We start from the raw sequence: 55,397 nt of genomic DNA, 5'->3' as shown, positions 1-55,397 counted from the left end.
CGCGGCGGCGGGCGGTGGGGCGACGGTGCGGGCGACGGTCCGCGCGCACGAGAAGGCACGCGAGCTCGTGGACCGCCTGCGCCGCTCGGGCGCCCCGGAGTCCGAGGTGAAGGCCGCCGAACGCCGCCGGGCGGAGATCCGCGACCGGCTGTGGGACGAGCTGTGGTCGGCGGCCCGGGACGTCGGCGACCCGGTGGCCGTGGACCCCTCCGGCCGCGCCGGACACTGCCCGGTGGGCCGCCGCAGCACCGCCCCCCGCGCCACGGCGTCCTGGACCGCGCCCACCCGGTCCTACTGGCTGACCGCCCGCTACGCCGACAAGGGCGGCCACTGGAAACACCGCCACACCGGCCAGGACTTCGCGGTGAACGCCGGCACCCCGGTCTTCGCGGTCGGCCCCGGCACGGTCCGCGCCGCGACCTGCGGAGACGGCTTCGGCAACCAGATCCTCGTCCGTCACGCGGACGGCTACTTCACCCAGTACGCGCACCTGTCCCGCATCGACGTGCGCAAGGGACAACGGGTCCGGGCCGGTCAGCGTCTGGGCCTGTCCGGCGCGACCGGCAACGCCACCGGCCCCCATCTGCACTTCGAGGTGCGCATCACCCCGTACATCGGCTCCTCGGTGCCCCCGCTGCCCTGGCTGGCGCGGAAGTCGGTGTGGGTGACGGGGCTGCGCTGAGCCGGGGCTGCCCCGCCGACCAGGGGCAGCCCCGTGTGGTGCCGCCGGGGGGAGGCATGGCCGGGTTGGTTGTTCCGGCAGCCGTGGGGTTCAGTCTGTCCGGCCCGGCGCGTCCCGTCCCCCGGGCGGCGTGTTCAGGCTGCCAAAGGCGACGGGGGGCGCGGGCCGATCCACGGGAAGATCCGTACACGTAGTCCGGGAACGGGGCCCCGGGGCGCCCCTCCCGGCCCTACCTACGTATCCCTGCTGCCCGCCCGCGCCGGGATCTCCGTACGTGAGGTGACGCCCAGCTTCGCCAGGATGTGTTCCACGTGGGCGTCCACCGTGCGCTTGGAGATGACGAGCCGTTCCGCGATCTCCCGGTTCGACAGTCCCTCGGCGACCAGCGCGGCCACCTCGCGTTCCCGGCGGGTCAGGGCGGGCTCGGCCGTGCGGGGCGCCGGGCGGCCGGCGGGCGGCGCCGCGTCCGGCGCGGGCGGGGGAGCCGGTATGTCCGTGTCGGCCCGCACCGCCTCCAGCACCTCCCGGCCCGACATCCGCGCCCCGGTCTCCCACCACCGCTCGAACAACTCCCGCCCCAGCGCGGCCCGTACGTCCTCGCGCACCGCCTCCTGCTGCTCCAGCAGCCTCGGCAGCAGGGCGACCGGATCGCCGCCGAGACGCCGGGCGTGCGCCGCGTAGCCCATCAGCCAGCAGGCGCGCACATGACGTCCCCGCCGCGCGGCGTGCCAGGCCAGGCCGAGGCAGGCCAGGGCCGCCACCAGCACCTCGCCTATGTCCGCCGCCGCCTCCAGGGCGCTGCGGAAACACTCCGCGCCCTCCTCGTACTCGCCGTCCAGCGAGAGGATCAGACCGCGGGTGGCCACCGTCGACGCGTACAGCTGGCGTTCGCCGCGGCCGTCCAGGTACGCCAGGCCCGTCGCGCACAGTTCCAGCGCGCCCTGGGTGTCGCCGAACACCGCCCGCAGCAGGGCCGCCTCGTAGTGGATCACCCCGATGCCGAGGCCGTCCCCCGAGTCGAGGATGCGCAGCCGCGCGGCCTCCACCTCCCGCAGGCCCTCCGCCACCTCGCCGCCGAACGCCCGCATCGCGCCCAGGTACGCCTCCGCGAACTGCTCCACCCGCCGCTCCCCGGCCGCCCGGCCCGCCGCGAGGGCCTGCGGGAAACGCTCCAGGGAGGTCGCCAGGTCGCCGCTCCAGACGCCGAAGATGCCGGTCATCAGCAGGCCCCAGGCGCGCTCGGGGCAGTCCTGCGGGGTGCGTTCCAGGCCCTTGTCGATCCAGTGCCGGCCCTCGGAGAGGGTGCCGGCCGCCCGCCAGTACGGGCCCAGCCGCGCCGCCAGCCACAGCGCCCGCGCGCCGGTCCCCTCGGCGGCGACGCCGTACTCCAGCGCGGCCCGCACGTCGTCGATGTCGTCCCGCAGCGCCCGGTGCAGCCCGATCTGCGCGGGGCTGAGGAACTCGTCCCAGAAGCGTCCGGCCAGCCGCTCGTAGTACGCGAAGTGCCGCCGCCGTACGTCGTCGGCGTCGCCGGTCGCGGCCAGCCGCCCGGCGCCGTACTCCCGGATCGTGTCCAGCAGCCGGTAGCGGGCGCCGTCCTCGCCGATCCGCCGCACGACCGACTTGTCGACCAGCCCGATCAGCGCCTCCACGACCTGATGGTCCGTCAACGTGTCGTCGCCGCAGACCTGTTCCGCCGCCGACAGCTCGAAGGAGCCCGCGAACACCGACAGACGCGCCCACAGCAGGCGCTCCTGGGCGGTGCACAGGTCGTAGGACCAGTCGATGGCCGTACGGAGCGTCTGATGCCGGGTGAGGGCCGTACGGCGGCCGCCGGTGAGGACCTCGAAGCGCTGGTCCAGGCGGGCGACCAGCTCGGCGAGCGGGACCGCCCGCAGCCGCACCGCCGCCAGCTCCAGGGCCAGCGGGATACCGTCGAGGCGGTCGACCAGGGCGAGGACGCGGTCGCGGTCGGCGCCGGTGACCGCGCTGCCGCCCGTCACCGCCGCCGCCCGCCGGGCGAACAGATCCACCGCGTCGTCCCTGGTCAGCGGCGCGATGGGGATGCAGTGCTCGCCGGGGACGTCGAGCGGCTGGCGACTCGTGGCGAGCACGCTCAGGCCCGGGGCCTCGCGCAGCAGGATGTCGCAGAGCATCGCGCACGCGTCGACGAGGTGCTCGCAGGTGTCGAGGACGAGCAGCATGCGGCGCTCGCGCAGATGCTCCGCCACGGCGTCGAGCGGGGTCATGCCGGACTGCTCCGGCAGCTCCAGCACCCCGGCGAGGGTCGCCGGGATCAGCTCCGGGTCGTGCAGCGCGGACAGCTCCACCAGCCGTACGCCGTCCTCGAATCGGGGCGCCGCCGTGCCGGCCGCTCTCAGTGCCGTGCGGCTCTTGCCGACCCCTCCCGGACCCACCAGAGTGACCAGCCGGGCACGCGTCAACACGTCCCGGATCTGCCCGAGTTCCTCGGCCCGTCCGACGAAGCTGGTGATCTCCACGGGGAGTTGCCCGCCCCGCCGCTGTCCGAAGCCGAATCCCATGCCACCCCCGTGTGCGTGCAGCCATCAACCATCACAGCGTAAGCAGGCGACCGCCGAGGGTGAATGCCGCGACGACGAACGCGTATCACCCGCCCTGGTTACCCGGCTCGAAAACCCGCCCGAAGGGTGAGGGGTGGCCAGGGGCAACTAGGTCCTGCTCGGGCGGTACGTGGCCAGGGCCCAGATCACGAAGACGTCGATGGCCATCAGGGCGAGGGACCACAGGGGTTCGTACGGCAGGAACATGAACTGGAGGATCAGGCTGAGGGCGGCGATGAGGATGCCGGTGGCGCGGGCCCACAGGGCGCCCTTGAGGACGCCCCCGCCGACGACGGCGTACACCGCGCCGAAGATCACCAGGAGCCAGCCCCAGCCGGTCAGATCGATCTCGTACGTGTAGTCCCCCACCCGGGTGTACACGTCGTCCTTCGCGATCGCCGAGATGCCCTGGAGGATCGCCAGGACACCGTTCACGAGCATCAGCACGCCCGCGAAGACGACGCCTCCGGCGGCCCAGCCGCTGTCGGCGGGCGGACCCGGTGCGGGGCCGGTGCCCTGGTGGGAAGGGTCCCAGATGGGCGACCCCCCGGCGGTCGGGGGATGCGGTTGATCGGTCATGGCCGTACCTCGTTCAGCGGAGTCGGCGTGCACGGGGCCGTGCTGCCTCGACCATCCGTCCGGGTGACGGCGGACACCAGGTGGGCTGGGCCGTCCGGGTGAGCGGACATGCGGGTGGGCGAGGAGCGGCCTTCACTGAGGGGAGGACATCTCAGACATCGCCCGGGAGGCCCGATGCCCGCCCACCGCCCGCTCCGGCCCACGGGTGCGACCGCCCTCGCCGCCGTCTGCGCGGTCGCGCTCCTCGCGCTGACCGGCTGCTCCGACGACGGGAGCCCCAGCGGTGCCGCCAGCGAGGCCGCCTCCGCCGCCCGGTCCGTGGGCGCGGAGGCGACCGCCGCCGCGTCCTCCCTCGCCTCGGAGGCGACGGCCGCGGCGTCCTCGCTGGCCTCGGAGGCGACCGCCGCCGCGTCCTCGCTGGCCTCCGACGCGGCGTCGGCGTTCGCGTCGGCCAGCGCGGAGGCGGGGCGCAGGCTCGGCGAGATCAAGGGCGGGGTGGACGCCAAGGACGACGTGAAGCTGGGCGCCCCGTCCACCGGGGGCGGCCGGGTCACCGTCCCGGTGACCGTCACCAACACCACCGGCGCGGCCAAGTCCTTCGCCGTGCAGGTCGACTTCAAGGACCCGGGCGGGACCGTGGAGGACACGGTCGTGGTGACCGTGTCGGGCGTCCCGGCCGGCAAGACCGGGACGGCCACCGCCCGCAGCAACCGCGACCTGCCGGAGGGCGTGAAGGCGGAGGTGGCGCGGGCGCTGCGGTACTGACCGGGGCGGGGAGGCGGACGCTCAGGCCATCCAGAAGAAGACGGCCGTCATCCGCTTCTCCTCCAGCGTTGTGCCGGAGTAACCGGTCGCGCTGTGCACCAGGTTGGCGTTGTAGAGGAGCAGGCGGTTGTACCGGTGCGGCACGCGTACGTCCTCCTCGAAGTGGTCCGCCGGGACGAACCGCGTGCCGAGGGCCTCGACGAGGTTGTTGTGCGGGGCCTGCACGATGTTGCCGCCGAGCCGGCCGCCCGGCAGGGACTGGCGGTAGAAGGCCGTGCCGCAGTCCTTGGGGACGTCGGGATTGAGATAGAGGACGGCGGCGTAACGGCACAGGGCGCGTGAGTCGGTGTGCGGGCGGGGCTCGCTCTCGCCCTCGCCGACGACCTGGATGCAGTTGTGGTTGAGGGTGCCGCCGCCGGGCGCCTCCTGCACCCACAGCCTGCTCGCGCCGGTGGCCTTGCGCACCAGCCGCTCGACCCGGGCGAGTTCGTCCGCCTCCAGGCCCGGCATGGTGCGCAGCCCGGGCCAGGTCTCCGAGGTGTACGGGTAGCCGCGCACCCAGTCGTCCTTGGCGAGACACCGCTCCCGTACGGCGTCGACGTCCGGGAGTACGTCGTCGATCACCCAGTAGTCGCGGCCCTTGGTGGGCTTGCGGTAGGGCAGCACGGGCAGGGTGCCGGGGGTCGCCCGGCCCTGTGGGGGAAGGGGGGCCATGCGCCCGAATGTAGGCCGCCCCCGTCCCTCCACTCGCCCACGATCAGGTCGACACTCGCCCCGCACCTCACCAACACATGGTCAAAATTGCCAAGAACATGTCAGGTACCCAGAACGTCGGGTACCGAGAACATGCCGGGTGCTCAGTCCGTGACCAGGGCCAGGACGAAGCCGTCGTACCCCTTGCCGCCCACCGTCTGCACCGCCGTCGCCGTCAGGCGCGGATGCTCGGCGATCAGTTCCGTGAAGCGGCGGACCCCCTGGACGCGAGGGTCCTCGCTCTCCGCGTCGGTGACCGCGCCGTCGCGCACCACGTTGTCGCCGACGATGACCGAGCCGGGGCGGGACAGCTTCAGCGCCCATGCCAAGTAGTGCGGGTTCGAGGGCTTGTCCGCGTCGATGAAGATCAGGTCGAAGGGTTCCGGCTCCGCGCGCGCCACCTCCGGGAGCGTGTCCAGGGCCGGGCCCACCCTCAACTCCACCACGCCGTCCAGACCCGCCCGGGCGATGTTCCGCGCCGCGACCTCCGCGTGGCGCGGGTCCGCCTCCAGTGTCACGAGCCGGCCGCCCTCCGGCAGGGCCCGCGCCAGCCACAGCGTGCTGTAGCCGCCGAGCGTGCCGATCTCCAGGATCCGCCGGGCGCCCTGGATGCGGGCGAGCAGGTGCAGCAACTTGCCCTGGTTCGGGGCGACCTGGTGCGGCGGCAGGCCCTCCGCCTCGCCGCCCTCCCCGGCCGCGCGCAGTACCTCGTCCCCCACCTCACCCGCCCGCAGATTTTGCGAATTCCATAGAGTCGCCGAGGCTTCCCGTCCGTACTCCTCTACGTCCCAACCCGTCCCCCGGGCATCGCACGCCCCGGGACGGACACCCGATCGGGCAGGAGGCACGGTGCGCTTTTCGCGGAACGCGATGGGAACCCTTTTCGTCGGCGGCGCCCTGACCTTGACCCTCGCCGCCCTCGCCTACCCGTCGATGCTGGGGGTGTCGAAGGTCTCCTCGGACCAGTCGAGGATCATCGCCAACACCCAGTGGGGCCCCCTGACCGAGGGCGACCGCGACTTCGTCGTCAAGGTGCGCGCGGCCGGGCTGTGGGAGTACCCGGTCGGACAGCTGGCGCTGAAGAAGGGCACCACCAAGGGCGTCGTCACCGCCGGCCAGCACCTCATCGACGGTCACGCGGCGCTCGACACCACCTGCCGCAAGATCGCGCCGATGCTCAACATCACCCTGCCCAACGTGGCCAGCCCCCAGCAGCAGGGCTTCGTGAACACCCTCAGCGCGGACTCAGGCAAGCAGTTCGACTCGGACTTCGCCAACATCCTGCGCCAGACGCACGGTTCGATCTTCAACACGGTCGCCAAGATCCGGTCCACGACGAAGAACTCCCTCGTGCGGGCCCTCGCCGACCAGGCCAACGACACGGTCCTCGACCACATCACGGTGATGGAGCAGACCGGGCTCGTCGACTTCGACCAGACGCTCTTCCAGCAGACCACCCCGCCGAAGCTGCCCAGCTCCGACCTGACCCCGCCGCCCCCGGCCGGCGGCCAGCCGCCGGTCATCCTCACCCCGCCGCCCAACGCCACCTCCACGCCCGTCAACATCGACGGCGCGGCCGGGGGCGGGCCGCAGCCCACCCCGACGGTCGGGTGAGCCGCCGGCGAGCCGCTGGGGAGCTGCCGGGGAGGGTTCCGTTCCGCTCATGGGCGAGTTGTGACGGAATCTTGAATTCCCGGGGCATTGGCGCAAGTTGACAGCCCGCAGCGGGGGCACAACGATGGGCCCGCACGGTCGCGCATGTGGCCCACGGGGCCCGTGCTTCTCCGTCCGACCGTACGCCTCTGATCTGACCAATCAGCTTCTGCACGCCTAGATGGGATACGCATGTCCATAGCGAGACGTGTCTCCGCGCGACACCTGCTGGGGACGGGCGCCGCCTCGCTCGCCCTGTGCGCCGCCTCCGTAGCCGCCGCCTCCGGGGCGTGGGCCTCCGACCATCCCGGCGGTGACGGCTGGAAGTCCGGCGGCGCCTACCAGCCGGGCACCGGCGCGGGCACCGAGACGGGAACCGACCGCTGCCAGTTCTCGCTCGACGGCACGCACTTCTACGACTCCGTCCGCGTCGACGACCAGAACCTCAAGCCGACCGCCGACGGCAAGGTCCACATCACGGTCCGCACCGCCGCCGACGCCGCCACCTGCACCGCCTCCCTCGCCTCGTACCGCGCCCACGGCCCGGACTTCCGCACCTCCGGCGAGCAGGTCTTCGTCGACTTCGACACCGTGACCGTCAAGCCCGGTCACACCGACACCCTCGACATCGCCGTCCCCGACTCCGGGTGCTACGCGCAGATCGACCTCTACCGGGGCGCGGTCAAGTTCGACGGCAAGCTCGACGCGAAGGACGGCTTCGTCCACGGCGACGTGCCCAAGGGGCCGGACCGCCCGGTCATCAAGGACAAGCTGATCGCGGCCTGGAACGGCGGTACGAAGGACTGCACGGCCACCCCCGAGCAGCCGCCCGGCACGCCCCAGCAGCCGCCGGCCACGCCCGCGCAGCCCCCGGCCTCCGAGTCCCACCCGCCCGCGTCGCAGACGCCCCCCACGACCCCCTCGGGCACCCCCTCCGAGCCGGCGGCCCCGGCCCCGAGCAGCTCCGAGTCCAGCACCCCGCCCGCCGCGCCCACGCCCAACGGCGGCGGCGGTGACCTCGCCGAGACCGGCGCCGACAGCAACACCCCGGTGATCGCGGCCGGGGCGGCGGCACTGCTGCTCGGCGGCGCCGCGATCGTCGTGGCGACGCGCCGCCGCAAGTCGGCCGGCCGCGCCTGACGGCTTCTCCGGTACGTCCGCCCCGGCACGCTCGTGGTGCCGGGGCGGACGTATGCGTGGGCGCCGGGTGCCCGGCGGATGCGTGGGGGCCGGTCACTTGGGCAGGGTCAGGTCCGTCGTCCACACGTCCTCGAACGTCGCGTTGCTGTCCTCGGCGTTGAAGGTGTAGACGCCCTCGACGGCGAGCTTCTCCCCGGGTGCCGCCGACTGCAGGACGTCACAGACCTCGCTGACCTTGGTCGTCGGCGCCCCCTTGATGCTGGTGATGACGTCGCCGGATTCGAGCTTGGCGGCGGCCGAGGGGGAGTTGGCGGTCGTACTGGCCACGAAGAGGCCCTGGACGCCGTCCTTCCACAGCGTGTCCTGGGTCTGTGCGACGGTGCGCTGGGCCTCGGGATCGGAGAAGGCGTGGGCCAGGGCCTCGTCGTCGACGGAGTAGAGCGACCAGCCCACGTCGGTCTTGGACTCGCCGGCGGCCAGGCCCTTCAGCAGGGACTTCACGTGGTTTCCGGAGATGGAGTAGTACTGGCCCTGCGCGTCCGGGTTGCCGAGGGTGTTCACCCCCACCACCTTGCCGTCGTTGTCGAGCAGCGGGCCGCCCGAGTTGCCGTGGTTGATGGCGGCGGAGTGCTGGATGGTGGTCGGGTAGTTCGGCAGGGAGGGGCTGGGGTCGGCGGGCACGTCCGTCGCCTGGACGCTCCCCGAGGTGTAGATCGCCTTCTGCGTGGCGGGGTTCTCGAAGGAGCCCGGATAGCCGATGGCCGTGACGTTGTCGGCGGTCTTCACGTCGTCGCTGTCGGCGAACTCCAGCTCCTTCAAGTCGTCCTGGGGCGTGGAGAGTTGGAGCACGGCCACGTCCTCGCACGGGTCGCTGCCGAGGACGCGCGCGGCCACCGGTTCCTTGTTCTCGATGCCCACCTTCACAGCGGCCGAGCCGTCCACCACATGGGCGTTGGTGACGATGAGGCCCTTGTCCGCGTCGTAGACGAAACCGGTGCCCAGGGCCAGGCCGCTGGACGTCGTCACGATGATGTGGACCGTGGCCGGCGCCGCCTTCTCGTAGAGCTCCTGCGGTGACGGGTCGTCCTGCGGTGCCGCTCGCGCCGTCACACCGCTCATGCCGATCAACATCGCCAGGGCGCCCGTGGCCGCCCAACTCGCCTTGCCGCGCATACCGCGTCGCCTCCGCGCCGCGGGCCCGTCCGCTCCCCGGGCCCGGGCCCGCCATGCTCGATGAGTCAGCTCACATTCAGGATATATTCGCCCTTTTCACCTGTCATTTCGAGGTGCGGCAGCATGGTCGGGGTGGGACCGCACGGTCGGGGTTGCGGCCCCACGTCGAAGTGCACCGGGGCCGCTCTCAGTGGCCCGAGCCCGCCACCGTCTCCAGATACAGCTTCACGTACCGCTCCACGTCCACGTCCAACGCCACGTCCACCAGGGCCTTCTCGCGTTCCTCGCCGTGGAGTTCGGACTCGCCGTGCCGGCCGCGACGGTCGACCAGGGTCTGACCGCGCGTCGGGCCGGGGGCCAACGCGACCTCCACCGGCAGGAGTCGGGTGGTCAGGCCCGCCGGGTCCGCGACCGCGCACACCGCGCCCGCGTCGCCGATGCCGCCGCCCGGATCGTCCCCGTCGGCCTCGGGCGTGGCCGGGCGGTGGGCGAGGAGGTCGCCGGCCAGCCGGGCACCGGGTTCCGTGCTCGCGCGCAGCCGCCGCACCTCGGCGCCGGGGACGACGACCCGCTGGAAGACATCGAGGCCGTACATCGTGATCGGGACGCCGGCCGTGAGGAGGATCGCGGCGGCCTCCGGGTCGTGCCAGACGTTGAACTCGGCGACCGGCGTGGCGTTTCCGCAGGCCACCGCGCCGCCCATGAACACGATCCGCTCGATGCCCCGGACCACCTCCGGGTGGGTGCGCAGCAGCAGGGCGATGTTGGTGAGCGGGGCGGTGGGGATCAGGGTCACCGGGCGCGGGGAGGCGAGGATCTCGTGGCGCAGCAGGGTCACCGCGTCCGTGCCGGCGGGGGTACGGGTCGGTGCGGGCAGGCCCAGGTCGCCCATGCCGTCGGTGCCGTGGACGTGCCGTGCCGAGCGGGCGGGCTCGATCAGCGGGCGGTCGGCGCCCCGGGCGACCGGGATGTCGGGGGCGCCGGCCCGCTCCAGCACGGTCAGCGTGTTGCGGACGACGCCGTCGACATCGGTGTTCCCGGCGACACAGGTGACGGCGCGCAGGTCCAGCGCGGGGTGCCGTACGGCGAAGAGCAGGGCGAGGGCGTCGTCGACACCCGTGTCGCAGTCGATGATCACGGGGATGGGCTGCTCACCGGCCATCAGGTCTCCTTCCACGGCTGGTGCGCCCGAGCCTATGCGGGGCCGGTCATTCCCACAGGGCGGCGCCCCGGGCCCGTACCCGTGCCCCGATCCGGTCCACCAGCTCCGCCCCGGCGAGCTGACCGGCCTGCCGGCCGTCCCGCAGCCGTACGGAGGCCAGCCCGGCGCCGGCCTCCTTCGCCCCGATCACCGCCTGATACGGCACGAGCCGCGCGGCGCGGATCCTGGCGCCCAGGGTGCCCTGCTCCGGACCGGCGTACGACACCCGCAGCCCGGCCTCCTCCGCCCGCGCCGCCAGCTCCCGGGCCGCCTCCTCCTGCGCCCCGGACACGGGCAGCACCGCCAGCTGCACGGGCGCCAGCCAGACCGGGAACGCCCCGCCGTGCTCCTCGACGAGGTGCGCGACCGCCCGCTCCACGCTCCCGATGATGCTGCGGTGCACCATCACCGGCCGGTGCTTGGCGCCGTCCGCGCCGATGTAGTGCAGATCGAAGCGCTCCGGCTGGTGGAAGTCGATCTGGACGGTGGACAGGGTGCTCTCGCGGCCGGCCGGGTCCACGATCTGCACGTCGATCTTCGGGCCGTAGAAGGCGGCCTCGCCCTCCGCCTCCTCGTACGGCACGCCCGACGCGTCCAGCACCTGCCGCAGCAGCGCGTTGGCCCGCCGCCACAGGGCCGGATCGGCGACGTACTTGCCGCCCTCGCCGGGCAGCGACAGACGGTACCGGGAGGCGCGGATGCCGAGGTCGTCGTAGGCGCGGGCGATCAGTTCCAGTGCCGCGCGGGCCTCCTCGACGGCCTGGTCGAGGGTGCAGAAGATGTGCGCGTCGTTGAGCTGGATGGCCCGCACCCGGGTCAGCCCGCCCAGCACGCCGGACAGCTCCGAGCGGTACATGCCGCCCAACTCCGCGATTCGCAAGGGTAGTTCGCGGTGACTGCGGGAGCGGGAGCGGTAGATCAGGGCGTGGTGGGGACACAGGCTGGGGCGCAGCACGACCTCCTCCTCGCCCAGCTTCATCGGCGGGAACATGTCGTCGCCGTAGTGGTCCCAGTGACCGGAGGTCTCGTACAGCTCCCGCTTGCCGATGACGGGTGAGTACACGTGCCGGTAGCCGACCGCGCGTTCGGCGCCCCGGATGTACTCCTCCAACTCGTGCCGTACGACGGCCCCGTCGGGCAGCCAGTACGGCAGGCCCGCGCCGATCAGCGGATCGGTGTCGAACAGCTCCAGCTCGCGGCCGAGCCGGCGGTGGTCGTGAGAGTGAGCGGCGGGGCGGTGGTCGTTCATGGTGCTCTCCTCCGGAAGGGTGGGGGTGAGGCGAGCGACCGCCGGGACCGTGAGACGCCGAAGCCCCGGGGCACTCGCCCCGGGGCTTCGGTCGATGACGTCCAGATGTCAGCGCGCCGCCGGGGAACTCTCCGGCGTCGTCGTACGGGACATGAGGGCGCGCTGCATGCGGTGACCGTAACAGGGGCGACGGCAGGGGCGCGAGAGGTTTTCGCGGGGTCGTCGCCCGGGGTTCGCCACCCTCCCGCAGCAACCCCGTCCCCCGTACGGCCCGCCGCGCTGGTGGGCCGGGGGTGCCGGTGCTGCCGTGGGAGGAGCACCCCCAGGAGGCACCCGACAGGAGAAACCCCTGATGACCGCAGCCGTCCGCCGCCGCCCGATCCTCGGCTCCGCCCTCGTCCTGGCCGGACTCCTGTGCGCCACCGGTTGCGCGACCCTGGGCCTGGAACACCCCGCGACCGCCCCACGGCCCACGCCCACCGTCGACAAGCCCAGCCCCACGCCCACGGCGGGCCGGCCGGAGAGCGGCACCGCGCTCAGCGACGCGCAGGCCCACGCGGCCCTCATCACGGTGTCCGACCTGGGCGCGCCCTGGGCGGCGACGCGCGGGGCGGCCACCTGGCGGGACGGGCTGCTGAAGGCGACCACGACGGCCGGTGAGTGCCAGCGGCTGCTCGACACCCTCTACACGGAGGAGCTGCTCGGCGGTCCCGCCCTCGCCACGATCGGGCTCGACGACGCCGACACGGACGCCCAGTTGCGCTTCCAGGTCGGCGCGCGCAAGCCGGCCGACGTGGACCGGGCGCTGGCCTGGCTGAAGACCATGCCGCAGAAGTGCGCCCGCTTCACCGCCACGACCGGGCGGGGCGCCCTGCTCGACGTGCAGGTCGGTGAGGCGCCGCTGCCGGAGGTCGGGGATGTGCGGCAGGGGCTGCGGGTCACCGTGGCGAGCGAACCGACCGACCCGGAGGCGGGCGGCGAGCCCCAGCTGCTCACCCTGGACGTGGCCGCCGTCCGCATCGGCCAGGACTCCTTCGCCCTCACCAACGGCGGCCTGGGAGACGTCCCGAACGAGGCGACCCAGGCGGCGGTCCAACTGGGCGCACTGAGACTGGCGGACGTGAGAAAACAGGGGAAGGCGCAGGTCTGAGGCTGGGCCTGGGCGCGGGGGCCGGCGGGGCCCGAGGTCCGGGTCGGGGCGCGAGGGCCGGCGGGGCCGAGGTCTGGGCCGAGGCGCGAGGGCCGGCGGGGCCGAGGTCTGGGCCGAGGCGCGGGGGCGGCGAGACCGACGTCTGAGCCGAGGCGCGGGGGCGGCGAGACCGACGTCTGAGCCGAGGCGCGGGGGCGGCGAGACCGAGGTCTGAGCCGAGGCGCGAGGCGGGCTGGCCCGACGTCTGAGCCGAGGCGCGAGGCGGGCCGGCCCGACGTCTGGGGCGGGGCGCGGGGGCCGGAGGCCCGAGGGGCGGGGGCGGGGCAGCGGCTCGGGTGCGGTGTTCACGGGCCCCGCGTGGGTCAGAGGGGTGGTTGGGCGGGGGCCGGGCCCAGGGTTGTGGTGCCGGGGGCCGTGCGGTGGGCCAGGCCGGTGCGGTACGCGTCCAGCGCCGCCTCCGTACGGCCCGTACGGCGCAGCAGGTCGCCGAGCAACCGGCACAGGTCGGCGAGGTCCCCCGCCGCCCCGGCCCGCTCCAGCAGGCTGAGGGCGCGGACGTAGTGCTCCTCGGCGGACTCGGTGTCGCGGGCGTCGTCGGCGATGATGCCGAGCAGCCGGTGCGCGGCGGCGGCATGCACGGCGCCCCGCTCGGACGAGAGGTCACCGAGGACTCCACGCAGCAGTTCGGCGGCCTCCTCGGACCTGCCCCGGCGGTGCAGTACGTCGGCCAGCTCGACGGCGACCTGACGGCTGTAGAGGGCGGCGCGCTGGGCGTCCAACATGGCCAGCGCCTGCCGCAACTCGTCCTCGGCCCGCTCCAGTCGGCCGTTCTGGGCGTACACGTACCCGCGCATCCAGTGGCAGTTGGCGAGTTCGGTGCGCAGATGGAGCCCTCGGTAGAGCTCGCTCGCCTTGGCCAGCGACGCGTCGGCCTCGGCGATACGGCCCTCGGCGAGCAGGGTGCGGGCGACGGAGCGGTGCATACGGGCGACCAGGGCGGGATCGCCGGCCTGGGGGGCGAGGGCGAGCGCGAACTCGGCGGCCTGGGCGGCGCGGGCCTGGGCGCCCATGTCCATGTAGGGCCCGATGACGGAGGCGTAGAGCAGGAGCAGGGCGTCGGGGTCGTGCAGCCCGGAGCGGTTCAGCTCGTCGAGGGTGGACTCCAGCAGGTAGACGGCGTAGCGGAGTTCACCGGCGAGGTAGTGGGAGACGGCGCGGCCGCGCAGGGCGGGGACGCGGACCGGCAGCGGGGCCCGGGCGAGGCAGGCCTCGGCTCGCTCGAAGTACTCGCGGGCGGTGTCGATGTCCCCGGTGTCGATGCCGCACTCGCCGAGGCCGAGCAGCGCGATGGCCTGCTCGTCGGCGAGGCCGAGTTCCTCCGCCTCGCCGAGGAGGACGGTGTACTGCCGGGCCGCCTCCTCCGCCTCCCCGGTGGCGAGGGCGCGCTGGGCCTCGGTGAGGCGCAGGCGCAGATCGGTGACGAGGCGGGCGGAGCGGCCGGACGCCAGCTCCTCGAAGTCGACGCCGAGGCGCTTGGCGATGTGCCGGAGCGCCTCGTCGGAGGGCCGGACCCGGCCCGACTCCAGCGTGGACACATAGGCGGGCGTGTAGGTCGGCTCGGCCAGCTGCCGCTGGGTCAGTCCGCGTTCCACGCGCAGTCGCTGCACGCGCCGCCCGATGACCTCGGGCTCGTCCCGCTCCGTCATGTCCGGATCCCCCAGACCGCCCCAACCGCCCCGGGGCCTCTTGCCGTTGGGCTTGGACAGCCCTAGGTTAAACGGCGAATTAAGCATGCTTAACAGCCGCCTGCAACTCCCCCAACGTTGCGAGGTCCCCGTGCCCGGACGCACCACCCCCCGCTTCGCCAGAAGCCTCGCCGCCGCGCTCGTCGCCGTGGCGACCCTCCTCCTGGCGGCCAACGCGGGCCCGGCAAGAGCGACACCCCTCGACCACCCGGCCCCGACCCCGGCGACGGCCCAGCAGCCCACCAAGTCCTAGGCCTGCGTCTGCAACTGCCGGAGCTGGCGTCGGACATGGTCCAGCGCGCCCTCCCGGCGGCCCGGCACCCGGCCGCGCAGGTCCGCGAGCGCCGGGCCGAGTTCCCGGGCGCGGGCCGGGTCGGTGATCCGGCCCCACTGGTGATGGGCCCGGTCCACGGCGGCCTCCACGGCGGGCGCGTCCACCGGCTGCCCCGCGGCCAGCCGCGCGCTCGCCACGGCCATCCAGGTACGGCAACTGCGCTCGGCGTCCCCCGCGAACATCGCGAGATCCGCCCGCACCTCCATCCAGTGCAACGCCTCCCCCGACCCCGCGCCCCCCACGGCGACAGCGGCCTCCTCCCACCGAGCGGCCAGCCCATCGGCCACGTCATGCCGCCCGGCCTGCACGGCGGCGGTGATGGCGGCGTGGGGGTCTTCGGGGACCGGGACCGTGGCAGCGGTCTGCTGGGGCGGAAGCGGGAGCGGGGGCGTGCCCGGGGTCTGATGGGCGCGGACCGGGGCCGGAACCGTACTCGGGGCGGGGAGCTGGTGCTGGGGCGTCACCGGCGCCTGGTGCCATGGCGAGGGGGTGACCGGGTGCTGGTGGGGGAAGGGGGCCGCAGGGGTGGGCCGGTGGGGCTGCCAGGGGCCCAGGAGGAGGTCGGCCACCTCGCCCTCGCCGGTGATGCGGGCCAGGGCCAGCTGGTGGAGCTGGTCCAGGGGCGGGCGGGTGCCGCTGCGCAGGAGGGTGGCGATCGCCTTCATGTACGACGGTGCGGCCACCGTCCGCCGACCGGGCGGCGGCGCGATCCTGCCGTACACGGCGATGTTCGGACCGCAGTCGAGACGGTTCCCGCGCAGCCAGTCCCAGCTCTCCGCGTCCGCGTGCAGATCGACGAGGAGGGTGGTCGTACCGGGGCCGCGCAGCCGCAGTTCCTCCCGCAGCCACGCCCAGGGCAGCCCGGTGTAGCGGACGGTCGCCGGTGTGGTGCGGGCGAGCGCGAGGTGGGGCAGGTGCTGGCGCCGGTCGAGCTGGAGCTGGCCGGTGACGAAGAGGGTCAGCGGTCCGGGCGCCGCCGCGGCCGCCCGCAGCCGGGTCAGCACGGCCTGCGGCTCCAGGGGGTCGGCGAGTTCGACGACGTTCGCCGTGTCGGTGCCGGCCAGCACACCGGGCGGCACCGCGGCGAGCACGGGCAGCACGGAGGCGGCGTCCACCAGACAGCCCTTGCCGGCGGGCGAGGCCGCGAGCAGCAGCACGGTCCCGGGCATGTGTCCCTCCCCCATGTTCTCCCCCCTGTGGATCACGTACCCCAGCACCGTAACCTCTGCGGCTGCAAAGAGGGGCCTCAGGAGGGCGAACTCCGGCGCCGTACGGCGAAGACGGTGGTGTCGTCGGCGAGGCGTCCGCCGCAGTGCCGCAGGGTGCCCTCGCGGACGTGGGCGACCAGACGGGCGGGTTCGGTGAGGCCGGGGTCGCGGGCGACGGCGCGGGCGAGTTCGTCGGCGAGGGGGTAGAAGACGCCCTGCTCGTCGCGGGCCTCGGTCACGCCGTCGGTGACGAGGAGGAGGGTCTCGCCGGGCGCGAGGGTGACGCGGAGCACGGGGAACGGGGCGTCGCGTTGGGCGAGTTCGGCGAGGCCGAGCGGCAGCCCCTCGCCCTGCGGCAGCGGCCGCACGCCGTGCGGTCCGACGGCGAGGGCGGGTTCATGCCCGAACCCGACCAGCTCGACGACGGTCCCCCGGTCGGGTCCGCCCGCCCCGTCCCCCTCCGCCCCCGGATGTCCCGGCAGCTCGGGGAACGCGAGGAGGACCGCCGTGGCGAAGCGGTCGCCCTCGGTGCGGCCCAGGGAGTCCGTGTGGACGCGGTGCCGCCGCATCCGTGTCTCCAGCCGGTCGGCGACGGTCGCGAGGTCGCTCTCGTGGTAGCCGGCCTCGCGGAACGTGCCGAGCAGCGCGGCCGCCGCCTCCACCGCGCCCAGCCCCTTGCCCTGCACATCGCCGACGAGGACACGGGTGCCGTGCGGGCCGGGCTGGATGTCGTAGAAGTCGCCGCCGACCCGGGCGTCGGCGTCGGCGGCGAGATACTCGGCCGCGTGTTCGAGGCCGCCCCAGACCGGTGGCAGCGGGCGCAGTACGGTGCGGCGGGTGGTCTCCGCGATGTCCATCATGTGCAGCATGCGCTGCTCGCCGCGCACCCTCAGTTCGCAGGCGAGGACGGACAGCACCCCGCCGACGGCGACGAGGACGAAGTCGGCGGGGCCCGACTTGTACTGCTCGGCCGCCATGATGTCGGTCGCCACGTAGGTGGCCAGGGACAGTACGGCGAAGGCGGCCGTCGTCCACACCCCGCACAGCGCGGCGGCGATCGCGGAGACGAACACGCACCAGGAGACGATCCGGAACCGTCCGGTGGTGTTGAAGTCGACGACGGTGATGGTGATCAGCAGCAGCAGCGGCACCAGCCAGGTGACGCTGTACCCCTTGAACCGCAGCAGCTGCTGCCGCTGGAGCACGTCACGCCGCCGCACCCGCGGATACCGTGCGTCGAGCCGCCGCACCCGGCCCCCGTGGTCGCCGCTCACGGGATCAGCGAAACACGCCCCATGATCCCCCGCATCCGGGCACCGCCCCCCGCCACCACCCGCCACCCCATCCGCGCAGCCGAGCGCCCCGCCCCGCACGACCACCCGTCTTGCCACCGCCCCGCGGCATCCGGCGGCCCCGCCTCGCCCAACCCGACGCCCCACCCCGCGTAACCCGCCCCCGTCCGGGCACCCGACTTGCCACCGGCCTCCGCCGGGTGTGCTCTGTATTGCGGGGGCGTGGAGAGAGAGGAGTGCTCTCATGGCTCATGCGGCACCCGCCGCGGGTCTGCCGGCCCGTCGGCCCAGGAATCCCGACGTCTTCGACGAGCGCGTCCACCGGGCCGCGGCATGGGCAGTGCCCGTGGCGGCCGGGCTGATCTACGGCTACTGGGCCGCGGCCAACCGCCGCTCCGGTGGCCCGATCACCGGCTGGAACGTCCTGTTCGGGTTCGTCACCGCGGCCGCCTTCATGGTGGCCTACATCGGCGTCCGCACCCTCGCCGCCCATGTGATGCGCGAGCTGCACGCCCTGCTGTGGGCGGCGTTCGCGGGATGCGCCTTCGGGTTCGCGTACAGCCAGACCGGGGCGACCGTGCTGCGCTCGACGTTCATGGCGCTGGCGGTGGCCGGGGTCACCTTCGTCGTGCTCTTCTACCGCTACTACACGCACGAGGACGCGGCGGGCCACCGCATCCGTTAGCCCGCCGACAGCCCGCCCTCAGGCCGGCTTGGCCAGGAAGTCCGCCAGGACGGCGTTGAACGCGTCGGGCCGTTCCAGGTTGGGCAGGTGGGCGCAGCCCGGGATCACCGCGAGCGCGGAGTCGGGGAGGGCGGCGTGCATGGCCTCGGCGTCCGCGACCGGGGTGTACTCGTCGTCCTCGCCCACGACCACGAGGGCGGGGACGGCCACCCGGGTCAGCAGGGCGCGGTAGTCGGGCCGTTCGGCGCGGCCGCGCAGCGCCGCGGCCGCGCCCTCGGGGTCGGTGGCCGTCATCATGCGATGGACGTGCGCCTTGACCGCGGGGTCGGCGTAGGGGGCGACCATCTTCTCCAGCACCTCGTCGGCGTATCCGCGCATGCCCTCGGCGAGCAGCCGGTCGGCCATCGCGTTGCGGGAGACCTTGCCGCCGCTGGTCTCGGCTGCGGGGAAGGTGTCGGCGAGGACGAGCCCGCGGACCCGGTCGCCGAGGCGGTCGTAGAGCTCCATGGCGATCTGGCCGCCCATGGAGAGTCCGGCGAGGACGAAGGGGCCGACGGCGAGGGCGTCGAGCAGTTCCTCGATGTCCTCGGCGAACCGGGACAGCGGAGTGAGCCCGGGCGTCACCGGTGAGGCGCCGTATCCGCGCAGGTCGGGGGCGATGACACGGCGTTCCGCCGAGAAGGTCTCGATCTGCGGAGTCCACATGCTGCGGTCGAAGGGGTGGCCGTGGACGAGGACGAGGGGGAGCGGTCCGCTCCGGGGTCCTTTGTCCTCGTATGCGAGGAAGGGGGTCATGTGATCGACCCTAGGCGGCCCCAACTCCTCGGTGCAATAAGATCTTTGCTCTCGGTGCAATCCGCGCCGGGACCGACGGGGGAGCGACGGGACAGCACATGAACGACTTCCGGCGCATCGCCGACCGCATCGCCGAGGACATCACCAGCGGACGCCTCGGCGCCGGTCAACGCCTGCCGCCGCAGCGGCAGTTCGCCCGCCGCCACCGCATCGCCGCGTCCACCGCGGGACGCGTCTACGGCGAACTCGTGCGCCGGGGACTGGTGGTGGGCGAGGTCGGCCGGGGCACCTTCGTACGGGCCACCCCCGAGACGCCCCCGGGACGCGCCCTGGTCGAGGCGACCGGCACCGCGCTGCCGGTGAACCTGGAGCTCAACTACCCTTCCGTGCCGGGCCAGTCGGAGCTGCTGGCGCCCGCGCTGACCGCGCTGCTGCGGCCCGACGCGCTGGCGGAGGCCATGCTCCCGGGCGCCGCGACCGGCACGGGCGCGGCCCGCCGGGCGGCGGCCGGACTGCTCACCGTTCCGGGCGGGCAGGACGGTCGCGGCGGCTGGCGTCCCACCCCGGACCAGCTGCTGTTCACCGGGAACGCCCGCCAGGCCATCGCCGCGGCCCTCGCCTCCCTCGTCCGGCCCGGCGGCCGGGTGGGCGTCGACGAGCTGACGTATCCGCTGGTCAAGGAGATCGCGGGCCGGCTCGGGATACGGCTGGTGCCGCTGGCGGGGGACGAGGAGGGAGTCAGACCGGACGCGATCGCCGGGACCCGCCGTGCGGCCCCGCTGTCCGCCCTGTATCTCCAGCCGGCCCTGCACAATCCGACGACGCGGGCGACGAGCGACCGGCGGCTGCGCGAAGTGGCCGAGGTGGTCGGCGAGTTGGAGCTGCCGGTGGTCGAGGACCGCATCTGGTCCTTCCTCCGCCCGGACGCCGTGCCGCTGGCCGCGTACGCCCCCGCGCTCACCCATGTCGTCGACGGCCTGTCGAAGCGGGTCGCGCCCGGGCTGAGCACCGGCTTCCTCGTCGTACCGCCGGAGCGGGTGGCGGCGGTGGGCGCGGCGGTGCGGTCCGGCGGCTGGAGCGCGGGCCGGTTCGCGCTGGAGGCGGCCGTGCGCTGGACCGGGGACGGCACGGTGGCGAGGCTGGTGGCGGCGAAGCGGGACGACGCCGGGCAACGCCAGGCGCTGGTCGGGGAGTTGCTGGCGGGCTTCCGGGTGCGGACCGGCCCGCGCGCCTATTTCGCGTGGTGGGAGCTGCCCGCGCCGTGGCGGGCGGACACCTTCGCGGCGGCGGCCGCGGCCCACGGCATCGCGATCACCCCGGGCACGGCCTTCGCGGTGGACCCGCACCGCACCCCGGACGCGGTCAGACTCGGACTCGCGTCGGCTCGGCGGGAGGACCTGACGTGGGCCCTACGGACACTCGCCGGCGTCGCGCGAGGGCGGGCACCCGGACGTACCGGCTGAGCCAGGCCGCGCCCGCCGCCGCCAGACCGAGGCCCAGGAGCAGCCAGGACGCCGTGCGCAGGGTCGCGGTGAGGGCGTCGTAGACGGCGGCCGCGGCCGGCCGGTGGGCGGGGTCGGGCAGGTCGGTGAGGGTGAGGTGGCGGCCGACGGCCACCGCCACGCCGAGGAACACGCCGCCGAGCGCCGTGCCGAGACCGGTGGCGGTGACGGCGCGACGGCGGCAGGCGGCGACGGTGATACCGGCCGCCGCGAGGACGACGGCGGTGAGGGGAAGCCAGAATCCGGCGATGTCCAGCACGTGGTAGCCCTTGCGCAGGGCCGTCAGGTTCCCGGCGGGCAGCACGGCGACGGGCCGGTGCTCGACGGGGACGCGGGCGGCGAACGGGATGTTGTCGTGGGCGAGTTGGCGTTGCAGCGGGGCGGTGACGGTGGCCAGGTCGACGGTCACCGGGCCGGTGGCGCGGGCGTCGTCGCGCAGGGCCGTCATGACCGCGCTGTGGGTGGCCCGGTTGCCCGCGTCCCAGGCGGCGCGGAAGGCGCGGGTGGCCGTGAAGGAGCGGGCGGCGTCCTGGGCGGCCAGGGGGTCGAGGCCGGTCTCGCGGGCGATGCCGTCACCCACGGTGTCCGCGACGGCGCCCTGGACGGCGGGATCGGCGGCCAGCGGGCCCAGGGCGGCGACGTAGCGGCGGGTGTCCGTGAGGTCGTACGCCGCCCAGCCGGCCAGCGTGCCGAGCGGCACGAGGAGGCACGCGAGGGCGATCAGGACGGCCGAGGCGGCGGTCCGCGGACGGAGGGACGCGCCGGCCCGTGGGCGGGGGGCGGGGCCGGCCCGCTGGGGGTGGAACACGCTGTCCAGGCAACGCCCCGGCCGTACCGGACGCGAGCGGACCGCGCCCATCCGAGTGACCGTCCGATCACGCGCCGTGGGCGATCGTCTGGACCAAAGGGCCTGCTGAGGGCCCGGAGCTGGACATTCGGCTCTCCGGTGGAGGGTTCACCCGAACGGGTGTTTCCTGGAGCTGGGGAGAAGGAGGCCGATCATGCGCACCACTCCGGCCCTGCGGATCCTGGCCGCGGCCCTGCTCACCGGTGGCACCCTCGCCGTCGCGGCGACCGGAACCACCGCGGCGGCAGCCCCGCCGACCTACGCCGAAGGGCAGCGTGGCGGCGGTCATGGCGACCATACGATCTGGGGCACCGTCGTCTCCCGCACCGACCTCAATCTGCGGCAGTCACCCACCACGCATTCACCCGTCGTCGGCACGCTCGCGCCCGGCAGCCAGGATCGCGTGCAGTGCATGGTCCTCGGACAGAGCGTGAACGGCAACCCGTACTGGTACTGGCTCGTCGGCGCCCAGGCCTGGGCGAGCGCGGCCTTCGTGGACACCGGCGGCGCCCGGGTGCCGACCTGCGCCGACCCGTGCCCGCAGTGGAAGAACGGCGACTGGACCAACTGGGACGACTCCTGGTCCGACGACGCCTGGAGCGTCGCGGCGACGGGCTCCTTCACCATCTCGGGCTCCTGGAGCTTCGCCGCCACCGGAACCTCATCGGGCGTCTGGGACTGGATCCCGCTCGTCCGATGAGCGGAGGGATGAGGGAACACGGGGGCCCCGGCGGGACCACGAGCAGCCGGGGCCCCTGTGTGTGCCCTCGGCCCCGCCCCCTGTGCGTAGCCTGGTAGATGCGCCCCGTACCAGAGGCGGGGTCTGGGGGCGGCATGAGTTCAACACGCACATCGCCGGACGCGCCGAGGTCGTACGCGCCGGCCGGCGATCCGGAGCGGCGCCGGTGGGGCCGGGCCGCCGGGGCCTGGTGCGCGGGGCTGCTGCTCGCGGGAGTGAGCGTGATCGTGGGCTGCCGGACCGCCGACACCGACGCGGTCACGCCCGTACCGCAACTGCTCGCCTTCCTGCCGTGGCTGCTCGTGCCGACCGGCCTCGCGCTCGCCCTGGCCCTGCTCACCCGCTGGTGGACGGGGCTGGTCTGGGGGGTCGCCGTCCTCGGCCTGCTCGCCTGGTTCATCGAGCCCTACGGCACCACCGACGAACCCGGCGGCCCCGCGGTCGCCTCGCTGCGGGTGCTCACCTCCAACGTCGAGTTCGGGTGGGCGACCCCCGCCCTCGTCACCACCGTCCGCCACGAGCGGCCCGACCTGGTCTTCGTCGAGGAGTGCGAGGACGGCTGCCAGGCGGCCATGGCGCGGGAGGTGGGCGCCGACTACCCCTACCGGCGGGCCGTCCAGGGCTCCGACTCCGTCGGCTCCCTCATCCTCAGCCGCTATCCGCTGACCCCCGCCCCGGCCATCCCCGCCATCATGGGCATGCCCGGCGCCGTCGCCGACGTCGACGGCCACCCCGTACGGCTCCAGCTCGTCCACCCCAAACCACCCCTGCCCGACCAGGTCGCCCTGTGGAAGCGCGAACTGGGCCGCGTCCACGACTTCGCCGCCGAACACCGCGGCGACGGCCCCCTGATCCTCGCCGGCGACTTCAACGCCACCCAGGACCACGCCGTCTTCCGCCGCATCCTCGACACCGGGCTGCGCGACGCCGCCCGCCTCGCCGGCGAGGACCGCGAACCGAGCTGGCCCTCCCGCACCACCCCCGCCTTCGGCGCGCAGATCGACCACGTCCTGGTCTCCCCCGACTTCTCCGCCGCCCGGGCCCGCTTCCTCCACCTCGACGGCACCGACCATCGCGCGCTGGTCGTGAACATCACCCTCCACCAGGGAGGATGACCGGGCCGCCAGGGGGACGACCGGGCCCGGCGCCCATAATTGGGCCCATGTCCCGCGAGTTCCCCATCGGCCTCACCCCTCCCGACTGGCTGGTGCGGAACCTCGCGCCGCAGCGGGCGCCCGCCCCCGTCAACCGGCCCGCCCTCGCCCGCGCCGCCGTCGCGATGACGCTGCCCCTCGCCATCGGCCTCGCCGCCGGCCGGCCCGAGTACGGCGCCCTCGCCTCCATGGGCGCCCTCTCCGGCGTCATCGGCGACACCGCCGACGCCTACCGGATGCGGCTGCTCAACATCGCCGTCCCCCAGCTGTTCGGCGCGATCGGCATCACGCTCGGCTCGGCCGTCTACGGCCACGGCTGGCTGGCGGTGGCCGCCGTCACCGGCGTCGCGCTCGTCTCCGGGATGATCTCGACGATCGGCGCGGTCGCCTCCGTATCGGGCCTGCTGCTCCTGCTCAACGCCGTCGTCGGCGCCGGCCTGCCGATGCCCGGCGCCTGGTGGCTGGCCCCACTGCTGATGACCGGCGGCGGCCTGCTCGTCCTCGCCCTCGCGCTGCTGGCGTGGCCGCTGCGCGGCGGCGTCCCCGAGCGGACGTCCGTCGCGGACACCTATCGCACGGTCGCCGCCCTCCTCGCCGCCTGCGGCAGCGAGATCCCGGGCGAGTACGAGGACGCCCGCTTCGCCGTCACCCAGTCCCTGAACCAGTCGTACGACCTCGTCCTCGCCCGGCGCGCCCTGCACCACGGCCGCAGCCCCGAACTCACCCGGCTGCTCGCCCAGTTGAACGCGATCACCCCGGTGGTGGAGGCGGCCCCGGCCGCGCATCTGAGCGGCCGCCGGCTGCCGCCGGAGATCCCGGAGGCCGTACGGCACCTCGCCCGGGCGGTCGAGACCGGCTTCGCCGGCCCGCTGGGGCCTTTCTTTCGTATCTGGCCGGCTCCGAGCGACGGCACCTCCCGGCCTGGCCGAGCGGGGTCTGGTGCTTGCAGCTGCAAGGCGGAGGAGGGCGGCGACGCGATGGGGGTCCCCCCGCGCGAGCGAAGCCGAGCGTGGGGGAGTCGGCAACCGACGACAACGCCGCAGATGCGCGTGCCAGACCCCGCGACCCCGGCAAGATCCGAAAGAGAGGCCCTAGGGCTGGAGCTGCCCGCGCCCGTCGGGGAGACGAGCCGCGCCGTCGACCACGCCCTGCGGCACGCCGCGGCCGTCGTCGCCGCCCCGGACATCGACCCGGGCCGTATCACCGACCGCCTCGGCCGCCCGGCGGCCCCCCGGGTCCGGGCCGCCCGCGCCGCCCGCGACGTGGCCCTCTCCGCCGCCTCCTGGCGCTACGGCCTGCGCCTCGCCCTGTGCATCGGCCTCGCCCAGTTCCTGGTGTCGATCATCCCCGTCCCCCGCTCCTACTGGGTCGCCCTCACCATCACCTTCGTCCTCAAACCCGACTTCGGCTCGGTGTTCTCCCGGGCGCTGCTGCGCGCGCTGGGCACGGTGGCGGGCCTGGTCGTCGCGGCGGCGGTGCTCGCCGAGGTGCCACGGGGGTGGTGGGACGTGCCGGTGATGCTGGTCCTGGCCCCGCTGATCCCGGCGCTCACCCCGCGCGGCTACGGCTTCCAGACGGCGGCGATCACCCCCGTGATCCTCCTGCTGTCCGACATCCTCAACCACCAGGGCACGGCCCTCCTCCTGCCGCGCCTCGTGGACTCCCTCATGGGCTGTGCGATCGCGCTGGTCGCGGGCTATCTGCTGTGGCCGGAGAGCTGGCACACGAGGGTCGGCGACCGGCTCGCCGACGCGGTGGCCGACACCGCGCGCTATGTGGAGTCCGCGTTCGGCACGGACCCCGGAGGGGCGGCGCCGGCCCGGATGCGCCGCCGCCTGTACCGCGACCTGTCGGTGGTCCGTACGGAGTTCCAGCGGGCGCTCACCGAACCGCCGCCGACGGGACGGCGAGCGGCAGCCTGGTGGCCGCTGGTGGTGGCGGTGGAACGAATCGTGGACGCGACGACAGCGGCCCGGGTCCGCGTACGGCACGGAGCCGAGCCGCCGTCGGCGGCCGAGGTGGGCCAGGTCACCCTCCAGCTGAGGGAACTGGCGGAGGGCCTGCGCGACACGGAGGTCCTCTACCCGGTCCGCACGGACCTCACGGGCCGCCCGGACAGCGTCCTGGAACCCCTCCGCCAGGAGGTGGCGGCGGCGAGGACGATCGCCTCGCCGCACTGACCGGGCGGCTTCCCCCATCGGTCAGACGCCGATGTCCAGCTCACCGCGCCGCGAGCCCAGCTGGTTGCCGTCGGCGGAGATCCACAGGTTGCCGTGCGGGTCGAAGGCGAGGCCGTCGCGGAGGGTGTTGACACGGGTGCGCTCGGCATGCAAACCCCTCCCCAAGATCGCCACCTGGGGCCGCTAACCTTACGTGTCCGTCCTGGCCAGCGATTGACGGGCATCAACTCACGCGAAGGGTTGCGCACATGGGCATTCTCACTCTCCTGCGGAACGCGTTCGGCAGATCACGGAAGAGCCGCACGGCACAGGCAGAGGATGCGCAGCAGCTTCCTTCGCAGGTGACGCCCGCCCCGACGGCGGAGACCGCGCGGCCGGAAACGCCGGCAACCGAGGAGCCGACGCCCCCCACTGACCAGCCCCTGATCCCGGAACCCCGCACCTCGGCGGACCCGGAACACGAACTGGTGGCAGCAGCCTTCGACAACGTCACGGTCCCTAAGCCGACGGAGTCCCCGGAGCCGGCGGCGGCTGAGGAGCCTGCGCTGGAGCCGGTGGCTGAGGAAACGGTGGCGGCTGAGGAGCCGACGGTGGCCGACGAGCCGGAGGCGGAGACGGAGGCCGCTGCCGAGGTGACGGCGGAGCCGGAGACCGAGGAGCCCGTCGCCGAGGTGGAGGAGGAGCCCGCGCCCGAGGTGACGGCGGAGGAATCCACCCCCGAGGCTGCGGACGAGCCGGAAGCCGAGGCAAAGCCGACGGCCGAGGTGACGGCGGAGCCCGAGACCGAGGAGCCCGCCGCCAAGGTGGAGGAGGAGTCCGCGCCCGAGGTGACGGCGGAGGAATCCACGCCGGAGGCTGCGGACGAGCCGGAAGCCGAGGCAAAGCCGACGGCCGAGGCGACGGCGGAGCCCGAGACCGAGGAGCCCGCCGCTACCGAGGCGGAGCCGGAGCCCGTCGCCGAGGTGGAGGAGGAGTCCGCGCCCGAGGCGACGGCGGAGCCGGAGACCGAGGAGTCCGCGACCGAGGCTGAGGCACCGGCCGAAGCTGAGGCATCTGAAGAGTCTGAGGATGTGACCGTCGCCGCAGACGCCGACGGCGAGGACGCCCCGCAGGGGCCACCCGCACCCGACGACGAAACCCGCACGGGTGGTGCGGGTGGGAACGGGACGGCCGAAGGCGAAGCCGAGGCCGAGGCCGAGGCCGACGCCGAAGCCGCCGCCCGCATCCTCACCAAGCTCAACCTCACCGGCACCCAGGCCGACGTCTACCTCGTCCTCGACCGCTCCGCGAGCATGCGCCCGTACTACAAGGACGGCTCAGCCCAGGCCCTCGCCGACCAGACCCTCGCCCTCGCCACCCACCTCACCCCCACCCCCGACGCCCCCAAGGTCCACGTGGTCTTCTTCTCCACGGAGCTGGACGGCACCACCGACCTCACCCCGGCCTCCCCCGCCGACAGCATCGACACCACCCACGCCTCCCTGGGCCGCATGGGCCGTACGAGCTACCACGCCGCCGTGGAAGCGGTCCTCGCCCACTACACGGCCCAGCACAAGAAGTCCAAGGTCCCCGCCCTGGTGATCTTCCAGACGGACGGCGCCCCGGACGCGAAGACCCCGGCCACCCAGTCCCTCACGGACGCCGCCAAGACCCACCCCTCGGTCTTCTTCTCCTTCATCGCCTTCGGCGACCACGACAACAAGGCCTTCGACTACCTCCGCAAGCTGAAGACCCCGAACACCGCCTTCTTCCACGCGGGCCCGACCCCCCGCGAACTCACGGACGAGGAGCTCTACGAGGGCGTCCTGTCCAACTGGCGCCCGTAAGGAACGACCCGGCCGCCCCTTCCACCCCTTAAAACAGGAAGCGGGCGGCCGCCCCATGTCGGCTACGATTTCAAGACTCACGAAAACGCAAGAACCCACCCGAACGACCGACCTGGGAGCAGCCCCCCGATGGCTCGACACCTCATCACCAGCGCCCTTCCGTACATCAACGGGATCAAGCACCTGGGCAACATGGTGGGGTCCATGCTCCCGGCCGACGTGTACTCCCGCTACCTCCGCCAGCGCGGCCACGACGTCCTCTACATCTGCGCGACGGACGAGCACGGCACCCCCGCCGAGCTGGCCGCGAAGGAGTCCGGCCTCAGCGTCGCGGAGTTCTGCGCGCAGGCCCACGACGCCCAGAAGGCGGTCTACGACGGCTTCGAGCTGTCGTTCGACTACTTCGGCCGCAGCTCCTCCCCGCAGAACGTCGAGATCACCCAGCACTTCGCCCGCCGCCTCCACGAGAACGGCTTCATCGAGGAGCGGGCGATCCGCCAGGTGTACAGCCCGGCCGACGGCCGCTTCCTCCCGGACCGCTATGTCGAGGGCACCTGCCCCCACTGCGGCTACGACAAGGCCCGGGGCGACCAGTGCGAGAACTGCACCCGCGTCCTCGACCCCACCGACCTGATCGACCCGCGCTCGGCGATCTCCGGCTCCACCGACCTGGAGGTCCGCGAGACCAAGCACCTCTTCCTCCTCCAGTCCAAGCTGGAGAACGAGGTCCGCGAGTGGGTCGCCCGGCACGACAAGGACTGGCCGCACCTGGCCTCCTCCATCGCCCACAAATGGCTGACCGAGGGCCTGCACGACCGCGCGATCACCCGCGACCTGGACTGGGGCGTCCCGGTCCCCGCGGACACGTGGCCGGAGCTGGCGGCGGAGGGCAAGGTCTTCTACGTCTGGTTCGACGCCCCGATCGAGTACATCGGCGCGACGAAGGAGTGGTCGGACGAGGAGCCGGAGACCCGCGACTGGAAGTCGTGGTGGTTCGAGGCGGACGACGTCCGCTACACGGAGTTCATGGCGAAGGACAACGTCCCCTTCCACACCGTGATGTTCCCGGCCACCGAGCTGGGCGTGCGCGAGCCGTGGAAGATGGTCGACTTCGTCAAGGCGTTCAACTGGCTGACGTACTACGGCGGCAAGTTCTCCACGTCCCAGAAGCGCGGTGTCTTCACCGACCAGGCCCTGGAGATCCTCCCCGCCGACTACTGGCGCTACTTCCTGATCGCCAACGCCCCCGAGTCGGACGACTCCTCCTTCACGTGGGAGCACTTCACGGCCACGGTGAACAAGGACCTGGCCGACACCCTCGGCAACTTCGTCAACCGTGTCCTGTCCTTCTCCCGCAAGCGCTTCGGCGACGACGTCCCGGCGGGCGGCGAGCCGGGCGAGGCGGAGACGAAGCTGGGCGAGCAGATCGCCGAGCTGCTCTCCGAGTACCAGCAGCACATGGAGACCCTCCAGTTCCGCAAGGCGGCCGCCGCCCTGCGCGCCCTGTGGTCGGCCGGCAACTCCTACCTGGAGGAGAAGGCCCCCTGGCTGGAGATCAAGACGAACAAGGACGGCGCGGCCCTGACGCTGCGCACGGCGATGAACCTCATCCACCTCTACTCGGTGGTCTCCGAGCCGTTCATCCCGGCGACGGCGAAGACGATGCGCACGGCGTTCTCCCTCCCGGAGGACACCGCGACGTGGGTCTCCGAGGCCGAGGCGAAGTCCCTGGCGTCCGTCCCCGCCGGCACCCCCTTCACGGTCCCGCCGGTGCTGTTCGCCAAGCTGACGGACGAGGACCTGGAGTCCTACAAGGAGCGGTTCGGCGGCACGGAGGGCTGACGCCCGTACCGCCCCACGGCCGTCGGCCCCCGGATCTCCGCAGGGAGTTCCGGGGGCCGACGCGTGAGAGCGCGCGCTCAGCTCAGCAGCCCAAGCGCCAGCGCACCGGCGACCGGGGCCGCGTAGACAAGGGGGAACGGGATGTGGGAGTACCACTTCGCACGGGCCACGGTGATCGCGGCGCCGGTGAAGTAGAGCAGCAGGCCGACCGCCGCCAGCACCCCGACGAACGGCACGAACAGCCCGGCGACCAGGCCGACGGCACCGGCGGCCTTGGCCACGCCGAGCCAGGTCCACCAGGCGCGCGGCACCCGGTAGTCGGTCAGCGCCTTGACGATCCACTCGGCCCGCAGCAGCAGAACAGTGCCGGAGAACCCGGCCAGCAGGGCGGCGAGTACGGTGACGACGTCGTGGGCGATACGCATGAGGCGCTCCCATCACAGGGGTTCGGTGCCGGACACCTCTCTGACGCGCGAGCCCAGCCACATGTGACAGACCGAAGCCTGAGGGCTCGTACTCCGGCCTGGAGGAGCGGCCTCAGCCCTCAGAGGCGTAAGCCACGAACCCGACCCACGCCTCCGGCGCGAGCGCGAGACGGGGGCCGGCGTCGCGGTGCTTGGAGTCGCGGACGTGGACCTTGCGGGGCGCTACCGCGACCTCGACGCAGGAGTCGCCCTCGTTTCCGTCGCTGTAGCTGCTCTTGAACCACGCCAGTTCGGAGGCGTCTCCGGCGGAGGGCTTGCGGATCATGTCTCTCCCAGCAATTGCTCAATGAAGGCCAGCGACTCCCGTGGCGGGAGAGCCTGAGCCCGGATCGTGCCATACCGCAGCTCAAGGATGTGTACCTGCCTCGGGTCCGAGACGGGACGACCGTTGAACGCCCCGTCGGAGCGCCCTGTCGCCGTACCGTCTGCGAACTTCAGCAGCTCAAGCCTTCCGTCCAGGCCAGGATGGACCTCAACGTGGGTCGGCATCACCTGCAGTGTGACGTTACGCAACTGCCCGACCTCCAACAGGCGTTCGAGCTGCCGTCGCCACACCATTGTGCCTCCCAACGGGCGGCGCAACAGGGTCTCTTCCAGCACGAACCCGAGTGCGGGGGCGGGCTCCCTCTGGAAGATGGACTGCCGAGCCACGCGAGCCGCCACGAGCCGCTCCACCTCGGCTTGCGCGTAGGGCGGTTGCCGCGACTCGAATGCGGCACGAGCGTGCTCCGGCGTCTGCAACAGCCCATTGATGCTGTTGCAGACGTAGATCCCGATCTCTACGGCCTTCGCCTCCATGTCGGCCAGATCCCGCAGTTTCTTCGGATACCGAACCTTCTCCACGTCCTCCTTCATCGCGGAGATCAGCCCGCCCGCCCCCAACACCTCGTCCGCCATGTCCAGATACTCGGGTCGGGGGATCCGCTTGCCGCCCTCGATCTTGTAGACCATGTCCTCGCCGTACCCGAGCCGCTTGCCGAACTCGGTGGCCCGCATCCCCACGGCCTCCCGCCGTAGCTTCAACTGCCGTCCCACGGTGGCCACAACGGCTACGCCCCACTCGTCGTCGGGATCGACCTCCCACCCCGGCTCATCCGCCTCCGTCCTGAGCCGCCCTGCCTCCGTGTCCACCGACATCTCCGCCCCGCCCCTCCGTAGTACCGCCTCGTACCGCACCGCCCTTACCCGTACGCACCGCCCCGACAAGCCCGGACAGCACCGGACAACGCCCGGACAGTCACCGTACGCAATGGCGTAGTCACTCATCACGGTAGGCGGAGACGGCCACGCTGAGTGACGTGAATGAGAAAGTCCGCAACTTCAGCGTCCTGCTGTCCCCCACGCCACGGGGCGCCCGTCTCGCACGCCTGCTGGCCACCGAGCAACTGCGCGCGTGGGAACTCCCGTTGGACCCGGCCATGCAGCTCGTGGCGGAACTGGCGAACAACGCGGCCACGCACGGCCGGGTCCCGGGCCGGAACTTCCAGCTGCTGCTCTACGTGGTCGGCGGAGCCCTCCGTATCGAGGTCACCGACACACGGGGTGACCGGCTCCCCGACCGCGAGTTGGGCCGGGGCCTGCTCCTGGTGGACGCGCTGGCGGACCGCTGGGGAGTGACCCAGGGCCTCCCACCCCGCAAAACGGTCTGGGCCGAACTCACCTTCCCAGCAGACGAGCTTTCGCGGATCGCTGCCGAACCGTGACGCCGGTCGGTCAGTTCGGGCGTTTCGCCGGTGACTGGGCGGGAACGGGGCTAAAGTCGCAGGCCCTGACGGGGATCTGGTTGCGCGTGCGGGGGTGAGCGCAATGGCTGAACGACTTGTGCTGGACGTGGGCCGGGACGGCCGGGTGACCGTCTCGGCCTGGCGGACGGGCGAGTTCCTGCCGCAACCGGTGGGCGAGCCGGCCCCGTTGGCGTGGCCGATGGACGGGGAGGACCTTCAGGAGCTGCGCTGGTATCTGGAGCAGTACCTGAGGGTGCCGTTCGGGGTGTACGAGGATCTCGGCCCACGGGTGGAGAACTGGCTCCCGCAGTGGGGCGCGCGCATCTTCGACGCGGTGTTCGGCACGGGCCCGGCGAGGGACGCGTACACCAGGGCGCGGGCGCGCGGCGACCGCGTGGAGCTGGTGGTGCGCTCCGGGGAGGCGCGGTTCCTGGGCCTGCCCTGGGAGTTGATGACCGACCCGGAGCGGCGGGGCGCGATCGCCCTCGACGACGAGGTGACCGTCTCCCGCTGTCTGCCGACCGCCGCCCTTGGCGAGGTGTTCACGGTCGAGGGCAGCCGGCTGCGCGTGCTGATGGTGATCTCCCGCCCGCAGGGCACGTCCGACGTGGGCTACCAGATGATCGCCCGGCCGCTGCTGCGCCGCCTGGACGCGGTGCGCGGGCGGGTGGAGCTGGTGGTGCTGCGCCCGCCGACGCTGGAGCACCTCCAGGAGGTGCTGCACGGGGCGCGGGAGGCCGGGGAGCCGTTCCAGATCGTGCACTTCGACGGGCACGGGGTGTTCGGCCGGACGCCGCCGGCGGCTGCGGGCGGGCCGTGGCCTCCGGCGATGTTCGACGGCGGCCCCGGCCCGCAGGGCATGCTGGCGTTCGAGAAACCGGCCGGCGGCAGCGATCTGGTCCCCGCCGAGCGGGTGGCCCGTGTGCTGAAGGAGGCCCGCGTCCCGGTCGTCGTCCTCAACGCCTGCCAGTCGGCGGTCATGGGCGAGCAGCTGGAGGCGGCGGTGGCGACCCGGCTGCTGCGGGAGGGCGCGGGCGCGGTGGTGGCGATGGCGTACAGCGTGTACGCGGTCGCGGCGGCGGAGTTCATGGCGGCGTTCTACGAGCGGCTGTTCGCCGGGGACCTGGTGTCGGACGCGGTGTCGGCGGGCCGCCGCCGGCTGGCCCAGCGGCCGTTGCGCCCCTCCCCGAAGGGGATGCTGCCGCTGGCCGACTGGATGGTGCCGGTGGTGTACACGCGCAGCGAGGTGCGTTTTCCGGGGCTGCGCACGGAGCGGGGCGGGCGGGAGTCGCTGACGGCGGAGCTGGACCGGATGCGGGCGTTCACCGAGGCGGGTGCGACGGCGGTGGGCGGCGAGGCCGACGAGGCGCTGAGGGCCGTAGGAGAGTTCACGGGCCGGGACGCCCTGCTGTACACGCTGGACACGGCGGCGCGGCTGAACCGGGTGGTCGTCCTGCACGGGCCGGGCGGCACGGGGAAGACCGAGCTGGCGAAGGCGTTCGGGCGGTGGTGGCGGGACACGGGGGCGCTGGACGAGGGGTGCGGGGTGATCTGGCACTCGTTCGAGCCGGGGGTGGCCACCTTCGGCCTGGACGGGGTCGTGAACAACGTGGGGCTGACCCTGTACGGCACGAATTTCGCCCGCCTCGGCCAGGCCGAACGGCGCAGGCTGGTCGAGAAGGTCCTCACCACGCACCGAATGCTGCTGATCTGGGACAACTTCGAGTCGGTGCGCACGGTACCGGCCCCGGCGCAGGCGACGCCGCCGCTGAGCGAGGACGAGCGCGGGGAGCTGCGGGCCTTTCTGGACCGGGTGGCCGCCCACGGCCGCAGCGCGATCATCGTGACGAGCCGCAACCCGGAGGACTGGCTGGGCCCGGACGTCCGGCGGATCGAGATCCCCGGCCTGAACGCGGAGGAGGCCAACGAGTACGCGGAACAGCTCCTGGCCCCCTACCCGTCCACGGCCCACCACCGCGCGTCGAAGTCCTTCGGCGAACTGATGGAGTGGCTGGACGGGCATCCCCTGACGATGCGGCTGGTACTGCCCCGCCTTGAGGGCACGGGCTCCGCCGAGCTGCTGGAGGGTCTACGGGGCACGGCGCCGCTGACCGACACGGACGACGGCGGGCGTACGACGTCCCTGGCAGCCGGTGTCGCCTACTCGTTCCGCCACTTACCGGAGGAGGACCAGCGGGCGCTCACGGTGGTGAGCCTGTTCCAGGGGGTGGTCGACGCCGATGTGCTCGGCTTGCTGTCCGGGGTTCCGGACGTCCTCGACTGGTTCCGCGGGCGTACGCGCGAGCAATGGGCGGAAGTGCTCGACCGGGCGGCCGCCCTCGGGCTGCTGCTGCCGCTGGGCTCCGGCATGTACGGCATCCACCCGGCGCTGCCCGCCTATCTGAGCGCGTTCTGGCGCAGCCTCGCTCCGGAGACCCATCGCGCGCTCCACGAGAACGCCGAGCGTGCGTTCGTCACGGCCTACGCCACGTTCAGCGACTGGCTGCTGGGGGCGCTGCGCAGCGGCAACGCCGAACTGGCCGTGCGGGTCATCCGACTTCAGCGGCGCACGCTCGGCAGTGTGCTCAACAGCGCTCTCGGGCAAGCTCTGTGGTCCGAGGCGCACAGCATCGTCCAGCCGTTGGACCGCTACTGGAGGATGGCGGGGCTGACGGACGAGGCGCAGCTCTGGGTCGACCGGGGGCGGGCGATCCTGGAGAACCCGGACGGCAGCGCGCCCTCGCTCGACTCCGCGGCCGGAGCGCTGTGGGGATACCTGGTCTTCCTGGAGGTGAGCCGGCATCTCGACGCGGGCCGGGTGGACGAGAGCGAGCGGGTGTGCCACGAAGTGATCCGCGCCCTGGAGGCGCAGCCGGCGACCCCGGAGCAGCGCAACAGGATCGCCGGCGTGTATCACCACCTCGGCCTGATCGCCCAGCGGCGGGAGGATTTCGACGATGCCGAGACGTGGTACGAGCGGGCCATCACGATGTTCGTGGAGCTCGGCAACCGCAGCGGCACGGCGAACGCCTACCACCAGCTGGGCTCGATCGCCCTCGCGCGCGACGAATTCGACGAGGCCGAGGACCGGTTCCACAAGGGCCTCGCCATCTACAAGGAACTCGGCAACCTTCCCAACGTCGCCGGTGCCTACCACCAGCTCGGGCTGCTCGCTCAGTACAGGGGGCAACTGGACCAGGCCGAGGAGTGGTACCGCGCGTCCCTGAGCATCAACACGGAGCTCAACGATCTCCCCGATCTGGCGGGCACCTACCACCAGCTCGGCACGGTCGCCCTGATGCGCGGAGACCCCGATGAAGCCGAGTCCTGGCTGCACATGGCCCTCACCATCCTGGAGCACCTCGGCGACCGGCTCGGCCTCACTGCCGCCTACGGCATGCTGGGAGTTCTCGCGGACGTACGAGGTCAGCCCGCGGAGGCCATGGAGTGGGCCGTTCGCTCTGTGACCCTGCTCGACCGGTTTCCCTCGTCCTTCAAGCCCACCGTCCGTTTCCTGAGGCGCCTGACCGCCGAGCAGGGGATCGACGCCCTGGAGCGGACCTGGTTCTCCGTCACCGGCGGACCGCTGCCCCCGGAGATCCGCGACTTCCTCCTCGCCCTCCCCGAGGAGCCGTCCGGGGACGGTCCCGATGAGCCGTCCGAAGACCGTCCCGGAATCTGAATCCGATCAATCCGATCCCCTGTGAGAAAGGGAGTCCGCCCATGCCCGACCCCGTAGCCCGGGCCGCCCGTGCCGCCGCTCTCCGGCTGGCCACGCCCGACACCTCCGCCCTCCCCATGGACGTGGAGGTCGCCCTGCACACCCGTGACGCCCCCGCGCCCCACCGGCCCGACCAGTACCTCGACCCCGTCTCCCTCGGCGCGCTGATCGTGAGCGTCGCGCAGCTCACCTGGTCCATGTACAACGACCTCCGCCGGCGCGGCGACGGCAGCCCGCCCCACCGCGACACCGTCGCCCGCCGCGTCCGCGTCCAGTTGCTCGAACGCGACACCGGGCCCCTCGACGACCGCTGCGTCGACATCACCATCGAGGAAACGCTGAACACCGCCGAAAGCGGTGACGGGACCGGCGCCACGCCATAATCACGCCCCGTGAGCACCCCTACCGGCCCCCACACCGATCCCCACCGCCTCCGCCTCCTCACCGACGTCCTCACGCTCGGCGCCGGCTGCCCCCTCCTCCTCGCCGGGGACCACGCGGTCCTCGCGCACGCCCTCGCCGATCCGGCCACCCGCCGGCCCCGCGAACTGGAGGTGGCGACCGAGCATCCCGCGCCGATGACGGAGATCGCGGCGACACTCCGCGCCGGCCTCACCGAACGCGGCTGGGAGGTCCGCGTCCGTGAGTCCGACCCGCTCGCCGCCCGCCTGCTCGTCACCGACCCCACCACCGGCGCGCCGTACACGGTCGACCTCGTCAAGGAGACCCTGTGGCATCCGCCGGTCACCACGGACCTGGGCCCCGCCCTCTCCCTGGAGGACCTCGTCGGCACCCGGGTGCGCGCGCTGGCCGACCGGGGCGCGGCCCGTGACTTCGTCGACGTGCGGGCCGCCGCCGACCGGTGGAGCCTGCCCGACCTGGAGGAGCTGGGCCGCCGGCACGCCTGGGACGCCTTCGACCTGGCCGAGCTCCAGGGCCGCCTGGAGCGGGCCGAGTGGATCGCGGACGCCGAGTTCACGGCGTACGGCCTGGCCCCGGACGCCGTGACCGAGCTGCGCCGCTGGGCCCAGACCTGGGCGAACGACATCGCGGAACGCCTCCTGGAGGAAGCGGCGCTCCAGGAACCGCCGGACGACGACTAACGCCAACTCCCGTACGGGGCAAGGCCGTAGACCATCGCCGGATGATCACACGCGACGTACAGTTCCCCCATGAGGAGGCGCAACGCCTCCTACGGGGAGGGAACACCACACATGGGCAGATCAGCCCTGCCGCGCCGCAGGCATGCCGCGGCCACCGCACTCGTCACCGTCTCACTCGTCCTCGCGGGCGCCGCGCTGCCGGCCGCGCCGGCCGCCGCCGCGACCTCGCTGCCGCCGTGGGCGAATCCGGTGACGCTGTCTAGCGAGAGAAGCAGCCTCCAGGACGTCGCCGTCCGCTCCGACGGCACCGCCGTCGCCCTCTGGATCCGGCGCGACAACTCGTCCATCGAGACCGGCACCCTGTACACCGTCACACGCCCCGCCGGGAGCGACACCTGGAGCGCTCCGGTCACGCTCACCACCGCGCCCGTGAACCAGGCGACCCTCGTGGCCCGGGCCAACGGCTCGGTCGCCGCGCTGTGGGTCGAGTTCCCGAGCCCGACCTCGCAGGGCGACATCACGGGACCCTCGCGTGTCGCCGCCTCCGTGCTCGACGCCGGGCAGACGGACTGGTCGGCGCCCGCCGAACTGGTCGGCACCGACCGGCAGCTCAGCGTCTTCGGCCTGGACGCCGCGGAGGGACCCGACGGCGCCCTCGGCGCCGTATGGACCGGCGTCCCGGTGAACGCCGTCGCGGCCACATCCAGCGAGGCCTACGCCACCACCCTGGCCGCGGACGGCAGTTGGGCCGCACCGCAGAAGGTCAGCAACGCGGCCGCGTACGCCGGGCCGTACACCGGCATGCGGGTCGGGAACCCGGAGATCGCCTCCGACGCACGGGGCGGGCTCGTCGTGTCGTACCGGATGCAGCCGTACTCGTACGGCACGCAGTACGTCATGACCGCCGCCCGGCCCGCGGGGACCGACACCTGGACCACCCCGGAGCGGATCACCACGTCCATGGCCCCGGGCACCTTCCCGACGCTGTCCTCCGGGCCGCAGGGCGTGGTGCTGGTGTGGCCGGACGGGAACAAGACGCTCCAGGTCATGCGCCGATACGCCGCCGACTCCGAGTGGGGGCAAGCGGAGACCGCGGCGACCGATGTCCAGCAGCTCGCCGAACTCCCGGATCCGGTGGTCGCCGCGGACGGTGATGTGACCCTGGTCTGGGCCGACCGCCCGACCAACGGGCTGCAGACCACCACCCTTGACACCGACACCGGCCAGTGGTCGGCGCCTCAATTCCTGTCCACCGGCTATGTGCCGATGAACACCAACGACACGCTGACGTACGACGTGGCGAGGGCCCGGGACGGGTCGATCCACGCCCTCTGGCACCAGAACGGCGCCGACTCGCACACCATGGTCCTCATGGAGGCCACGCGCGCCGACGACACCTGGACGGCCGCGCGGTCGGTCGGGGTCACGCACGAGTACATCAGCGGGCAGATCGCGGCGCGGTCGGCCACCGACGCCACCGCCGTCTGGGACTGGTCGCAGTCCACCACCTTCTGGGCCGCCGGTGTCGAGGCGTCCCGCACGGACTGGCCCAAGCTCTCGCTCACGTCGTCGTCCGTGCCCCCGTCCGTGAACTTCATGAACACCCTCTGGGAGCCGTTCTGGCAGATGACCACGCCGGTCGGCTCCTGGACCCTCACCCTCACCGACACCGCGGGCCGCACCCTGCGCACCCTCACGGGCACCTCGGGCACCACGACCGTCAAGGCGTCCTGGAACGGCCGTACCACGTCCGGCGCCTGGGCGCCCAACGGCAGGGTGACCTGGGTCCTGAAGGCCGCCCCGCCCGGCGCGCCCACCGCGCAGACGCTGGCCTCCGGCTCGGTCATGGTGGCCGGCGGTGCCCCCGTCTTCCGTGACCTCGGCGGCGCCTCCGGCGTCCCGGACGGTGGCGGCGATCTGCTCGCCCTCACCACCTCCGGGGCGCTCCAGCTGCGGTACGGCACCCTCAACTCCGCCCGGGTGCTGGGCACCGGCTGGCCCACCACCATCAGGGCGGTGCCATTCGGCGACCTCAGCGGCGACCGCTGCAACGACGTCCTCGTCCGGCTGAGCACCGGCGCCCTGCGCCTGTACAAGCCGACGTGCGGCGGTGTGCTCAGGCCGACGACGGCGTACACGAATCTCGGCACCGGCTGGAACCAGTACGACGTGCTGACCGCGCCCGGCGACGTGACCAAGGACGGTCGGCCCGACCTGATCGCCCGCAACGCGGCGACCGGTGCGGTCTACCTCTACAAGGGCACCGGCACCGGCACGCTCGCCGCCCGCGTGAAGCTCTACGACAACTGGAAGTCGTACAAGAAGATCGTCGGCGTGGGTGACCTCAACGGCGACGGCATCGGCGATCTGCTCGCGCAGGACACCGCCAACAACCTCTACCGCTACATCGGCACGGGCAACGGCACCTTCTCCGCCCGAGTGAAGCTCTTCGCCAACTGGGGCGGCACCTACAACCTGGTCCTCGGCGCGGGCGACCTGACGGGCGACGGCAAGGCGGACCTCGTGGCCCGCGACAGCACCGGCACCCTGTGGCGCCTGCCCGGCACCGGAACCGGCACCTTCGGGACCCGCGTGAAGATCGGCACCGGCTGGAACACGTTCAAGGGCGTGTTCTGACAGCCGGTGCCGTAGCAAAGGGGCCGGAGACCGATACCGGTCTCCGGCCCCTCTCCGTCGGCTGCCTTACTTCGGCTGCGGCTTGCGCACCGTCAGGTGCAGCTCCTTCAGCCGCGCCTCCTCCAGCTCCGTCGGCGCGCCCATCATCAGGTCCTGGGCGTTGCCGTTGAGCGGGAAGGCGATGGTCTCGCGGATGTTCGGCTCGTCGGCGAGCAGCATGACGATGCGGTCGACGCCGGGGGCGATGCCGCCGTGCGGCGGGGCGCCGAAGCGGAAGGCGCGCAGCATGCCGGCGAACTTCTCCTCGACGGTGTCGCGGTCGTAGCCCGCGATCTCGAAGGCCTTGAGCATGATCTCGGGCTCGTGGTTCCGGATCGCGCCGGAGGACAGCTCGACGCCGTTGCAGACGATGTCGTACTGCCAGCCCAGGATGTCCAGCGGGTCCTGGGTCTGAAGGGCCTCAAGGCCGCCCTGCGGCATGGAGAACGGGTTGTGCGAGAAGTCGATCGCGCCGGTCTCCTCGTCCTTCTCGTACATCGGGAAGTCGACGATCCAGCAGAAGCGGAAGACGCCCTCCTCGAAGTGGCCGGCCCGCTTGGCGGCCTCGACGCGCACGGCGCCCATGATCTTCGAGACCTCGTCGAACTCGCCCGCGCCGAAGAACACGGCGTGACCGGCGGCCAGGGAGAGCCGCTTGGTCAGCTCGGCGACGTTCTCCTCGGTGAGGAACTTCGCGATCGGGCCGGACAGCGAACCGTCCTCGGCGACGCGCACCCAGGCCAGGCCCTTGGCGCCCTGCGAGATCGCGTACTCGCCGAGCTGGTCGAAGAACTTGCGGGGCTGGGCGGAGACGTCCGGCACCGGCAGGGCGCGCACGTGCTTGCCGGCGAAGGCCTTGAACTCGGAGCCCTCGAAGATGTCGGTGATGTCGACGAGCTCCAGCTGGGCGCGCAGGTCCGGCTTGTCGGAGCCGTACTTCAGCATCGCCTCGCGGAACGGGATCCTCGGGAACGGGGAGGTGACATGGCGGCCGCCGCCGAACTCCTCGAACAGCTCGGTCATGAGCTGCTCGATCGGACGGAACACGTCCTCCTGCTCCACGAAGCTCATCTCGACGTCGAGCTGGTAGAACTCGCCCGGCGAGCGGTCGGCGCGGGCGTCCTCGTCGCGGAAACAGGGCGCGATCTGGAAGTAGCGGTCGAAGCCGGAGATCATCAGCAGCTGCTTGAACTGCTGCGGCGCCTGGGGGAGGGCGTAGAACTTGCCCGGGTTCAGACGGGACGGGACGACGAAGTCGCGGGCGCCCTCGGGGGAGGTCGCGGACAGGATCGGCGTCGCCATCTCGTTGAAGCCCAGCGCCGTCATCTTGTGACGGATGGCGGAGATGACCGCCGTGCGCAGCATGATGTTCTTGTGCATGCGCTCGCGGCGCAGGTCGAGGAAGCGGTACTCCAGGCGCCGCTCCTCGTTGACCCCGTCCTCGGTGTTGATCGTGAAGGGCAGCGGGGCGGCCGCGCCGAGCAGCTCGACCTCGCCGACCTCGACCTCGATCTCGCCGGTGGGCAGGTCGGGGTTGACGTTCTCGGTGCCACGGGAGACGACCTTGCCGTCGACACGGACCGTGGACTCCTTGGAGACCTTGTCCAGCGCCTCGTAGGCGGGCGTGCCGGGACGGGCCACGAGCTGCGTGATGCCGTAGTGGTCGCGCAGATCGATGAAGAGGATGCCGCCCAGGTCGCGCCGATTGTGCAGCCAGCCACTCAGCCGGACGTCGGTACCGACGTCAGAAGCGCGGAGCTCGCCGCAGGTGTGGGACCTGTACCGATGCATCGTCGTTCATCCAGTCTTCGCGGATCGGGGTCTGTGTCACTCAGGGTGTTTCACGTGAAACAACCCCAGGGTACCGGGCGGCCGGAGATCGCCTCCCCACCATTTCGGCGCGGGTGAGCGCCGGTGAGCAGGGAGTGACGGCTGGACGACCGGTGGCATCTTTCGAACGGCTCTTCTTAAAGTGGGGCAATGCGCACTGGTGAGGCCCTGCCCGCCGTGGGGGAGGTCCTTGCCTCCCTCGCGACCGGCCTGTGGCACTGGTCAACGGCCACGGGCCTGGTCACGGTCGACGGCGAGGCGGCTCGCCTGCTCGGGCTGCCCGCCGAGGAGACCGTGCTCACGGAGGCCCAGACCCGCGCCCGGCTGCACCCGGTCGACTGGAACGAGATCACCGGCGTGGTGCAGCTCGCGGTCGCCGAGGGCACGCTCGCCGAGGTCCGCGTACGGATCATGAACGAGCGGGGCCATGTCGTCCGGATCGTGCGCAGCCGTTCCAAGCCGTCCTTCGACCCGGTCAAGAAGGCGTACGAGCTGATCGGCACCCTCCAGGAGGTCACCGAGCCGACGCCGGGCACCCCGGCCGGGCGGAGCGCGGTCACCGGCGACTGGCGGCGCTCGCGAGAGGCGTTCCTGCTGGACGCGGGCCGGGCGCTGGCCGAGGCGCGCTCCACGGAGGAGGTGCTGCGGGTCGCGGCGGGATTGTCGATGCCGGGCTTCTCCCCCGACGGGCTCGCGGTGTTCGGCGTGGAGGGCGACCGGCTGACGATCATCGGCCACCACGGGCAGGAGCAGGGCGCCGAGGAGTCCTTCTCCCATATGTCGCTCCAGACGGACTACCCGGCGGCGGAGGTCGTGCGCACCGGCCGCGCGGTCTATCTGTCCTCCCCCGAGCAGTACAAGGAGCGCTACCCGCTCACCTGGCCGCTCGCCGCGCACTTCGGCCGGCACTCCTGGGCATTCCTGCCGCTGACCGTGGCGGGCCGCACGATGGGCGCCTGGATGGCGGCCTTCACCTATCCGGTGGCGTTCACCCCGGACGAGCGCTCGGTGCTGACGACGGTCGCCCGGATGCTCGCCCAGGCTCTGACCAGGGCGGGTGCCGCCGAGACGCAGCGCGAGCTGACCGACGGCCTCCAGCGTTCCATGCTGCCCACGCTCGGCCCCGAGATCCCGGGCATGACGCTGGCCGCCCGCTACATACCGACCGGCGGTGGCCTCCAGGTCGGCGGCGACTGGTACGACATGATCCCGCTGCCCGGGGGCAGGTTCGCCCTGGTCATCGGGGATGTGCAGGGCCATGACGTGCGGGCGGCGGGCCTGATGGGACAGCTGCGGATAGCGCTGCGGGCGTACGCGGCGGAGGGCCACCGCCCCGACGCGGTCCTCTCCCGCGCCAACCGCTTCTTCTACGGCCTCACCCACGCGGACGACGACCCGGCGGACCTGCGCTTCGCGACCTGTCTGTACGTCGAGGTCGACCCGGTCACCGGGGTCCTGGAGGCCGCCCGGGCCGGTCATCTCGACCCCGCGATCCGGATGGCCGACGGCACGGTCATCGTCCGCGCCACGGCGGGCGGGCTGCCGCTGGGCATCGACCCGGACTCCGACTACCCGACGACTCCTCTGCTGCTGGAGCCCGGCGAGGCGATGATGCTGTGCACCGACGGGCTGCTGGAGACCGGCGGGCACGACCTGGACACCGGGTGGCGGCGCATCCGCCGGACCCTGGAGCACCACGACAAGGGCCTGGAGGCGCTCGCGGACGCCCTGGTGCAGGCGGTGCACGGCCCCTCCTCGCACCACACCACCGGTCCGCTCGCCGACCGCCGCGAGGACGACATCGCCGTCCTGCTGCTGTGCCGCCAGGCGGAGGGCTGCGGCTGCGGCACCGGCGTGACCGTGCCGCCGAGGGTGCGCCGCACCATGCTGACGGTCGACCAGGCCGAGCCGGAGCGCATCGCCGTGGGCCGGCAGCACCTGCGCGAGCTGCTGCACGACTGGTCCTCGGCCGACCAGATCGACTCGGCGGTGCTGCTGGTCTCCGAGATGCTCACCAACGTCCTCGTCCACACCGACGCGGACGCCCTGCTGGTCGCCGAGGTGACGGGTGGCGAGGGGGGCCGCCGGATGCGCGTGGAGGTCACCGACACCAGCGACGACCTGCCGCACATGCGGCGGCCGGGCGAGCTGGCGTCGTCGGGCCGCGGTCTGGTCCTGATCGAACTGCTCGCGGACGCGTGGGGGGTCGTACCGCGGGGCGAGGGCAAGAGCATCTGGTTCGAGCTCTACGAGGACGGCGTCTCCGAAGAGGGTTCCGGGACGGCGTAGCGCTCGCGCAGTTCGTGGACGACGCCGAAGGCCGCCGCGGTCACCGGCACGGCGAGGAGCATGCCGAGGACCCCGGCGACGGACGCGCCCGCGGTGATGGCGACCATCACGACCGCCGGATGCATCTGCACGGTGCGGCTCTGGATCGCGGGCTGGAGCACATGCCCCTCCAGCATCTGCACGGCGAAGACCACCGCGAGCACCCACAGGGCGATGACGAATCCCCGGTCGGCGAGCGCGACCAGCACGGCGACCGCGCCCGAGACGAAGGCGCCGAGGTAGGGGACGTAGGCGCCGACGAAGACCAGGGCGGCCAGCCCGAACGCGCCGGGCACGTCGAGGACGAGCAGCCCGACACCGATGAGCAGGGCGTCGATCAGCGCGATGAAGGTCGTGCCGCGCATGTATCCCTCGACGGCCCGGAAGGCCCGCCGGGCCATCGCCTCGACGAGGTCGGCGGTGCCGCGCGGCGCGAGCGAGCGCAGTCCGTCGGCGGCCCGGTCGGAGTCGCGCAGGAAGAAGAAGACGAGCAGCAGCGCGAGCACCGCCATGGCGAGGGTCTCACCGACGACGCTGACCCCGCTGATGACGTTGGAGGCGGCCGTTCCGCCGAACTTGGACAGCAGGTCACGGGAGTTGGAGGCGAGGTCGTCGAGGGAGGTGCCGGCCGCGCCGAAGTGGTCCGACACGGAGGCCGCCGCGTCCTTGAGCGAGTCGATGATCTGGTCGCCGGTGTCGACGAGCGCGGCGACGACGACGTAGACCGCGCCGCCGACGACGGCCACGACGGCGACGCAGGTCACCGCGGCGGCCGCCGACCGGGGCACGCCCGCCCGGACCAGCCGCCGGTGGAAGGGCCCGAGCAGCGCGGTCCCGAGCAGGGCCAGGGCGACCGGGGTGACCGCGGTGCGCAACTCCGCGCACAGCCGGATCCCCACGTACGCGACCCCCGAGACCAGCAGGATCACCACGCACCAGGCGGCGAGCCGGCGGACGGGGGCGGGCAGCGGGGCGAACGGCGCGGACATGCGCCCATGGCACCACGCCCGCCCGCGGCCCGCCCGCCGGAGGATCCGGTCAGGTGACACACCGTCAACCGGCGCGGGGCGTACGGGCTACGTGCCGGTGCCGGCGATCACGGGACCGCCGGCACCGGCCCGATGGCCGTCAGGCCTCCTCGGGTCCGCTCTCGGTCATCCCGTGCACCGCGGGGATGGTGCCGAGGCGGCCCTTCTGGAAGTCCTCGAAGGCCTGCATGAGCTCTTCCTTGGTGTTCATGACGAACGGGCCGTAGTGGGCCATGGGCTCACGGATGGGCTGTCCGCCGAGGAGCACGACCTCCATGTCCGGCGTGTGCGAGTCCTGCTTCTCGTCCGCGCGGACGGTCAGGGAGGAACCCGCGCCGAACACAGCGGTCTGCCCGACGTGGATCGGACGCCGCTCGGCACCGACGGAGCCGCGGCCCGCGAGGACGTAGGCGAGGCCGTTGAAGTCCTCGCGCCACGGCAGGGTGAGCTCGGCGCCCGGGGCGAGGGTCGCGTGGATCATCGTGATGGGCGTGTGCGTGATGCCGGGACCGGCGTGGCCGTCCAGCTCACCGGCGATGACCCGCAGCAGCGCGCCGCCGTCGGGCGTGGTCAGCAGCTGGACGTTGCCGCCGCGGATGTCCTGGTAGCGGGGCGCCATCATCTTGTCCTTGGCGGGGAGGTTCACCCACAGCTGGAGGCCGTGGAAGAGCCCGCCGGAGACGACGAGGTGCTCCGGCGGCGCCTCGATGTGCAGCAGGCCCGCGCCGGCCGTCATCCACTGGGTGTCGCCGTTGGTGATGGTGCCGCCACCGCCGTTGGAGTCCTGGTGGTCGAAGATGCCGTCGATGATGTAGGTGACGGTCTCGAAGCCGCGGTGGGGGTGCCAGGGGGTGCCCTTGGGCTCGCCCGGCGCGTACTCCACCTCGCCCATCTGGTCCATCATGATGAACGGGTCGAGGTGGCGGTAGTGGATCCCCGCGAACGCCCGGCGCACCGGGAAGCCCTCGCCCTCGAAACCGCTCGGCGCGGTCGTGACGCCGAGCACGGGACGTGCCACGGCGTCGGCGGAAGCGGTCACTCGGGGCAGCGTCAGCGGGTTCTCGACGGTCACTGCAGGCATGTCGGTACCTCCTTGTAACGCCCACTTTAGTTGAGCGTTGAACTTTCTGCCACCCCTAACGAAGAAAGCCCGGAGGACATTCCCTCCGGGCTCCCGACAGTGGGTGCCAGCTGTCCGTGAAGCGCTGGCGCCTAGCCGTACATCCGGCGCATCGCGAACTCGACCATCTGTTCGACCGCCTTCGCGTCGAAGACCATCCGGTGCTCGCCCTCCATGTCGAGGACGAAGCCGTAGCCCGTGGGCAGCAGGTCGATCACCTCGGCGCCGGTGATGACGAAGTACTTCGACTCCTTGCCCGCGTACCGGCGCAGCTCCTTCAGTGAGCTGAACATCGGGATCACCGGCTGCTGGGTGTTGTGCAGCGCGAGGAAGCCGGGGGTGTCGCCGCGCGGGCAGTAGACCTTGGACGTGGCGAAGATCTGCTGGAAGTCCTCGGCGGCCATCTGGCCGGTGGTGAACGCCCGCACGGCGTCGGCGAGCGACGGAGGGGACGGCTCGGGGTACAGCGGCGGCTGCTGCCCGTAGCCCCCGGCCATCTGCTGCGGCTGGGCGTACTGCTGCTGGGCGGCTCCACCGTTCATGGACTGGCCGTATCCGTACATGGGCCAAAGCCTACCGAGGTAGACCCTTCTCACACTTGGCCGAGTAGGGGTTGCGGCTTATTACCGACGGGTAGCATCATCGGAGCTACTTGTTGGTACGTGAACTAGGTGCGAGGAGTCAGTGCCTCGCCGATCTCTCTACGGAGCCATCGCCATGGGGCACTACAAGTCGAATCTCCGCGACATCGAGTTCAACCTCTTCGAAGTACTGGGGCGCGACAAGCTGTACGGCACCGGCCCGTTCGAGGAGATGGACACCGAGACCGCGAAGAGCATCCTCGAAGAGCTGACCCGTCTCGCCGAGAACGAGCTCGCGGAGTCCTTCGCGGACGCCGACCGCAACCCGCCGGTCTTCGACCCGGAGACCAACACCGCCCCGGTCCCGGCGTCCTTCAAGAAGAGCTACAAGGCCTTCATGGACTCCGAGTACTGGCGCCTCGGCCTGCCCGAGGGCATCGGCGGCACGGTCGCCCCGCCGTCGCTGATCTGGTCGTACGCGGAGCTGATCCTCGGCGCCAACCCGGCCGTGTGGATGTACTCCTCCGGCCCGGCGTTCGCCGGGATCCTCTACGACGAGGGCAACGACGTCCAGAAGAAGATCGCGCAGATCGCCGTCGAGCGGACCTGGGGCTCCACCATGGTCCTCACCGAGCCGGACGCCGGTTCGGACGTCGGCGCCGGTCGCACCAAGGCGATCCAGCAGGAGGACGGCTCCTGGCACATCGAGGGCGTCAAGCGCTTCATCACGTCCGGTGAGCACGACATGGAGGAGAACATCCTCCACTACGTCCTCGCCCGCCCCGAGGGTGCCGGCCCCGGCACCAAGGGCCTGTCCCTCTTCCTCGTCCCGAAGTACCTCTTCGACTTCGAGACCGGCGAGCTGGGCGAGCGCAACGGCGTCTACGCCACCAACGTCGAGCACAAGATGGGCCTGAAGGCGTCCAACACGTGCGAGATGACCTTCGGCGACAAGCACCCCGCCAAGGGCTGGCTGATCGGCGACAAGCACGACGGCATCCGCCAGATGTTCCGCATCATCGAGTTCGCCCGCATGATGGTCGGCACGAAGGCGATCTCCACCCTGTCCACCGGCTACCTCAACGCCCTGGAGTACGCCAAGGAGCGCGTCCAGGGTCCGGATCTGGCCAACTTCATGGACAAGACCGCGCCCAAGGTCACCATCACCCACCACCCGGACGTGCGCCGCTCGCTGATGACGCAGAAGGCGTACGCGGAGGGCATGCGCGCCCTCGTCCTCTACACCGCCTCCATCCAGGACACGATCGCGGTCAAGGAGGCGAACGGCGAGGACGCCAAGGCCGAGCACGCGCTGAACGACCTGCTCCTGCCGATCGTCAAGGGCTACGGCTCCGAGAAGGGCTACGAGCAGCTCGCCCAGTCGCTCCAGACCTTCGGCGGCTCCGGGTTCCTCCAGGAGTACCCGATCGAGCAGTACATCCGCGACGCCAAGATCGACACCCTCTACGAGGGCACCACGGCGATCCAGGGCCAGGACTTCTTCTTCCGGAAGATCGTCCGCAACCAGGGCGCCGCGCTGAACACCCTCGCCGAGGACATCAAGAAGTTCCTGGCGCTCGGCACCGGAGGCGAGGACCTGGCGGGCGCCCGCGAGCACCTCGCCAAGGCCGCCGTCGAGCTGGAGGCCATCGTCGGCCTGATGCTGACCGACCTCGCGGCCACCGAGCAGGACGTCAAGAACATCTACAAGGTGGGCCTGAACACCACCCGCCTGCTGATGGCCTCCGGTGACGTCATCGTCGGCTACCTGCTGCTCAAGGGCGCCGCGATCGCCGCCGAGAAGCTGCAGACCGCCTCCGCCAAGGACCAGGCGTTCTACACCGGCAAGATCGCGGCGGCGAAGTTCTTCGCGGCCACCGTCCTGCCGGGCGTCACCCTGGCCCGCAAGGTGGCCTCGGACATCGACCTGGACATCATGGAGCTGGACGAGGCGGCGTTCTAGTCTCTCCTCCGCACGTATGAGGGCCCGCTTCCCGCGCAGGGAGCGGGCCCTCGTCCGTCGTTGCGGGGAACCCACGTCGTTATGGTGAACCCATGAGCGAAGCCTCCCCATTCGACCGGGGTCACACCGACGACCTGATGTCCTTCCTGACCGCGAGCCCGTCGCCGTACCACGCCGTGGCCACCGCGGCCGAACGGCTGGAGAAGGCCGGTTTCCGGCAGGTCTCGGAGACGGACGCCTGGGACGGCACAAGCGGCGGCAAGTATGTGCTCCGCGGGGGCGCGATCGTGGCCTGGTACGTCCCCGAGGGCGCCGCGCCGCACACGCCCTTCCGGATCGTCGGCGCCCACACCGACTCCCCCAACCTCCGGGTCAAGCCGCTGCCCGACACCGGGGCGCACGGCTGGCGCCAGGTCGCCGTGGAGATCTACGGCGGGCCGCTGCTGAACTCCTGGCTCGACCGCGATCTGGGTCTGGCCGGCCGGCTGACCCTGCGGGACGGCTCGACGCGCCTGGTCAACATCGACCGCCCGCTGTTGCGGGTGCCCCAGCTCGCCATCCACCTCGACCGCTCGGTCACCGCGGAGGGCCTCAAGCTCGACAAGCAGCGGCACCTCCAGCCGGTGTGGGGCCTCGGCCACGACGTGCACGACGGCGACCTGATCGCCTTCCTGGAAGAGGAGGCCGGGCTGCCCGCCGGCGACGTCACCGGCTGGGACCTGATGACCCACTCCGTGGAGCCGCCCGCCTACCTCGGCCGCGACCGCGAACTGCTGGCCGGGCCGCGCATGGACAACCTGCTGTCGGTCCACTCCGGCGTGGCCGCGCTGACCGCGGTGGCCGCCCGCGATCCGGAGTACATCCCGGTCCTCGCCGCGTTCGACCACGAGGAGAACGGCTCGCAGAGCGACACGGGCGCCGACGGCCCGCTCCTCGGCGGCGTGCTGGAGCGCTCGGTGTTCGCGCGCGGAGGATCGTACGAGGACCGGGCGCGGGCCTTCGCCGGCACCGTGTGTCTCTCCTCCGACACCGGTCACGCCGTCCACCCCAACTACGCGGAACGGCACGACCCGACGCACCACCCGCGCGTCAACGGCGGCCCGATCCTCAAGGTCAACGTCAACAACCGCTACGCCACGGACGGTTCGGGCCGCGCGGTGTTCGCCGCCGCCTGCGAGCGGGCGGACGTGCCCTTCCAGTCCTTCGTGTCCAACAACTCCATGCCGTGCGGCACGACGATCGGCCCGATCACCGCGGCCCGGCACGGCATCCGGACCGTGGACATCGGCGTCGCCATCCTGTCGATGCACAGCGCCCGCGAACTGTGCGGCGCGGACGACCCGTTCCTGCTGGCGAACGCGCTGGTGGCGTTCCTGGAGGGGTAGTTCGCGCGAACCCGGGTACTCGCCTCCGGTCCGGAACGACCGGACGACCGGACCGGACTGGGAGGCGAACACTCATGGGCCTCGGCGGATGCATCGTTCTCATCGCCGTGGGAGCCATCCTCACCTTCGCGACCGACTGGCACGTGGACAGCGTCAACCTCGACCTGGTCGGGGTCATCCTGATGATCGTCGGGCTGATCGGCGTGACGACGTTCAGCAGCATCTACCGGCGCAGGCGGGTGGTGGTGCCGCCGACGACTCCTGTCATCGACGACGACCCGCACCGCCCCCGCGACGGCTATCGCGACGGCTACCGCGACGGATACGGGCTGTGACGGACGGCCCGGCGGCGGACCGTGTGGTCAGGCCGCCGGGCCGTACGGTCAGGCGTCCATGCCCGCCAGCACCAGCGGGAGGCGGTCGGCGCCGGCCTCCGTGAGGCGGACCGGAACGCCCCAGTCCTGCTGGTGCACATGGCAGGCCGGGTACTCGTTCGCCGGGTCGTCGTCGCAGGAGGCGGCCATCGCCGAGACATGCAGGACACCTTCCGCGACCGCCGGATTCAGCTCCAGGTCGCGGGAGAGGTCGGTGTCCGCACCCTCTCCCTTCAGCAGCAGCTCGGGCGGCGTGGAGGAGACCAGCAGACGGGTCGAGGGGCCGTAGCGGGTGTCGAGCTTCTGGCCCGCCGGCGCCTGGAAGATCACATCGAGGCGGAGCGCGCCCGGCGCGACCTCGGTGGCCGCGCGCTGCGTGCGATGGGCGACCGCCTTCACGCGCACCGCCTCCTCGGGCAGCCGCAGCCGCGTCAGCCGGTGCCGCGCCGACTCCACGACCACGATGTCGCCCCCGACGACCACCGCGTCGCTCGGCTCCCGCAGATCCGTCGCCAGGGTGGTCACCTCGCCGGTCGCCGGGTCGTACCGCCGCAGGGCGTGGTTGTAGGTGTCGCTGACCGCGACCGAGCCGTCCGGCAGGACCGTGACGCCCAACGGGTGCTGGAAGAGGGCCTGACCGGCGGCGCCGTCGCGGTGCCCGAAGTCGAACAGACCGGTGCCGACGGCGGTGTGGACGGTGCCGTCCAGGTCGACCCAGCGCAGCGCGGACGTCTCGGAGTCGGCGAGCCACAGACGGTCGGCGGTCGCCGCGAGGCCCGACGGCTGGGCGAACCACGCCTCGGCGGCGGGGCCGTCGACGAGCCCCTCGTTGGTGGTGCCGGCCGCGACGGCGACGGTGCCCTCGGCCGGGTCGTACGCCCACAGCTGGTGCACGCCGGCCATCGCGATCCACACCTTGCCGCCGAACAGGGCCACGTCCCACGGCGAGGACAGGTCGGTCTCGCGGGCCGGTCCCCGCGTGGCGGCGCCCTGCATCCACTGCCGGCCGGTGCCGGCCAGGGTGGTCACCTCGCCGGAGGCCAGGTCGACGCGGCGCAGGGCGTGGTTGACGGTGTCGGCGACGATCACGGCGGCACCCTCATCGGTGAGGGCGAGGCCCTGCGGCTCGCTGAAGGAGGCGTCGGACGCCGGACCGTCGGCGAAGCCGCGCGCACCGGAGCCGATGCGCCGCACGACGGTCTCGCCGTCGGCCTCCAGCTCGACCAGCTGATGCCGGGTGGTGTCGCTCACCAGGAAGGTGCCGCTCGGCAGCGACAGCGCCTTGCCCGGGAAGCGCAGCACCGTCGGCTCCGGCTCCGGCGCCACGTACGGGCCGTCGCCGCGCCGCAGGGTGCCCTTCGCCTCGTGCTCCGCCTCCAGCTCGGTCACCAGCCGCTCGATCGCGTGCACATGCCCCTCACCGGCGTGCTGCGCGACCACATACCCCTCGGGGTCGATCACGACGAGCGTCGGCCACGCGCGCACCGCGTACTGCTTCCATGTCGCCAGCTCCGGGTCGTCGAGCACCGGGTGCTCCACGCCGTACCGCTCCACGGCGTCGACGACCGCCCGGTGGTCGGCCTCGTGCACGAACTTCGGCGAGTGCACACCGATGACCACGACGGTGTCCGCGTGCCGGTGCTCCAGCTCCCGCAGTTCGTCCAGGACATGCAGACAGTTGATGCAGCAGAACGTCCAGAAATCGAGGACGACGATGCGTCCGCGCAGGTCGGCGAGGGAGTACGTACTGCCGCCCGTGTTCAGCCAGCCGCCCTTGCCGGTCAGCTCGGGGGCTCGGACGCGCACGCGGCGGGGAGGGGAGTCGCTCATGCCTCAAGAGTGCCACCCGTCACTGACAGTCAGCTCAGCGCCTGCCCCGTCACGGCCCCGCACCGCCGCTTCCGGACCGGGCTCAGCCCGTCGGCCTACCGGCGGCGTTTGGGAACGGCGGGCGGGGAACCGGTGGTGACATGAGATTCCTCGTACGCGACCGGCTGCTCGGCTTCGGAGACGACTACTGGATCGAGGACGACCGGGGCAACAAGGTCTACCTCGTCGACGGCAAGGCGATGCGGCTGCGGGACACCTTCGAGCTGAAGGACGCCCAGGGCCGGGTCCTGGTCGACATCCGCCAGAAGATGTTCGCCCTGCGGGACACCATGGTGATCGAACGGGAGGACGAGCCGCTCGCCCGCATCCGGCGCAAACGCCTGTCGCTCCTGCGCAACCACTACCGGGTCAGCCTGGTGGACGGCACCGAACTCGACGTCAGCGGCAAGATCCTCGACCGCGAGTTCGCCATCGAGTACGACGGGGAGCTGCTCGCCGTCATCTCGCGGCGCTGGCTGCACGTCCGGGAGACCTACGGCGTCGACGTCGTCCGCGACGACGCGGACCCGGCGCTGCTGATCGCGGTGGCGGTCTGCGTGATCCACCTGGCGGAGAAGGAACGGGAGGAGGACTAGGGCCTGTCCGGCGGATCAGGCCGCAGGAGATCGGCGGTACCTCGTCAGCGCAGGTGAGCGGGGGCGATGGGGGTACCTCCCGCGCGAGCGAAGTTCGAGCGTGGGGGAGCGTCCAGCTGCAAGGCGGAGGAGGGCGGCGATGCGGAGCATCGGCAACCGACGACAACGCCGCTGGGGGTCCCCCCACGCCTTTAAGGCAGTGGGGGAGGGCGTGCCAGCCCCCGCGTCTGCGGCCTGATCCGCCGGACAGGCCCTAGGGCGGCGGGGCTCAGCGGCCGGGGGGCTGCAATCCCAGTAGGCGGTCCTTCAGCGCCGGGAACTGCTCGCGGGTCGCCGCGACCTTGGCCGGGTCGAACTCCACGGTGAGGACCTCCTCGTCGGGACCCGCCTGCGCGAGCACCTCACCCCAGGGATCGACCACGATCGAGTGACCGGCCTGGGGAACTCCCGCATGCGTCCCGGCCGTTCCACACGCGAGCACGAACGCCTGGTTCTCCACCGCCCGCGCCTGAGCCAGCAGCGTCCAGTGCGCCCGGCGCCGCTCCGGCCAGCCCGCCGGGATCACCAGGGTCTCGGCGCCGGCGTCGACGAGACCGCGGAAGAGTTCGGGGAAGCGGAGGTCGTAGCAGGTGGCCAGGCCCAGCGTGGTCCGCGGCAGACGGACCGTCACCAACTCCTGCCCGGCGCCCATCAGCACCGCCTCGCCCTTGTCGAAGCCGAAGCGGTGGATCTTGCGGTAGGCGGCGGCCAGATCGCCGGAGGGCGAGAAGAGGAGAGACGTGTTGTAGAGGGGACCGTCGGGATCCCGCTCGGGGATCGAGCCCGCGTGCAGCCACACGCCCGCGTCGCTCGCCGCCTTGGCCATCAGCTCGTGGGTCGGCCCCTCCAGGGGCTCGGCCTCCGCGGCGAACCCGTCGTAGGCGAAGGCTCCCGTGGTCCACAGCTCGGGCAGCACCACCAGATCGGCGCCGGCCTGAGCGCGTACGAGAGCGGCCACCCGCTCCCGCCGCGATACGACCGATTCGCCCTCGTCCACGGCGATCTGGATCAGCGAGGCGCGCACACTACCACCGTCCTGGCATTCGAGTCGTTCATACGGGCCTACGATCGTCACACGAAAGCACTGCCGGGGTGCCTCACAGGAGCGTAACTTAGCCTCCCAAGACACCCGCCGAGTGCAGCCACCTCCCGCTGGCAACGCCGCCGCCAACCACCCGTGTACCGACCGCCGAGGGGTCCCGTTCCGTGAGTCTGCATCCCACCCTCCAGCCCTACGCCGACGCCTGGACCCACTCCATCGAAGCGATATCCGAGCTGGTGCAGCCCTTGGTGGAGGCGGACTGGAACCGCCGGACCCCGTGCCCGGGCTGGTCGGTGCGGGACATCGTGTCGCATGTCATCGGGCTCGACTGCGAGATGTACGGCGACCCGCGGCCCATCCACTCCCTGCCGCGCGACCTCTTCCACGTCACCACCGACCTCCAGCGCTACATGGAGATCCAGGTCGATGTCCGCCGGCACCACACGTCCCCGGAGATGACGTCGGAGCTGGAGTACACGATCATCCGGCGCAACCGCCAGCTGCGCAACGAGTCCCGGACCCCGGGCACGACGGTGCGCGGTCCGCTCGGCACCGAGCTGACCCTCGAAGAGTCCATGCGCGCCCACGCGTTCAACGTCTGGGTGCACGAGCAGGACCTGCGGACCGCCCTCGGCCGCCCCGGCAACCTGGACTCCCCCGGCGCGCACATCGCCCGCGACGTGCTGCTGGACGAACTCCCCCAGGTCGTCGCCGACAAGGCCGACGCCCCGCGCAGCTCGGCGATCGTCTTCGACGTGCACGGGCCGATCGAGTTCCTGCGCACCGTCCGCGTCGACATCCAGGGCCGCGGCACGGTCGAGACCGCCCCGGCGCTCGGCCCCGCCGCCTCGTTCTCCCTCGACTGGGAGACGTACGTCCGGCTGGCCTGTGGCCGGGTGACTCCGGAGGCGGTGAGCGACCGCGTCAAGGCGGAGGGCGAGCCGGAACTGACGTCGGCGATCCTGCGGAACTTCACGGTGACGCAGTAGGCGGGAGCGGCCGGAAAGGGCACGGCAGCGGGCCCCGCTCGGGTGACGGGGCCTCGCGGACGTAGGAGCGTCAAGCCGGCACGTGCACCGTCTCCACCCGGCTGGCCACCAACCGCTCGCGCTCCCGCCGTGCCGCCCGCCCGCGCAGCCGCAGGATCTGACCGACCCCCAGCGCCTGGAGCACGAACACCGCCGAGAAGGCGACCGTGTAGTCGTCCCCGGTGGCGTCCAGCAGCAGCCCGATCGCGAGCAGCGTCGTCATCGACGCGACGAAACCACCCATGTTGGTGATCCCGGACGCGGTCCCCTGACGCTCCGGCGGATTCGCCGGCCGTGCGAAGTCGAAGCCGAGCATCGACGCCGGCCCGCACGCCCCGAGCACCGCGCACAGCACGATCAGCAGCCACATCGGGGCGTGCTCACCCGGATACGCGAGGGTGGCCGCCCACACCAGCGCCGTCGCTCCGACCGTGCCGAGCGCCAGCGGAAGCCGCGCCCCGTGGTGCCGGGCGACGACCTGGCCGTAGACGAGCCCCACGACCATGTTCGACAGGACGACGAGGGTGAGCAGGTCGCCGGCCGTGGCCCGGGTCAGGCCCTGTGCCTCGACCAGGAACGGCAGGCCCCACAGCAGCAGGAAGACCATCGCCGGGAACTGGGTGGTGAAGTGCACCCACAGCCCCAGCCTGGTCCCCGGCTCCCGCCACGACGCGGCGATCTGCCGGCGGACGTAGGCCGCGCCCCGGTGCGGGAAGGGTTCCGGTTCGTGGCCCTCGGGGTGGTCCTTCAGGAAGAGCAGGAGCAGGACGAGGACCACGACGCCGGCGCCCGCGCTGCCCGCGAACGCCGGTGTCCAGCCGACCCCGTGCAGCAGCCGAGCGAGGACGAGCGTGGAGACCAGGTTGCCCGCCATGCCGGCGAGTCCGGCGAGCTGCGCGACCAGCGGTCCGCGCCGGGCCGGGAACCAGCGGGTGCCCAGGCGCAGCACGCTGATGAAGGTCATCGCGTCACCGCAGCCCAGCAGCGCGCGCGAGGCGAGGGCCATGCCGTACGACGGGGAGAAGGCGAAGCCGAGCTGTCCGGCGGTGAACAGCACGACGCCGATGGTCAGCACCTTCTTGGTGCCGAGGCGGTCCACGAGCAGCCCGACCGGTATCTGCATGCCCGCGTAGACCAGCAGCTGGAGGATCGAGAACGTCGACAGGGCGGAGGCGTTCACCTGGAAGCGGTCGGCGGCGTCGAGGCCGGCCACTCCGAGGGACGTGCGGAAGATGACGGCGACGAAGTAGACCGAGACCCCGATGGACCACACGGCGATGGCGCGACGGCCGCCCGGCGGGTCACCCGGGAGGGTGATCTTGTGGGCCTGGCTCATCGGACCTCCCCCCGCGCCAGGTGGGAGAACCAGCCGATGTGGCGGTGCACGAGGTCGACGGCCCGCTCGGCGTCGCCGGTGCGCAGCGCCGCC

At 72.4% G+C, this 55,397-nt stretch carries 48 protein-coding genes (2 of these 48 running past the window's edge); 24 read left to right on the top strand and 24 right to left on the bottom strand.

The window, feature by feature from the left end; translation table 11 throughout:
* On the top strand, positions 1 to 682 hold the 3' portion of the coding sequence (locus ACZ5NW_RS14745; protein ID WP_468744187.1) for a M23 family metallopeptidase. It extends 101 nt beyond the left edge of the window; the window shows 682 of its 783 coding nt (coding positions 102–783); its start codon lies off the left edge, out of view; it ends in the stop codon at positions 680 to 682.
* 233 nt (positions 683 to 915) lie between these two features.
* Here ACZ5NW_RS14745 and ACZ5NW_RS14740 read toward each other — a convergent pair whose 3' ends face one another.
* Complete coding sequence (locus tag ACZ5NW_RS14740; protein WP_468744186.1) at positions 916 to 3,225, bottom strand: ATP-binding protein; 2,310 nt, start codon at positions 3,223 to 3,225, stop codon at positions 916 to 918.
* A 147-nt stretch (positions 3,226 to 3,372) separates the two neighbouring features.
* Positions 3,373 to 3,843: a DUF7144 family membrane protein gene (locus tag ACZ5NW_RS14735; RefSeq protein WP_468744185.1), complete on the bottom strand. Its 471-nt coding sequence runs from the start codon at positions 3,841 to 3,843 to the stop codon at positions 3,373 to 3,375.
* 174 nt (positions 3,844 to 4,017) lie between these two features.
* On the opposite strand from ACZ5NW_RS14735, the gene ACZ5NW_RS14730 reads away from it, so the two are divergent.
* Positions 4,018 to 4,608 (top strand): hypothetical protein, encoded by a 591-nt coding sequence (locus ACZ5NW_RS14730; RefSeq protein ID WP_468744184.1) that lies wholly within the window; start codon positions 4,018 to 4,020, stop codon positions 4,606 to 4,608.
* Between the two features lie 21 nt (positions 4,609 to 4,629).
* On the opposite strand, the gene ACZ5NW_RS14725 is transcribed toward ACZ5NW_RS14730, so the two are convergent.
* A complete protein-coding gene (locus tag ACZ5NW_RS14725; RefSeq protein ID WP_468744183.1) occupies positions 4,630 to 5,322 on the bottom strand; it encodes a DUF6445 family protein in 693 nt (230 codons plus the stop codon).
* Positions 5,323 to 5,465: 143 nt separating this feature from the next.
* Positions 5,466 to 6,080 (bottom strand): O-methyltransferase, encoded by a 615-nt coding sequence (locus tag ACZ5NW_RS14720; protein ID WP_468744182.1) that lies wholly within the window; start codon positions 6,078 to 6,080, stop codon positions 5,466 to 5,468.
* A 151-nt stretch (positions 6,081 to 6,231) separates the two neighbouring features.
* On the opposite strand from ACZ5NW_RS14720, the gene ACZ5NW_RS14715 reads away from it, so the two are divergent.
* Both ACZ5NW_RS14715 and ACZ5NW_RS14710 read left to right on the top strand, forming a co-directional pair.
* Positions 6,232 to 6,975, top strand: coding sequence for a DUF4142 domain-containing protein (locus tag ACZ5NW_RS14715; protein WP_468744181.1), 744 nt, complete (start codon positions 6,232 to 6,234; stop codon positions 6,973 to 6,975).
* Between the two features lie 231 nt (positions 6,976 to 7,206).
* Positions 7,207 to 8,154 carry an LAETG motif-containing sortase-dependent surface protein gene (locus ACZ5NW_RS14710; protein WP_468744180.1) on the top strand — a complete coding sequence of 316 codons (948 nt, stop codon included), beginning with the start codon at positions 7,207 to 7,209 and terminating at the stop codon, positions 8,152 to 8,154.
* A gap of 93 nt (positions 8,155 to 8,247) precedes the next feature.
* On the opposite strand, the gene ACZ5NW_RS14705 is transcribed toward ACZ5NW_RS14710, so the two are convergent.
* The 3 genes from ACZ5NW_RS14705 to thrS form a co-directional block, all read right to left on the bottom strand.
* Positions 8,248 to 9,327, bottom strand: coding sequence for a S1C family serine protease (locus ACZ5NW_RS14705; RefSeq protein WP_468744179.1), 1,080 nt, complete (start codon positions 9,325 to 9,327; stop codon positions 8,248 to 8,250).
* Positions 9,328 to 9,514: 187 nt separating this feature from the next.
* Positions 9,515 to 10,489 (bottom strand): nucleoside hydrolase, encoded by a 975-nt coding sequence (locus tag ACZ5NW_RS14700; RefSeq protein ID WP_468744178.1) that lies wholly within the window; start codon positions 10,487 to 10,489, stop codon positions 9,515 to 9,517.
* Positions 10,490 to 10,535: 46 nt separating this feature from the next.
* Positions 10,536 to 11,777, bottom strand: coding sequence for a threonine--tRNA ligase (thrS, locus tag ACZ5NW_RS14695; protein WP_468744177.1), 1,242 nt, complete (start codon positions 11,775 to 11,777; stop codon positions 10,536 to 10,538).
* Between the two features lie 352 nt (positions 11,778 to 12,129).
* Between thrS and ACZ5NW_RS14690 the strand changes: the two genes are divergently transcribed.
* Complete coding sequence (locus ACZ5NW_RS14690) at positions 12,130 to 12,927, top strand: hypothetical protein (protein WP_468744176.1); 798 nt, start codon at positions 12,130 to 12,132, stop codon at positions 12,925 to 12,927.
* A 362-nt stretch (positions 12,928 to 13,289) separates the two neighbouring features.
* Here ACZ5NW_RS14690 and ACZ5NW_RS14685 read toward each other — a convergent pair whose 3' ends face one another.
* Positions 13,290 to 14,633: a helix-turn-helix domain-containing protein gene (locus ACZ5NW_RS14685; RefSeq protein WP_468744175.1), complete on the bottom strand. Its 1,344-nt coding sequence runs from the start codon at positions 14,631 to 14,633 to the stop codon at positions 13,290 to 13,292.
* Between the two features lie 130 nt (positions 14,634 to 14,763).
* Between ACZ5NW_RS14685 and ACZ5NW_RS14680 the strand changes: the two genes are divergently transcribed.
* On the top strand, positions 14,764 to 14,925 hold the full coding sequence (locus ACZ5NW_RS14680) for a hypothetical protein (protein ID WP_468744174.1): 162 nt from the start codon (positions 14,764 to 14,766) through the stop codon (positions 14,923 to 14,925).
* Here ACZ5NW_RS14680 and ACZ5NW_RS14675 read toward each other — a convergent pair.
* Together ACZ5NW_RS14675 and ACZ5NW_RS14670 are read right to left on the bottom strand one after the other, a co-directional pair.
* Positions 14,922 to 16,175, bottom strand: coding sequence for a hypothetical protein (locus tag ACZ5NW_RS14675; RefSeq protein ID WP_468744173.1), 1,254 nt, complete (start codon positions 16,173 to 16,175; stop codon positions 14,922 to 14,924). The genes ACZ5NW_RS14680 and ACZ5NW_RS14675 overlap by 4 nt on opposite strands.
* A gap of 77 nt (positions 16,176 to 16,252) precedes the next feature.
* Complete coding sequence (locus ACZ5NW_RS14670; RefSeq protein WP_468744493.1) at positions 16,253 to 17,464, bottom strand: PP2C family protein-serine/threonine phosphatase; 1,212 nt, start codon at positions 17,462 to 17,464, stop codon at positions 16,253 to 16,255.
* Positions 17,465 to 17,750: 286 nt separating this feature from the next.
* Here ACZ5NW_RS14670 and ACZ5NW_RS14665 point away from each other — a divergent pair, with 286 nt between their 5' ends.
* Entirely contained in the window at positions 17,751 to 18,191 is a 441-nt protein-coding gene (locus ACZ5NW_RS14665; RefSeq protein WP_468744172.1) for a hypothetical protein, read from the top strand.
* Positions 18,192 to 18,209: 18 nt separating this feature from the next.
* Here ACZ5NW_RS14665 and ACZ5NW_RS14660 read toward each other — a convergent pair whose 3' ends face one another.
* Positions 18,210 to 18,986, bottom strand: coding sequence for an alpha/beta fold hydrolase (locus ACZ5NW_RS14660; protein WP_468744171.1), 777 nt, complete (start codon positions 18,984 to 18,986; stop codon positions 18,210 to 18,212).
* 98 nt (positions 18,987 to 19,084) lie between these two features.
* Between ACZ5NW_RS14660 and ACZ5NW_RS14655 the strand changes: the two genes are divergently transcribed.
* Positions 19,085 to 20,449, top strand: a complete 1,365-nt coding sequence (locus ACZ5NW_RS14655) for an aminotransferase-like domain-containing protein (RefSeq protein WP_468744170.1) — start codon at positions 19,085 to 19,087, stop codon at positions 20,447 to 20,449.
* Here the strand turns inward: ACZ5NW_RS14655 and ACZ5NW_RS14650 are convergent.
* Entirely contained in the window at positions 20,349 to 21,296 is a 948-nt protein-coding gene (locus ACZ5NW_RS14650; protein ID WP_468744169.1) for a hypothetical protein, read from the bottom strand. The two genes, ACZ5NW_RS14655 and ACZ5NW_RS14650, sit on opposite strands and share 101 nt — an antisense overlap.
* Positions 21,297 to 21,489: 193 nt before the next feature.
* Between ACZ5NW_RS14650 and ACZ5NW_RS14645 the strand changes: the two genes are divergently transcribed.
* From ACZ5NW_RS14645 to ACZ5NW_RS14635, 3 genes are all read left to right on the top strand, one after another.
* Positions 21,490 to 22,035, top strand: a complete 546-nt coding sequence (locus ACZ5NW_RS14645; protein ID WP_468744168.1) for an SH3 domain-containing protein — start codon at positions 21,490 to 21,492, stop codon at positions 22,033 to 22,035.
* Positions 22,036 to 22,169: 134 nt separating this feature from the next.
* Positions 22,170 to 23,189, top strand: coding sequence for an endonuclease/exonuclease/phosphatase family protein (locus tag ACZ5NW_RS14640; RefSeq protein WP_468744167.1), 1,020 nt, complete (start codon positions 22,170 to 22,172; stop codon positions 23,187 to 23,189).
* 47 nt (positions 23,190 to 23,236) lie between these two features.
* Positions 23,237 to 25,408, top strand: a complete 2,172-nt coding sequence (locus ACZ5NW_RS14635) for an FUSC family protein (protein WP_468744166.1) — start codon at positions 23,237 to 23,239, stop codon at positions 25,406 to 25,408.
* A gap of 21 nt (positions 25,409 to 25,429) precedes the next feature.
* Here the strand turns inward: ACZ5NW_RS14635 and ACZ5NW_RS14630 are convergent, their stop codons facing one another.
* Complete coding sequence (locus tag ACZ5NW_RS14630) at positions 25,430 to 25,561, bottom strand: hypothetical protein (RefSeq protein WP_468744165.1); 132 nt, start codon at positions 25,559 to 25,561, stop codon at positions 25,430 to 25,432.
* A 95-nt stretch (positions 25,562 to 25,656) separates the two neighbouring features.
* Between ACZ5NW_RS14630 and ACZ5NW_RS14625 the strand changes: the two genes are divergently transcribed.
* Positions 25,657 to 27,234, top strand: coding sequence for a VWA domain-containing protein (locus tag ACZ5NW_RS14625; RefSeq protein WP_468744164.1), 1,578 nt, complete (start codon positions 25,657 to 25,659; stop codon positions 27,232 to 27,234).
* Between the two features lie 129 nt (positions 27,235 to 27,363).
* Positions 27,364 to 29,076 carry a methionine--tRNA ligase gene (gene metG, locus ACZ5NW_RS14620; protein WP_468744163.1) on the top strand — a complete coding sequence of 571 codons (1,713 nt, stop codon included), beginning with the start codon at positions 27,364 to 27,366 and terminating at the stop codon, positions 29,074 to 29,076.
* Between the two features lie 77 nt (positions 29,077 to 29,153).
* On the opposite strand, the gene ACZ5NW_RS14615 is transcribed toward metG, so the two are convergent.
* The 3 genes from ACZ5NW_RS14615 to ACZ5NW_RS14605 form a co-directional block, all read right to left on the bottom strand.
* The gene (locus ACZ5NW_RS14615) at positions 29,154 to 29,501 is read right to left on the bottom strand and encodes a DoxX family protein (protein WP_468744162.1); all 348 of its coding nucleotides are present in this window, start codon (positions 29,499 to 29,501) and stop codon (positions 29,154 to 29,156) included.
* Between the two features lie 112 nt (positions 29,502 to 29,613).
* Positions 29,614 to 29,826, bottom strand: coding sequence for a DUF397 domain-containing protein (locus tag ACZ5NW_RS14610; protein ID WP_468744161.1), 213 nt, complete (start codon positions 29,824 to 29,826; stop codon positions 29,614 to 29,616).
* On the bottom strand, positions 29,823 to 30,698 hold the full coding sequence (locus ACZ5NW_RS14605) for a helix-turn-helix domain-containing protein (protein ID WP_468744160.1): 876 nt from the start codon (positions 30,696 to 30,698) through the stop codon (positions 29,823 to 29,825). Before ACZ5NW_RS14605 ends, ACZ5NW_RS14610 begins: the two co-directional genes overlap by 4 nt.
* A 152-nt stretch (positions 30,699 to 30,850) precedes the next feature.
* On the opposite strand from ACZ5NW_RS14605, the gene ACZ5NW_RS14600 reads away from it, so the two are divergent.
* The 5 genes from ACZ5NW_RS14600 (at position 30,851) to ACZ5NW_RS14580 (ending at position 38,746) form a co-directional block, all read left to right on the top strand.
* Positions 30,851 to 31,264, top strand: coding sequence for an ATP-binding protein (locus tag ACZ5NW_RS14600; protein WP_468744492.1), 414 nt, complete (start codon positions 30,851 to 30,853; stop codon positions 31,262 to 31,264).
* A 103-nt stretch (positions 31,265 to 31,367) separates the two neighbouring features.
* On the top strand, positions 31,368 to 34,967 hold the full coding sequence (locus ACZ5NW_RS14595; RefSeq protein ID WP_468744159.1) for a CHAT domain-containing tetratricopeptide repeat protein: 3,600 nt from the start codon (positions 31,368 to 31,370) through the stop codon (positions 34,965 to 34,967).
* 41 nt (positions 34,968 to 35,008) lie between these two features.
* On the top strand, positions 35,009 to 35,389 hold the full coding sequence (locus tag ACZ5NW_RS14590; protein WP_468744158.1) for a hypothetical protein: 381 nt from the start codon (positions 35,009 to 35,011) through the stop codon (positions 35,387 to 35,389).
* Positions 35,390 to 35,398: 9 nt separating this feature from the next.
* Positions 35,399 to 36,109, top strand: a complete 711-nt coding sequence (locus tag ACZ5NW_RS14585; RefSeq protein WP_468744157.1) for a nucleotidyl transferase AbiEii/AbiGii toxin family protein — start codon at positions 35,399 to 35,401, stop codon at positions 36,107 to 36,109.
* Between the two features lie 111 nt (positions 36,110 to 36,220).
* Entirely contained in the window at positions 36,221 to 38,746 is a 2,526-nt protein-coding gene (locus ACZ5NW_RS14580) for an FG-GAP repeat domain-containing protein (protein WP_468744156.1), read from the top strand.
* Between the two features lie 66 nt (positions 38,747 to 38,812).
* Here ACZ5NW_RS14580 and aspS read toward each other — a convergent pair whose 3' ends face one another.
* The gene (gene aspS / locus ACZ5NW_RS14575) at positions 38,813 to 40,576 is read right to left on the bottom strand and encodes an aspartate--tRNA ligase (RefSeq protein WP_468744155.1); all 1,764 of its coding nucleotides are present in this window, start codon (positions 40,574 to 40,576) and stop codon (positions 38,813 to 38,815) included.
* Positions 40,577 to 40,765: 189 nt separating this feature from the next.
* Here aspS and ACZ5NW_RS14570 point away from each other — a divergent pair, with 189 nt between their 5' ends.
* The gene (locus ACZ5NW_RS14570) at positions 40,766 to 42,904 is read left to right on the top strand and encodes a SpoIIE family protein phosphatase (RefSeq protein WP_468744154.1); all 2,139 of its coding nucleotides are present in this window, start codon (positions 40,766 to 40,768) and stop codon (positions 42,902 to 42,904) included.
* On the opposite strand, the gene ACZ5NW_RS14565 is transcribed toward ACZ5NW_RS14570, so the two are convergent.
* The 3 genes from ACZ5NW_RS14565 to ACZ5NW_RS14555 form a co-directional block, all read right to left on the bottom strand.
* Entirely contained in the window at positions 42,862 to 43,932 is a 1,071-nt protein-coding gene (locus ACZ5NW_RS14565; protein ID WP_468744153.1) for an AI-2E family transporter, read from the bottom strand. The two genes, ACZ5NW_RS14570 and ACZ5NW_RS14565, sit on opposite strands and share 43 nt — an antisense overlap.
* Before the next feature lie 139 nt (positions 43,933 to 44,071).
* Entirely contained in the window at positions 44,072 to 45,052 is a 981-nt protein-coding gene (locus ACZ5NW_RS14560; RefSeq protein ID WP_468744152.1) for a pirin family protein, read from the bottom strand.
* 131 nt (positions 45,053 to 45,183) lie between these two features.
* A complete protein-coding gene (locus ACZ5NW_RS14555; protein ID WP_468744151.1) occupies positions 45,184 to 45,654 on the bottom strand; it encodes an SseB family protein in 471 nt (156 codons plus the stop codon).
* A gap of 154 nt (positions 45,655 to 45,808) precedes the next feature.
* On the opposite strand from ACZ5NW_RS14555, the gene ACZ5NW_RS14550 reads away from it, so the two are divergent.
* From ACZ5NW_RS14550 to ACZ5NW_RS14540, 3 genes are all read left to right on the top strand, one after another.
* The gene (locus tag ACZ5NW_RS14550; RefSeq protein WP_468744150.1) at positions 45,809 to 47,635 is read left to right on the top strand and encodes an acyl-CoA dehydrogenase; all 1,827 of its coding nucleotides are present in this window, start codon (positions 45,809 to 45,811) and stop codon (positions 47,633 to 47,635) included.
* Between the two features lie 92 nt (positions 47,636 to 47,727).
* Complete coding sequence (locus ACZ5NW_RS14545; RefSeq protein WP_468744149.1) at positions 47,728 to 49,020, top strand: M18 family aminopeptidase; 1,293 nt, start codon at positions 47,728 to 47,730, stop codon at positions 49,018 to 49,020.
* Positions 49,021 to 49,094: 74 nt separating this feature from the next.
* Positions 49,095 to 49,355, top strand: coding sequence for a DUF6458 family protein (locus ACZ5NW_RS14540; protein ID WP_468744148.1), 261 nt, complete (start codon positions 49,095 to 49,097; stop codon positions 49,353 to 49,355).
* Positions 49,356 to 49,403: 48 nt separating this feature from the next.
* On the opposite strand, the gene ACZ5NW_RS14535 is transcribed toward ACZ5NW_RS14540, so the two are convergent.
* Positions 49,404 to 51,224, bottom strand: coding sequence for a redoxin domain-containing protein (locus ACZ5NW_RS14535; protein WP_468744147.1), 1,821 nt, complete (start codon positions 51,222 to 51,224; stop codon positions 49,404 to 49,406).
* A 140-nt stretch (positions 51,225 to 51,364) separates the two neighbouring features.
* Between ACZ5NW_RS14535 and ACZ5NW_RS14530 the strand changes: the two genes are divergently transcribed.
* A complete protein-coding gene (locus ACZ5NW_RS14530) occupies positions 51,365 to 51,859 on the top strand; it encodes an LURP-one-related/scramblase family protein (RefSeq protein ID WP_468744146.1) in 495 nt (164 codons plus the stop codon).
* 268 nt (positions 51,860 to 52,127) lie between these two features.
* Here the strand turns inward: ACZ5NW_RS14530 and ACZ5NW_RS14525 are convergent, their stop codons facing one another.
* Positions 52,128 to 52,922, bottom strand: a complete 795-nt coding sequence (locus ACZ5NW_RS14525; RefSeq protein WP_468744145.1) for a carbon-nitrogen family hydrolase — start codon at positions 52,920 to 52,922, stop codon at positions 52,128 to 52,130.
* 182 nt (positions 52,923 to 53,104) lie between these two features.
* On the opposite strand from ACZ5NW_RS14525, the gene ACZ5NW_RS14520 reads away from it, so the two are divergent.
* Positions 53,105 to 53,929: a maleylpyruvate isomerase family mycothiol-dependent enzyme gene (locus ACZ5NW_RS14520; RefSeq protein WP_468744144.1), complete on the top strand. Its 825-nt coding sequence runs from the start codon at positions 53,105 to 53,107 to the stop codon at positions 53,927 to 53,929.
* 70 nt (positions 53,930 to 53,999) lie between these two features.
* Here the strand turns inward: ACZ5NW_RS14520 and ACZ5NW_RS14515 are convergent, their stop codons facing one another.
* Entirely contained in the window at positions 54,000 to 55,304 is a 1,305-nt protein-coding gene (locus ACZ5NW_RS14515; protein WP_468744143.1) for an MFS transporter, read from the bottom strand.
* Positions 55,301 to 55,397: the final stretch of a GntR family transcriptional regulator gene (locus tag ACZ5NW_RS14510; RefSeq protein WP_468744142.1), read on the bottom strand. Its footprint extends 554 nt past the window's final position; 97 of the gene's 651 nt are visible here — the last part of the coding sequence; the start codon falls outside the window, past its right edge — the gene reads right to left on this strand; its stop codon occupies positions 55,301 to 55,303. The genes ACZ5NW_RS14515 and ACZ5NW_RS14510 overlap by 4 nt, the downstream gene beginning before the upstream one ends.

This window comes from Streptomyces sp. NPDC032126 (assembly GCF_055580085.1).
This window is presented reverse-complemented; position numbering and strand designations above follow the sequence as displayed.

What these genes read in the sequence shown, in the direction of transcription:
- ACZ5NW_RS14740 (WP_468744186.1), bottom strand. Translation starts at nt 3,225, where the DNA reads ATGGGATTCGGCTTCGGACAGCGGCGGGGCGGGCAACTCCCCGTGGAG.
- ACZ5NW_RS14735 (WP_468744185.1), bottom strand. Translation starts at nt 3,843, where the DNA reads ATGACCGATCAACCGCATCCCCCGACCGCCGGGGGGTCGCCCATCTGG.
- ACZ5NW_RS14730 (WP_468744184.1), top strand. Translation starts at nt 4,018, where the DNA reads ATGCCCGCCCACCGCCCGCTCCGGCCCACGGGTGCGACCGCCCTCGCC.
- ACZ5NW_RS14725 (WP_468744183.1), bottom strand. Translation starts at nt 5,322, where the DNA reads ATGGCCCCCCTTCCCCCACAGGGCCGGGCGACCCCCGGCACCCTGCCC.
- ACZ5NW_RS14715 (WP_468744181.1), top strand. Translation starts at nt 6,232, where the DNA reads ATGGGAACCCTTTTCGTCGGCGGCGCCCTGACCTTGACCCTCGCCGCC.
- ACZ5NW_RS14710 (WP_468744180.1), top strand. Translation starts at nt 7,207, where the DNA reads ATGTCCATAGCGAGACGTGTCTCCGCGCGACACCTGCTGGGGACGGGC.
- ACZ5NW_RS14705 (WP_468744179.1), bottom strand. Translation starts at nt 9,327, where the DNA reads ATGCGCGGCAAGGCGAGTTGGGCGGCCACGGGCGCCCTGGCGATGTTG.
- ACZ5NW_RS14700 (WP_468744178.1), bottom strand. Translation starts at nt 10,489, where the DNA reads ATGGCCGGTGAGCAGCCCATCCCCGTGATCATCGACTGCGACACGGGT.
- thrS (WP_468744177.1), bottom strand. Translation starts at nt 11,777, where the DNA reads ATGAACGACCACCGCCCCGCCGCTCACTCTCACGACCACCGCCGGCTC.
- ACZ5NW_RS14690 (WP_468744176.1), top strand. Translation starts at nt 12,130, where the DNA reads ATGACCGCAGCCGTCCGCCGCCGCCCGATCCTCGGCTCCGCCCTCGTC.
- ACZ5NW_RS14685 (WP_468744175.1), bottom strand. Translation starts at nt 14,633, where the DNA reads ATGACGGAGCGGGACGAGCCCGAGGTCATCGGGCGGCGCGTGCAGCGA.
- ACZ5NW_RS14675 (WP_468744173.1), bottom strand. Translation starts at nt 16,175, where the DNA reads ATGCCCGGGACCGTGCTGCTGCTCGCGGCCTCGCCCGCCGGCAAGGGC.
- ACZ5NW_RS14665 (WP_468744172.1), top strand. Translation starts at nt 17,751, where the DNA reads ATGGCTCATGCGGCACCCGCCGCGGGTCTGCCGGCCCGTCGGCCCAGG.
- ACZ5NW_RS14660 (WP_468744171.1), bottom strand. Translation starts at nt 18,986, where the DNA reads ATGACCCCCTTCCTCGCATACGAGGACAAAGGACCCCGGAGCGGACCG.
- ACZ5NW_RS14655 (WP_468744170.1), top strand. Translation starts at nt 19,085, where the DNA reads ATGAACGACTTCCGGCGCATCGCCGACCGCATCGCCGAGGACATCACC.
- ACZ5NW_RS14645 (WP_468744168.1), top strand. Translation starts at nt 21,490, where the DNA reads ATGCGCACCACTCCGGCCCTGCGGATCCTGGCCGCGGCCCTGCTCACC.
- ACZ5NW_RS14640 (WP_468744167.1), top strand. Translation starts at nt 22,170, where the DNA reads ATGAGTTCAACACGCACATCGCCGGACGCGCCGAGGTCGTACGCGCCG.
- ACZ5NW_RS14635 (WP_468744166.1), top strand. Translation starts at nt 23,237, where the DNA reads ATGTCCCGCGAGTTCCCCATCGGCCTCACCCCTCCCGACTGGCTGGTG.
- ACZ5NW_RS14625 (WP_468744164.1), top strand. Translation starts at nt 25,657, where the DNA reads ATGGGCATTCTCACTCTCCTGCGGAACGCGTTCGGCAGATCACGGAAG.
- metG (WP_468744163.1), top strand. Translation starts at nt 27,364, where the DNA reads ATGGCTCGACACCTCATCACCAGCGCCCTTCCGTACATCAACGGGATC.
- ACZ5NW_RS14615 (WP_468744162.1), bottom strand. Translation starts at nt 29,501, where the DNA reads ATGCGTATCGCCCACGACGTCGTCACCGTACTCGCCGCCCTGCTGGCC.
- ACZ5NW_RS14610 (WP_468744161.1), bottom strand. Translation starts at nt 29,826, where the DNA reads ATGATCCGCAAGCCCTCCGCCGGAGACGCCTCCGAACTGGCGTGGTTC.
- ACZ5NW_RS14605 (WP_468744160.1), bottom strand. Translation starts at nt 30,698, where the DNA reads ATGTCGGTGGACACGGAGGCAGGGCGGCTCAGGACGGAGGCGGATGAG.
- ACZ5NW_RS14595 (WP_468744159.1), top strand. Translation starts at nt 31,368, where the DNA reads ATGGCTGAACGACTTGTGCTGGACGTGGGCCGGGACGGCCGGGTGACC.
- ACZ5NW_RS14590 (WP_468744158.1), top strand. Translation starts at nt 35,009, where the DNA reads ATGCCCGACCCCGTAGCCCGGGCCGCCCGTGCCGCCGCTCTCCGGCTG.
- ACZ5NW_RS14580 (WP_468744156.1), top strand. Translation starts at nt 36,221, where the DNA reads ATGGGCAGATCAGCCCTGCCGCGCCGCAGGCATGCCGCGGCCACCGCA.
- aspS (WP_468744155.1), bottom strand. Translation starts at nt 40,576, where the DNA reads ATGCATCGGTACAGGTCCCACACCTGCGGCGAGCTCCGCGCTTCTGAC.
- ACZ5NW_RS14570 (WP_468744154.1), top strand. Translation starts at nt 40,766, where the DNA reads ATGCGCACTGGTGAGGCCCTGCCCGCCGTGGGGGAGGTCCTTGCCTCC.
- ACZ5NW_RS14565 (WP_468744153.1), bottom strand. Translation starts at nt 43,932, where the DNA reads ATGTCCGCGCCGTTCGCCCCGCTGCCCGCCCCCGTCCGCCGGCTCGCC.
- ACZ5NW_RS14560 (WP_468744152.1), bottom strand. Translation starts at nt 45,052, where the DNA reads ATGCCTGCAGTGACCGTCGAGAACCCGCTGACGCTGCCCCGAGTGACC.
- ACZ5NW_RS14555 (WP_468744151.1), bottom strand. Translation starts at nt 45,654, where the DNA reads ATGTACGGATACGGCCAGTCCATGAACGGTGGAGCCGCCCAGCAGCAG.
- ACZ5NW_RS14550 (WP_468744150.1), top strand. Translation starts at nt 45,809, where the DNA reads ATGGGGCACTACAAGTCGAATCTCCGCGACATCGAGTTCAACCTCTTC.
- ACZ5NW_RS14545 (WP_468744149.1), top strand. Translation starts at nt 47,728, where the DNA reads ATGAGCGAAGCCTCCCCATTCGACCGGGGTCACACCGACGACCTGATG.
- ACZ5NW_RS14540 (WP_468744148.1), top strand. Translation starts at nt 49,095, where the DNA reads ATGGGCCTCGGCGGATGCATCGTTCTCATCGCCGTGGGAGCCATCCTC.
- ACZ5NW_RS14535 (WP_468744147.1), bottom strand. Translation starts at nt 51,224, where the DNA reads ATGAGCGACTCCCCTCCCCGCCGCGTGCGCGTCCGAGCCCCCGAGCTG.
- ACZ5NW_RS14530 (WP_468744146.1), top strand. Translation starts at nt 51,365, where the DNA reads ATGAGATTCCTCGTACGCGACCGGCTGCTCGGCTTCGGAGACGACTAC.
- ACZ5NW_RS14515 (WP_468744143.1), bottom strand. Translation starts at nt 55,304, where the DNA reads ATGAGCCAGGCCCACAAGATCACCCTCCCGGGTGACCCGCCGGGCGGC.